Below are 56,926 nucleotides of genomic sequence, written 5' to 3'. Positions count from 1 at the left end.
CCGATGCCACCGATGCGACAACGGCGTCCTTTCCAATCTCGAGTGTATCGAGCTTCACGTCCGTGTTCCTCCCCCGACGCCCACAGGGCGTTGCATTTATGTTCACCATTGCTAACCGTTTGCCATGGCTAACCAATTTTAACCATGCATGATAGCGCGAACATGCAGCGACGTTCAATCAACAGATTGTTGCAATGGGGACAGATCGCTTTGCCCAATAGATGCGATGCGGAACAACCAGGCGCGGGAGGGGATTCCGGGACACGGTTTCCCAGACGGCACCCTTTCGGAAACCGCACCCCACTATTCAGGCGAATTCCGGGATGCAGTTTCCCGATGGGGGCTCCTGGGGAAACTGCATCCCACTCCGAAACGGGACTGCGGACGATTTCTTGGACCGTTACGCGGCCCTTCCCAGCGCGGCGCGGAACTCGGCCGGCGTGCGGCCGCCGAGCGCATCGCTGCGCCTCTCCGTATTGTATCGGCCGATCCAGCCCCCGAGCTCCTCGATGAAGCGGGCAGGGGTCCAGCCCGACCAGTCCCTGCCGTGCCAGAACTCCCTCTTGAGCAGGCCGAAGAAGCCCTCCATCGCCGCGTTGTCCGGGCTGCAGCCCTTGGCGGACATGCTCCTGGCGAGGCCGTGCCCCTCGCAGATCGAGATCCAGCCGGGCCAGCGGTAGTGGCCGCCGCGGTCGGAGTGGATGACGGGGCGCTCGCCGGGCGCGAGCAGCGCGCAGGCGTCCTCGAGCGTCGAGTTGGCGAGCGCGGCGTCCGGTCTCTCGCCGGCCCTCCACGCCACGACCGAGGAGTCGAAGCAGTCCCTGATGGCCGACAGGTAGACCTTCCTGCCGGAGGGCAGCCTGAACTCGGTGATGTCGGTGAGCCACAGGAAGTTCGGCAGGGCCGAGCGGAAGTCGCGGCGCACGAGGTTCGGCGGGGCCGGCGTCGGCTCGCCCGCATAGGAGCTGTAGGGCCTCCTCTTCCTCCTCATCCACCTGGGGACCAGGCCCTCCTCGCGCATGATGCGGAGGACGACCTTCTCCGAGGCGCGCACGGGCTCGTCGAGCTCGCGCAGGCGCGCCGTCACGAAGCGGTACCCCCGCGCCCCCTCGCCGTCCTCGGTGAAGATCCTGCGCACGAGCGCGCGCAGGGGCGCGCGCCGGTCGGGCCTCGCGATCGCGCGGCGCGGGTACTCATAGGAGCTCTTTGATATCCCCAAGGAACTCGTGAGTTCTCTCAAGGACCACTTCCCGCACGGCCTCAGGCGGTCTATCACCAGGGTCTTCTCCCTGTTCGACATCCCGTCGAGGCTCTCGGCTTTTAAAACGTCCTGCACCGCCCTCAGCACCGCGTTCTCGAGCCTGAGCCGCTCGATCAGGGCGTCCTTGTCCTCCGGGTCGATGTCGGGGTAGTCGGGGCCGTCCCCGACGAGTCGCGGCAGGTCCATTCCTCCACCGGCCCTTCCCGCGGGCTTGCGCACGTCCCTGATCCAGCGCCAGACGGACGTCTTGCCGGGCCCGCCGAGTATCTCGGTTATCTCCATGACGGTGAGCCCGGCGCCGCGAAGCGCCCTGGCCCTCTCCACCATTCTCCTACTGTATGCCATGCGGACTCCGTTCCGGACCTCAACGGTCCAACTTTTTGTCCGCAGTCCCAACGCTAAAACGGGATGGGCTTTCCGACTGAGGTCTCTAGCGGAAACTGCGTCCCGGAATAGGCGCTCAGACTGGGACGTATTTTCCCGATCGAGCCCCTCGGGGAAACTGCGACCCGGAATCTGTGCCCGAAACGGGACGTGGTTTCCCCGAGGACCGAAACAGCCGCCCGCCCCTCGTCAAAATCATCCGCTTTCCTCCGTTGTATGCGGATCATCCAAGGAGTGTCCCAGAGTGCCAGCAATAGGAACGTCCCCAGCTGCCGGCAGCATTTCACCACAACTGCAAAAACCCGCGCAGGCAACCGTAGTCACCTGCGCGGGTTTAGTGGGCGCTCACAAAGGTACGTTACAGAGGCCCACGTCAGTTATGGATTACCGAACGGCACCGGCACGCGATGCCTCAGTCGGCTTACCAAGCGATGAAGCTTACCGAAGTCCTAGACAATCGGCGCAATGCCGGCAAAGTGCAGATACAGCGAAATGATTGCTACGATAATGACCACCGCTGCGATCAGCTTGTCGTGCAGATGCGGAAGCACCGGCTTACCGCGACCTCGCTCGCCCAACATATAGACGGGAATGGCCGGAGCAAAAAGAATCGTCGTGATCATAACGCCCTGAAGACCCGTCGACCACACCAGGAACAATGTGTAGATGAAGCCGAGCGTACCGAAGAAGCGGGCTTTGCCGACGCTGGGCGCATGCGGCCCGTCCAGATGCTCGTTCTTCCAGCCAATCACCATGTAATAGGCAGCCGAGCAGACATACGGAACCAGAATCGTGTTGACTGCGCAGCTATAGAAGAACTGGTAGGTGCTCGCCGCCACATACGACACGATCAAGAAGAGCTGCGTGATGCCGGAGCTCACAAGAACCGTTACCACCGGGGCGTCGTGCTTGTTCGTCTTGGCAAACGCCAGAGGGAAGGATCCCTGGCGCGCCGCCTCGAACGGCGTCTCGGACGCAATGATGACATAGCCCAGCAGCGCGCCGACCAGCGAAAGGATAACGCCAAGGTTTACGATGGCAGCGCCAACCGGACCGATTGCGCACTCGAGAATTCCCGCCATGGAGGGCGTTGCGAGCTGCGCCATCTCCTCGCGCGGCATAATGCCGAGTGACAGCATCGAGATGATCAGATACAGCGTAAATACAGCCGCAAATCCGAGCGCCGTCGAGCGGCCGACGTCACGCACGTACTTTGCACGGCCCGAGATAACGACAGCGCCCTCGATGCCCGTGAAGACCCAGACAAGGGCGATCATGGTCGAGACAACCTGCTCGCCAAAGCCAGGACCAGCCGGCTCTCCCCAGAAGTTGTCCATAAAGATATCGACGTTGAACTTACCCAGGAGCACGATGCTCAGCACAAAGAGCCCCAGCGGCACCAGCTTCGCCAACGTGACGATAGTGTTAATGCCCGCAGCCTCCTTAACGCCACGAAGCACAAGGACGGTAAGGAACCACAAAAACGCGCTGGCGCAGACGATGGAAAGCAGGTTGTTGCCCGCGCCAAACGCAGGGAAGAAATAGCCCAGCGCGCTAAACAGCAAGAGCGCAAAGCTCACGTTGGAAAGACATGCGCTGATCCAGTAGCCCCAGGCGGAGTTGAATCCAATGTAATCGCCAAAACCGGCCGCAGCGTATGCATAGATGCCGCCGGTCAGGTCGGGACGAGCCTGAGACAAACCGTTGAACACCATCATCAGCGCAAAGACGCCGATAAAGCAAATTCCCCACGAGACGATAACCGCACCGGTATTTGCCCCGCCTGCTGCCATATCGCCGGCAAGCGAAAAGATACCGCCACAAATACTGGCGGTAATGACCATCATGGTCAGACGAAAGAGATCGAGGCCATTAGGGTCGATAATCTCGTCGTTTTGAACTTTAGAGGCCATTGTATGTGCACCCCCTTCATCATGTGATCGAACGAAAGATGACCCGGACGTCCCGAATCGGGTGCCGGGCCATCGGTCAAGCGATCATCAGACTGTTACAGCTATCGCGTTAGAAGCGCAGCGACAGGCAAGATAGGCCGCCGTCGACCTTGCGATACTCGGAGGTATCGACGACGAGCGTCTTGTAGCCCAGATCCTGCACGGCCTTGAGCACGGTCGGATAGCCCTCGGCGACGATGACCGTACCGTTGACCCAGATGCAGTTGGCGCCGTAAGCCTCGTCCTCGGGCACGACGATCTTGTTGTACTGGGCAAAGTCGGGTTTATCGATAAACTCACCGGAAACGAGCATGTTGTTGTCCTCGATGTAGTTGACGCCCGTCTTGAGGTGTAGGACCTCCTCCAGCGGAACCTCGGAACCCTCGAGACCCCAGCCCTCGAGAATCTCACAGAACTGGCGGATGCCCTCTTCGTTGGTGCGAGCGGAGCGACCGACGTAGAAATGGTCGCCGACCATCATGACGTCGCCGCCGTCGAGCGTACCCGGAGAAACGATGTGCTTGACATGCTCGTCGTCAAAGAAGCGACGGACGGCTGGTTCGATCTCGTCCTTCTCGCCGTTGCGGCTGTCGGCACCGGGGTTGGTAATGATGGCGCCGCAGCGAGTGATGACGGCCGGATCCTCGACAAAGCAGCTGTCGGGATACTGCTCGAGCGCCGGCAGCACCGACACGTCAACGCCGCACTGCTCGAGCGCATGCTCGTAATCGTAGTGCTCCTCGATGGCACGCTCGTAGATGGGCTGGCCAAGCTCGGGGGCACTCGTGATGCCATTGCTCAGGGACTTGCCGGGACGACGGATGATGACGTGGCTGAACTTGGTCATGATGATCCTCCTTGGATCTCTTAGCAGAGAGCGGGACTTCTTTGCGCCCGCCTTCCTTTCGATGGCTTTATCTTAAGGCGGTTTTCCTATTTTGTATATTGTATACAATCCTGAACGGTAGGTATTCATCGGTAAGCGTATTCTCACCTATCGGCGCAAAGTAGCGCGATTTAACTGGTCGTTCTATAATTCAACTGAGCTATTCAAGCGAAACGTATTTAATTTTGAAAATATACAGTTGAGGAACACAAGCTCATGGAAACGCTCAGAAGACCCTTGAAGGATCATGTATACGACTATATTTCGAGCCGCATAGATGCCGGCGAGCTTTCGGCTGGCGACCGCGTGAGCGAGCAAGCGATCTGCGATGCCATGGGCGTGTCGCGCACGCCGGTTCGCGAGGCGCTCATTCAGCTGGCAAGCGATGGCTACCTGGACAATCTCCCCCGTCGCGGATTCCGTGTCCGTGGGTTCGATCAACAAAACGCCGTTGAAGTCTTTGAGATTATGGGGCCGCTCGATGGGCAGGCGGCATACCTCGCCTGTCCCCTCCTGACCAAAGAGGACATCATGCAGCTGAAGTTTTTGGTTGGGTCCATGGACCTTGCGATCCAAGGCGGTCTTATCCGAAAGTACGACGACATTCAGCGAGACTTTCATCTGACGTACTTCAACCGCTGCGGCAACGATCGTCTACGCGATATGATTGCGCAGCTCGAGCGCTGCTTTATCAAACGCGATTACGAGACTGTCGATCAAGAAACGGCGTGCAAGCTGCTCGATAAAGCCAATGCCGAACATGCCCATATTCTTGAACTGTTCGAAGCGCGGGACGCGGCGGGCGTGCGCGATTACGTACGCGATGTCCATTGGAACACGGAGAACGCCCAGTTCACCGTTTGGTAGGAAAGCAGCGGGCGGTAGCGGACCAATTCTTGGCACCGCCGCTCAAAATGATTCATTTCCCTCCGTCACCAAGGGATCATTGGTGCAATGGGAGCAGGTTACTTTGCGCCAATAAGTAGGATGCGGAGCAACCAAACGGCGGGACTCCGGGCCGCAGCTTCTCAAACGACACCCTTCCGGAAACCGTGTCCCACTATCCGGGCGAATTCTGGGATGCAGCTTCCCAATGGGGCCCCTTGGGGAAATCGCATCCCGGAATTCACGCCCGAAACGGGATGCGTTTTCCGGTTGAGGCATCTTGCGGAAAATGCATCCCGGAATCGTCGCTCAGACCGGGACGCATTTTCCCGATCGACCCTCTGCGGGAAACTGTATCCCACCTTGAGGGGCAAAACTGGGACGCGGTTTCCGGCCCGGGCATCAAAACGAAGTTGCGGTGGAATAGTTCCTGCTTGGGGCTTTAACCAGCAAAAACAGGAACTATTTCACCGCAAGTTATGAGGGACGGGATGGGGCTGGCCCTCTTACTCTTACAGATGGCGCTCCAGGAAGCGGAAGGCTAGGCGAATCCAAGGGCGAACCGCCACCTGCTTGCCCTCGTTGTCGACCGCGGTATTGGCATTGCCGAGCGAAAGGCCGTGACCGCCTTGGTCAAAGACGTGCATCTCGCAAGCGACGCCCTCCTCGGCCATGCGCTGAGCAAACGGATAGACCTGCGCGATCGGCGCTGTTTTGTCATCGGACACGCCCCACACAAAGGTCGGCGGCATCTGACGCGAAACATGCGTGGTAGGGCAGATATCGGCCAGGTGCTCTTCGGTGGCCTCGCCGCCGGTCACCATCGACAGGTAGTCGTTGAGCAAATCGCGCCCCGTCTTGCCGCCTGTCTTGGGCACGCGCAAGTCGATGCGCGGATCGCGCGTCTGCATGTCGCGGACATAGGCAAAGTCGAGCAATGGATAGCCCAGCACCACGGCATCGGGACGAATGTCGTCCGGACGCGCCCCGACAAGTGCCGCGAAGGGGCCGGTCTTCCACTGCGTTGCCAGCGAGGCGCAAATCATGCCGCCCGCCGAAAAGCCCACAACGCACACGCGCTTGGGATCGACATGCCACTCGTCGGCATTCGCACGAACCGTGGCGACCATCTTGGCAAGATCTGCCTGGGGGTGCGGAAAGCTCACGTCACCCGTGCCACTCGTGACATAGTTGAGAACAAAGGTCTGGTACCCGTGATCCAAAAAGGCAAAGGCCACCGGATCTTGCTCATGCGGGGCGATGTGCGTAAACGCGCCTCCGCCGCAGATGATCACTGCCGGGCGACGACCATTGGGCTTGCCGGGCAGCGGTTCGGCCCCCATATAGGTAAACGTCGCCGGATATTCCTCAGTCGGCTCCTCGCCCCACAGCGCATGGCTCTCGACGATCATATATGCTCCCTTCGCGCGATTCGTGCGCACGTTATGTATCGCCTTCAAGCGTACCCCACTTGGACGCACGGCATCGAAACGTATCCGCAATAAGTTTCCCTTCAACTGATATATCACATAATCCCAGCTCAGGGCCGTCGTTGAGCAGCGTAAAATAGGGACGCTGACCGAGCCGGTAAACACACACGAAACGTTTCCGGCAAAACTACGCGTGCGCCACATGCGCACTTGATACGTTGGAGGCATCTATGGGTCTGCTCGATTCGCTCAAGTCCACGTTCAACTCGTCGGGCGAGGCGTCCGTACCGCCCGCAGCAAGCTTCGCCACCCGCGAAGGCGTCATCTACGCTCCCGTTAACGGTGTGCTCGTCAATCTAAACGAGGTTCCCGACGAGACCATCGCCTCGGGTATGCTCGGCCAGGGCTACGGCATCGAGCCCATCACCGGCACCATCTATGCGCCCGCTAACGGCCGCATCGGCGCCACCACCGTCACCAACCACTCTATTGGCATGATCACCGAGGACGGCCTTCGCGTGTTCATCCATGTCGGCCTGGGCACCGTACAAATGAACGGCAAGGGTTTTGCCCGCTTTGTCGAGATGGGCGATGTGGTCAAGGCAGGCCAGCCGCTCATCAGTTTCGACCGCGATGCCATTAAGGCCGCTGGCCACGAGGACATCGTGACCGTCATCATCTCCGAGCTCGATCGTCTTAAGAGCATCGACCATGTCGGCGAGTCTGGAACGCTTATCGGCGGCAACCCGCTCGTCAAGCTGGGCGACCCGCTGCTGGTGGCTAAGACCAAGTAACGAGTCCTGCGCCGTACAGCCAATAGGCAACACGCAAGCGCCCACGACCATCTGGCCGCGGGCGCTTTTCGTTTGAAAACCGTCCCGTCAATGCCTTATCTGTATAGCCCAAATGAGCCGAGCTGCTAGAATATCGAACTATATGGATAACTATCATTCAACCGTTATGGGAGGATACGTGAACCGCACCAAAATCGCGCAGCTCTATGCCGATGCCGAGTCGCTCGGCGGCAAGACCGTCACTGTCGCCGGCTGGGTCAAGTCCGTCCGCGACATGAAGAACTTTGGCTTCGTCACGCTCAACGACGGCAGCTGCTTCCGCGACCTGCAGGTCGTCATGAACCGCGAAACGCTCGGCAACTACGACGAGATCGCCCACCAAAACGTCTCGGCTGCACTCATTTGCACCGGCACCGTCAAGCTGACCCCCGATGCGCCCCAGCCTTTCGAGCTTTCTGCCACCTCCATCGAGGTAGAGGGCACGAGCGCCCCGGACTACCCGCTGCAGAAGAAGCGCGCAACCGTCGAGTTCCTGCGTACCCAGCAGCACCTGCGCCCGCGCACCAACCTGTTCCGTGCCGTGTTCCGCATCCGCTCTGTCGCGGCTGCCGCCATCCACCGCTTCTTCCAAGAGCAGGGCTTTGTCTACGTCAACACCCCCATCATCACCACGAGTGACTGCGAGGGCGCCGGCGAGATGTTCCGCGTGACCACGCTCGACCCCAAAAATCCGCCTCTCACCGAGTCCGGAGAGGTCGACTGGAGCCAGGACTTCTTTGGCAAGCACGCAAGCCTTACCGTGTCCGGCCAGCTCAATGCCGAGAACTTTGCCATGGCCTTTGGCGACGTGTACACCTTTGGCCCCACCTTCCGCGCCGAAAACTCCAACACCACGCGCCACGCCGCCGAGTTTTGGATGATTGAGCCCGAGATGGCCTTTGCCGACCTGAACGACTACATGGATAACGCCGAGGCCATGCTCAAGTACGTTCTTAAGGACGTTATGGCCACTTGCCCCGACGAGCTCAACATGCTCAACAAGTTTGTGGACAAGGGCCTGATCGAGCGCCTGAACCACGTGGCAAACTCCGACTTTGCCCGCGTCACCTACACCGAGGCCGTCGAGATCCTGGAGCAGGCCGTCGCCGCCGGTCACAAGTTTGACTATCCTGTCAGCTGGGGCGTTGACCTGCAGACCGAGCACGAGCGCTTCCTGACCGAGGAGCACTTTAAGCGCCCGACCTTCGTGACCGACTACCCGGCAGAGATCAAGGCCTTCTACATGCGCATGAACGATGACGGCAAGACCGTCGCCGCCGCCGACTGCCTGGTGCCGGGCATCGGCGAGATTATCGGCGGCTCCCAGCGCGAGGAGCGCCTGGATCTTCTCGAGGCCCGCATCAAGGACCTGGGCATGGCCCCCGAGCAGTACAAGTACTACCTTGACCTGCGCCGCTATGGCTCCTGCAAACACGCCGGCTATGGCCTGGGCTTCGAGCGTTTGGTCATGTACCTGACGGGTGTGGGCAACATCCGCGACGTCCTTCCGCACCCCCGCACCGTGGGCAACGCCGATTTCTAATCGCCACAGCTCCGTCCCGCGCGTTACAGCGTGTCGCACCAGCGCCTCTCGGCAAGCCGAGGGGCGCTTTTTTCAACAGCATCCGTCAGGCTTTTGTCAAGCTTTTGGTCAGCTGATCAGGGCTGTTGAAAAATCGATCCGCCGCTTGCCGACGACTACCGACCACCCAGAGTGCCCTGTGCCCCTAAGCAAACCCCGTGTCCTAGGCTCCGTACCGTCATCACCCAAAAACGGAAAGGACGTGAACGCAATGGCCAAACCCGCTGTTGAGAACTACGAGGCCACGACCAGGGGTGCTGCTTCCATGGCAGCCTATCGCGCTGTGCGCATCCTGCAACTCTTAAGCGAGCATACCGGTGAGGACAAAGCGCTTCCTCCCGATGAGCTGATCGAGCGTCTCGCCCATCCCGACGACCCCGCTCGCATGCCCATCTCGGCAGCGCGGCGCAGCATCCATACCGCGATTTCCGCCCTGCGACATGCCGGATACGAGATTGAGTACAAGCGCGGCGCGGGTTACCGACTTCTCACCCGACCGCTCTCCGACGAGGAAATCATTCGACTCCATGGCATGGTCATGCGCAACCGCTCCACACCCATCGCGACCAGAAAAAGCATAGCGCGCCATCTGGTCGCCATGGCAAGCGCCGACGTTCGCGGCTACCTCGATACGTCCGAGCCGGCACCAAGCGCAGAGGGCAAACCCGCCAAGACCACGCGACCGCCCGCCAAACGCATCGATACCTGCGAGCTCATCGAGCGGGCCATCGACCACGGAACCACGGTGAGCTTTGACATTTCAAGCGTCACGACACATGACAAGATCGAAGTGACGAGGATGACCGTTCGGCCTTTTGCCATCAAACAGCGAGACGGTGTCTCGTATCTGCTGGGAACGGTCGTCGACGGGCACGGCTCCGACGACACCCTACGCACCGTCGAGGTCGGCCGCATGAGAAACGTTAGCACGCGCCTGCTCGACGGCAAGAAGCTCTTTGCCGCGCTGGACGAGGGGGAGCGGCCCGCGCCCGCCGCCTAAGTCTTGCCGTTGCCCGCCGAATCCCCCGCCGTCCATCCGGTTCAGTATTAAAAAACCCGACAGGTTGTTGAAAAAATGGGCATCGGCGCTACTATAGACCCACTTGCACTTTGTTTGAGTGCAGTGTTTCCAGCAATTTCTATACTGGGGGTAATGACATGAACGACATCACCATCAGCCGCAGGAGCCTTCTGGTCTCCGCCGGCCTGCTCGCACTGGCCCCGCTCGCCGGATGCGGCGGCAACTCTGGTTCCGGCTCTGCAGCCGCCGGTTCCGACTACACCATCGGCGTTCTGCAGCTCACTGAGCACTCCGCGCTCGACGCCGCCAACGACGGCTTTGTCAAGGCCATCAAGAAGAGCGGACTCAAGGTCAAGATCGACCAGAAGAACGCCCAGAACGACCAGTCCACGTGTAAGTCCATCGCCGACAAGTTTGTGGGCGACAACGTCAACTTGATCTACGCCATCGCCACGCCTGCCGCACAGGCTGCCGCCGGCGCCACGGCCGATATCCCCATCGTGGGCTGCGCCATCACCGACTACGCCGCCTCCGGCCTGGTCCAGGACAACGACAAGCCCGGCACCAACGTCACCGGCGCCTCCGACCTCACCCCGGTCGCCGAGCAGCTCGAGATGATGCAGAAGGTCCTGCCCGACGTTAAAAAGGTCGGTCTGCTCTACTGCACCGCCGAGTCCAACTCCGACGTCCAGATCAAGGCCGCCAAGAAGGAACTCGACAAGCTGGGCCTGGAGTACACCGATTTCACCGTCTCGAGCTCCAACGAGATCCAGTCTGTCGTCGAGTCTGCCGTAGGCAAGGTCGACGCGCTCTACTCCCCCACTGACAACACTATCGCCGCGGGCGCTTCGCAGGTCGGTCAGATCTGCAAGGAGAACAAGCTTCCTTTTGTGACCGGCGAGGAGGGCATGTGCATGGCCGGCGGCCTGTTCACCCTTTCCATCAACTATGAGGACCTGGGCTACGCCGCGGGCGAGATGGCCGTTAAGATTCTGAAGGGCGAGGCCAAGCCCGAGGATATGCCGATCAAGCACCTCTCGAGCAAGGATCTGGTCGTCGTCAAGAACGACGAGATGGCCGAGGCCCTGGGCATCGACCTTTCCGCTCTAGACGAGTAGCGCCATGCGCGGTAACGCAGCTAGGCACGCGCTTGCGCCATAGCTGTGTTATTCAATATCTGAGTCATTGGGGCGAACGCTAAAGACCGGCGTTCGCCCTGCTTGTTTTTGGTAAAACAAAATGTCCGTCCGCTGCTCTTTTATGCATTGGTACCGCTATTATGGAAAATCACGTGTCCACCCTATCCTAGGAGGTATGAAGCATGCTCATTGCATTGCAGGGCGCCGTTTCGCAGGGTGTCCTCTGGGGCATTATGGTGCTTGGCGTGTTTATCACGTTCCGCCTGCTCGACATCCCCGATATGACCTGTGACGGCAGCTTTGCCCTCGGCGGCTGCGTCTGCGCCGTGCTCATCGTCAACAACAATGCCGACCCGTTGCTGGCCGTTTTGGCCGGCATGTGCGCCGGCGCCATTGCGGGCGCGGTCACGGGCATTCTGACCACCGTCTTTGAGATTCCCGCGATCCTCGCCGGAATCCTCACCCAGATCAGCCTGTGGTCCATCAACCTGCGCATCATGGGCAAATCCAACACGCCCATCCTTGCCAAGGGCACCGTGTTCTCGGCCGTCAGCAATATGACGGGCCTGCCGCAGTCCACCGTTGCCATCATCCTGGGCATCTTGCTCGCCGTTGCTATCGTTGCCATCCTGTATTGGTTCTTTGGCACCGAGATCGGCTCGGCGCTGCGCGCCACCGGCAACAACGAGTACATGATCCGTGCCCTGGGCGTCAACACCAACTCCACTAAGATGATCGCCCTCGTGCTCTCCAACGCCCTCATTGGCCTTTCGGGCGCGCTCATCTGCCAGAGCCAGAAGTACGCCGACATTGGCATGGGCACCGGCGCCATCGTTATCGGTCTCGCCGCCATTGTTATCGGCGAGGTGCTCGGCCGCCTGCTGCCCGGCGGTCTCACGCAGTTTAGCGTCCGTCTTGCCTCCGCCGTCTTTGGCTCCGTGGTGTACTTCCTCATCCGCGCCATCGTGCTGCAGCTGGGCATGGACGCCAACGACATGAAGCTGCTCTCCGCCGTGATTGTCGCCGTGGCCCTATGCGTGCCCGTGGTTTGGGAGCGCTATAAGCTCCGCAGCTCCTACACGAAGGGGGATGAGGCAGATGCTTAAGCTCTCGCACGTCAAGAAGACCTTTAACAAGGGCACCGTCACCGAAAAGCGCGCTCTTACCGGCGTCGACCTTACCCTCAACGATGGCGACTTTGTAACCGTGATTGGCGGCAACGGCGCCGGCAAGTCCACGCTGCTCAACATGATCGCCGGCGTGTATCCGCTCGATTCGGGCGTTATCGAGCTCGACGGCACCGACATCTCGCGTCTGAGCGAGTCGCAGCGTGCCAAGTACCTGGGCCGCGTGTTCCAGGACCCCATGCGCGGCACCGCAGCCGACATGCAAATTGCCGAGAACCTGGCACTCGCCAAGCGTCGCGGCCAGCGTCGCGGCCTTTCGTGGGGCGTCACCAAGGCCGAGAAGGACGAGTACGTCAAGCTGCTCATACGCCTGGACCTTGGTCTGGACACGCGCCTCAACGCCAAGGTCGGCCTGCTCTCGGGCGGCCAGCGCCAGGCACTCACCCTGCTCATGGCCACGCTCAACAAGCCGCGCCTGCTGCTGCTCGACGAGCATACCGCGGCACTCGACCCCAAAACGGCCTCTAAGGTGCTCGATCTGACCGAGGAGATCGTCGACGAGAACCACCTGACCACGCTCATGGTCACGCATAACATGAACGACGCTATCCGTCTGGGCAATCGCCTGATCATGATGCACGAGGGCCACGTAATCTACGACGTGGCGGGCGATGAGAAGAAATCGCTCACCGTGGCCGACTTGCTTCAGAAGTTCGAGGAGGTCTCGGGCGGCGAGCTCGCCAACGACCGCATGCTGCTGAGCTAAACCTACCAAAAAGGGACAGGTTTATTTTGGCAGGTTTTATCTGCGCAGACGTCAAAACCGCCGCAAAGGGACAGGCACCTTTGCGGCGGTTTTCGCATATTATGTCGATAATCCAGCGTCAGCAGGGACCACTGGTTAAGAACTAAGGAAACTGCCATGAGAGGATCTCTTCCTCGTCTTGCTTGACCGCCGCACTCCTTGCCGGCGTACTCGCCGGCGCCCCAGCTTACGCCACCGCGGACGCCCCATCTCAAGTTATCGGCCCGTCCGTTGTGATCGGACGGGCTTTTTGGTGGGTATCATGGTTGAACGATCATGAGGAGGTTTTCCCTACATGGAATTGTTTGAGCCGATTCTTCATTTCTTTGAGCAGCGGTGGGTCCACAACATCATCTGGGCCGGCATCTTGGCGATAGGCACCGCCGTTGCCGCCAAAGTCGTTTCCAAGACGCTGCGTCACCTGCTCAACCGCGACGATAACCCGCTTCCGGCATCGAGCATCTTCATCAACATTGCGCGCGCCGTCATCTGGATGGTCGGCGGCAGTTTTATCCTAGACAACTGCTTTGGCATTAACGCAAACGCGCTCGTCGCCGCTCTTGGCGTCGGCGGCATTGCCATCTCGCTCGGCTTTCAGGACACGCTGTCGAACCTTATCGGCGGCATGCAGGTGACCTTTATGGGCATCATCAAGCCCGGCGACAATATCGAGGTTGGCGGCGTGTCGGGCGTGGTCCAGGACATCACCTGGCGCCACACGACCATCGAGGATGCCTACGGGCAGACCATCATTGTGCCCAACTCCAACATCTCCAAGGACACGCTCGTGCATCTGATGCCCTTTGGACGTGTGGCCGTGCCCGTTGCCGTAAAGGACACGTCTAAATGGGCTTCCCTTGACGCGCTGGCAGACGAGCTGACCAGCGCCACCAAAACGGCCGTCTCGCCCATCTCGGGCTTTGACCAGGAGCCCTACGTGCTCTTTAGCGAAATCGGCGACTTTGGCATCAAGGGCAAGATCATCTTTATCGTCAGTGACGACAGCACCACATTCACCGCTGCCGACGCCTGCATCCGCGCTATCGCTCCCATCATCGCCTAAAGCACCACAAAGGGGACAGTGAACTGCCTCCCATTTCTTGGACATCGGGAAATGGGAGGTTTTCATTCGTGGTACCATAGTTCATACAGTTGTTTAAACGACTAAGGGAGCAAACTATGGAAGAGGCCTACCGTCAAGCACGCAAGCGCGGCGAGCAAGGACGTCGACGCGCCATTAGCCAATGCGAGCATCCATACCTTACGGACCTCGACAGTTTGGTTGCCCAGCTCCCCCTAGGTCAGCGAGAGAATGTCGGCCTGCGGGATATTCCGCTCGAAATGGTTGTCGGCACGGTTACCAAGGGCCGTCAGTCCGCCTTTTCATGCAACTTTATGCCCCTGCTGCCGTTTAGCACCGAGTTCGCCCGCAAGTGGTCCAACCTCTACGACATTCAGGTAACCGAGGGCTATCGCGACCCCATCATCGTCACCGAGTTCATGCATCGGTTCTATGTCCAGGAGGGCAACAAGCGCGTCAGCGTCCTCAAATTCCTGGACGCCCCGACGGTTTCGGCCAAGGTCACCCGCCTCTACCCCGGCAAATGGGATTCCGTCGAAAGCCGCCTGTACGGCGAGTTTTGCGCGTTTTGGCGCGTCTGCCCCCTATACGAGATCGAGTTCTCGCGCGAAGGAAGCTACGAAACGCTCGCCAAGATGCTCGGTCAGAACCTTATCGAAAAATGGCCCCAGAAAAAGGTCGACTACCTGCGCCACACCTTCCTACTCTTTAAGCGCGCCTACCTTCGCGCGGGCGGCGACCACCTGGACATTACGCCCGCCGACGCCATGCTCGTCTACCTCAATGTGTACAACCAGGACCGCCTGCTGGATACGCCGACAGATATCGTCGTAAACCGCCTGTGCAAGATCTGGCGCGAACTGGTCATTGCCGGGAAAAGTGACGAGGACAAGGTCGATCTTGTCGAAGCGCCGAACGTCGATGAGGAGGAGTCGCCCGCCAAGTCCACCTCCGGCATGCTCAACTTCTTTATGGGCAAGACCGTCTATTCGGCGGCCAACCCCCTGCGCATCGCCTTTATCCATGAATTCACCTGTGCGACGTCGAGCTGGGACAGCCTGCACGACCAAGGGCGTCAGTATCTCGATGAGCACTTTGGCGGTATCGTGCGCACCGAGGCGTTTGAGGACTGTCACGATCCGGACGTGTTCTACGCCGCCGTGGAAACGGCTGTCAAACATGGAGCAAACGTCATCTTCTCGACCTCGCACCGCCTGATGGAATACACGCTCAGGGCTGCCGTTGAATATCCCCGGGTTCGGTTCCTTAACTGCTCCATCGGCCTTCCCCACCAAAGCGTCCGTTCGTACTTTGGCAAGATGTACGAAGCCAAGTTTCTCCTGGGCGCCCTTGCCGCCAGCATGGCGGACAACCACCGCATCGGTTACCACGCGTCGGTCTTCGCCTCGGGCGCACTCAGCGAGATCAACGCCTTTGCGATTGGCGCCTCGCTGCTCGACCCCCGTGCGCAAATTATCCTAACCTGGGGCGATGTGCCCGCCGGAGGCCTTGCCGAGGCCATGTGCCGCGAAGGCGTGAGCGTCATGACCGGCGCCGACATGTCAAAGTCGCTCGAAGACCCCACGGCCTACGGACTCCACCGCCTGGTCGATGGCAAGGTTGCCGGCATTGCCATGTCGGTATGGAACTGGGGCCGATACTACGAGCTTATCGTGCGAAGTCTACTGCATGGCACCTGGGACGAGACCAGTGACGACAGCCGGGTCCGCGCCGTCAACTACTGGTATGGCATGAGCTCGGGCGTTATCGACATTCGCTACGCTCCGGGCCTGCCCTATCAGACGCGCAAGCTTGTTCAGCTCCTCCGCAATGGCATCGTCGAGGGCTCCATCAATCCATTTGGCGGCGAGCTCCATAGCCAAGACGGCGTGGTGCAGATTGAGGGCTTCCCCCCGCTGCCGAGCACGCAAATCGTCGAGATGGACTGGCTGGCAGACAACGTGGTGGGCACCATTCCGCAGCCCGACGATGAGCCGAAGGTCCGTGCTCTATGAAAATCCTTGCCATAGCCGATACCGAAGAGCGATGCCTGTGGGAGTGCTTTCGCAAGGAACGCTTTGAGGGTGTCGACCTAATTTTGTCCGTTGGCGATCTAGACCCGGACTATCTTGAGTTTTTGGTCACGGTCATCAACAGACCGCTCATCTACGTGCGTGGCAATCACGATGACCGCTACGCGCGTCATGCACCGGGCGGCTGCATCTGTGTCGAAGACACCGTGTACGTGTATCGCGGCGTCCGCATTGCGGGGCTTGGCGGCTCCATGCGCTATCGAGATGGCGCTAACATGTACACCGAGCGCGAGATGGCCAAGCGCGTGCGCAAGCTGTCCCGCAAAGTGAGGATGGTCGGCGGCTGCGACATCTTGCTCACCCATGCGCCCGCCGCCGGCATGGGCGATCTGGACGATCTGACACATCGGGGATTCGAATGCTTTAACACAGCGCTCGAGACATGGAATCCCGACTACATGGTGCACGGGCATGTGCACCAATGCTATGTTCGCGACTTTCAACGCGAACGCCAGCACGCATGCGGGACGACGATTATCAACGCCTGCGGCTATACGCAGTTTGAGCTGGACGAAGCGCGCTACCCCATCCGTGGCTGGCAGGCAGCCTGGCTCAATTCGCAAACCATGCGCCGCGAGCTCAAGCGCCACGAGGCAATCGAGTCCTCAACCGCCAGAACCCCCTGGTAACCACCACAAAGGGGACAAGCACCTTTGTGGTGGTTCCGGACATCTCGACGCTACAGCGCGGCGATGACCTTATCGCCCATCTGGGTCGTGCCGAGGGTCTTATCGGCAGGGGTACTGGCATCGGCAATGTCGCGGGTACGCCAGCCTTCGTCAAGCACACGTGCCACGGCATTTTCGATCCAAGCAGCCTGCTCACCCATGTCGAGCGCGTACGTGAGCAGCATTGCCGCCGACAGGATCTGCGCGAGCGGGTTAGCGATACCGAGCCCCGCGATGTCGGGCGCGCTGCCGGCGCTCGGCTCAAACAGCGACACACCATCGCCCAGCGAAGCCGAGGCAAGCATGCCGAGCGATCCGGTAATCTGCGCCGCCTCGTCGGAGAGAATGTCGCCGAACATGTTCTCCGTAACTACGACGTCAAAGTCGGCCGGTCGGTTAATGAGCTGCATGGCGGCGTTGTCGACGAGCAGGTCCTCAAGCTCTACATCTGGATACTCCTCGTCATGCACGCGATGCACGACCTCACGCCACATGCGGCTCGTCTCCAATACATTGCGCTTGTCCACGCTTGTCACCTTGCCGCGGCGCTTGCGAGCTGCCTCGAACGCCTGGCGGGCGATGCGCTCAACTTCGTACTCGCGGTACTCCATTACGTCAACCGCGCGCTGGCCAGCCACACCGTCGGTGCCCGCACCGCCCTCGTCATAAAAGCGCTCGTGCTTGCCAAAGTAAATGCCACCGGTAAGTTCGCGGACGAGTACCATGTCAACGCCCTTGATGACTTCGGGACGAAGCGTCGATGCGCTGGCAAGTGCGTCGTAGATTTTTACAGGGCGAAGGTTGGTATAGAGGCCGAGTTCTTTGCGGATACGCAGCAAGCCTTGCTCGGGGCGCGGGACCGCCGGATCGGTCGAATCCCACTTTGGGCCACCGACGGATGCCAACAGCACGGCGTCCGACGCCTTTGCCGCCGCAAGGGTTTCATCGGGCAGCGGATTGCCGCACGCATCGATCGCCGCGCCACCAATCAGGTGATCCTCAAAGGCAAACTCTACGCCAGCGCGCTTGCCCACGGCAGCCAGCACCTTCTTACCCTCGGCAATGACCTCGGGCCCAATGCCGTCACCAGGAAGACAGCAGATCTTATAGGTCTTCTTCACGTTGCAGCTCCAGTTCTCGCTACTCGGCCCGTTTGCAAACGGATTATCCAGCTTGACCGTCATAATCGCTTACGCCTCCTGAGCCTTTGCCGCGACAATCTTGACACGCGTGCGCGCAACCAAACCGCCGGCCTCGATAATCTCGGCAATAAATGGCGGGAACGGCTCAGCTGTAAAAGTCTCGCCAGTACGCTCGTTGGTGATGACACCCGCATCGGTATCGACCTTCACGGTATCGCCGGCACAAATCGCATCGACAGCTTCGGGGCACTCCATAATGGGCAGGCCCACGTTAATGGCATTGCGATAGAAGATGCGTGCGAAGCTCTTGGCAATAACACACGACACCCCTGCAGCCTTAATGGCAACCGGAGCATGCTCACGCGAAGAGCCGCAACCAAAGTTCTCCTCAGCCACAATGATGTCACCGGGCCTCACGGCAGAGGCAAACGCGGGATCAATATCCTCCATAGCATGCGAAGCCAAATGCGCATGATCCGACGAGTTCAAATACCGAGCAGGGATGATGACATCCGTATCAACATCACGACCATACCTAAATACCTTGCCTTCAAAGTTCATATCATTCTCCGTTCAAACATGGAATGCGGGGGATTTGATATTTACTTACTTACTCGGACAGTCCTGCTCGCACGGAGAGCACATTAAGTGCTCTCCGGCTCGTGCGGAACTCGACGCAAGCAAATATCAAATCCCTCGTTCGCGTTTCGGCTACAAAAAAGCTAATGGAAAGTTAGCGTTCGCCTTCGGCGAACAAAAAAGTGCCAGGACTGTCCGCAGTAGCGAGCAAAGGTCGAAGGACCCCGTAGCCCCTACAGGTCAGACGGTAAGCATATGTGCCCCGCCACGGCAGAAGCAGCCGCCACGGCCGGCGAGGCCAGATAGACCTCGGACGTGGGGTCGCCCATACGGCCGACAAAGTTGCGGTTGGTCGTAGAAACGCAACGCTCCCCCGCCGCCAAGATGCCCATGTAGCCGCCCAGGCACGGACCGCACGTGGGCGTGGAGAACACACAGTTGGCATCTAGGAAAATGTCGGTCAATCCCTCCTTCATGCACTGGCGGAAGACCGCCTGGGTCGCCGGAATCACGATGCAACGCACCCCGTCGGCAACCTTATGGCCGCGCATGACTTCGGCCGCAGCACGCATATCCTCGATACGTCCGTTGGTGCACGAGCCGATTACCGCCTGGTCGATCATGATGTGACGGCTCTCGCTCACCGGATGGGTGTTGCTGGGCAGATGCGGCCACGATACACACGGCTTAATGTCGGCCGCGTCAATGGCAATAACCTGGGCATACTCGGCGTCTGGATCGGCGTGATACTCAACGTAATCACGCTCGCAGCGCCCCTTGAGCCAGGCGCGGGCAACATCATCGACCTCGATAATGCCCGCCTTGCCGCCCGCTTCGATCGCCATGTTCGAAATTGTCATGCGACCTTCCATCGACAGGCCCTCGATGGTGCTGCCGGCAAACTCCATGGCCTGGTACAGGGCACCGTCCACGCCGATCATGCCGATAATGTGCAGGATGATGTCCTTGGCGGTGGCACCGTCCTCAAGCTCGCCGTTAATCTCAAAGCGAATCGTCGGCGGCACCTTAAACCATGCGCGCCCCGTGGCAATGCCCACGCCGGCGTCTGTTGAGCCCACACCGGTCGAAAACGCACCCAAGGCGCCATACGTGCAGGTATGCGAGTCGGCACCGATAATCAGATCACCCGGGACCACCACGCCGCGCTCGGGCAGCAGGGCATGCTCAATGCCCGCGCAGCCTTGCTCGTAATAGTGCGTCACATGCTGCTCGTGCGCAAAATCTCGCATCTTTTTGGTCTGCTCGGCGCTCTTGATGTCCTTGTTGGGCGCATAGTGATCGGGCACCAGGCAAATGCGATCGCGATCAAATACCTCGGTGGCACCCAGCTCACGAAAGACATCGATTGCAATGGGCGCGGTAATGTCGTTGGCGAGCACGATGTCCAGGTCGCATTCGACCAGCTGGCCCGGCTTTACCTCGTCCAGGCCTGCGTGTGACGCCAAAATCTTCTCTGCTACGGTCATGGGACGTGCCATGTGATTCCTCTCTCGTACGGGCGCATGCCCGGCTGGTGCCTGTTACTTTCCCGCCTTGGAACGGTTGGTCTGAATCATGCGGTTAATAGCGTTGATGTAAGCCTTGGCCGAGCTCACGATAATGTCGGTATCCGCGCCGCGGCCGGTGTAGATCTTTCCATCCTCGGCGGTGATGCGCACCGTCACCTCACCGATAGCGTCGATGCCACGCGTGATGGCTTTAACGTTGAACTCCGTCAGCTCGCCATGGGCAGAGATGGCCTTGTCGACCGCCTTGTAGGCCGCATCAACCGGACCAGTACCCGTCGAGCAAACCACCCGTGTCGCGCCGTCCTCGTCCGTGATGGTTGCCGTGGCCGTAGGAATAAGCGGGTCGCCGCAGGAAACCTGGAGCGCGTCGAGGGTGTAGATCGCCTTGACCTCGCGCTGGCGCTCCTGAATCATCGACTCCAGATCCTCGTCAAAGACCTCTTTCTTTTGATCTGCAATCTCCAAGAAGCGCTGATAGATCGACTCGAATTCCTCATCGCCAAACGTATAACCCAGCTCAGCGAGACGATGGCGCAGCGCCGCATGGCCCGAACGTGCCGAAAGGATAATCTCGGATCCCGCTGCACCCACGTCCTTGGGATCGATAATCTCGTAGGTGTCACGCGCCTTGAGCACGCCATCCTGGTGAATGCCCGAGCTGTGGGCAAACGCATTAGCGCCCACAATGGACTTGTTGGGCTGCACGTTAATACCAGTAATTGAACTGACGAGCTTGGATGCGCGCGTAAGCTCGGTCGTCACGATATCGGTATGTGCATCCAGATCCTGCTCGTGCATCCTCATGGCCATGACGACCTCCTCGAGCGCCGTGTTGCCCGCGCGCTCGCCCAAGCCGTTGATGGTGCACTCGATCTGCGTCGCGCCATTGCGGACGGCCTCGAGTGCAAGGGCTGTGGCCATGCCCAGATCGTTATGCGTGTGGACCGAAATCGTAACGTCCTCGATTCCGGCCACGCGCTTGCGCAGATCGCGAATACGAGCACCAAACTCCCAGGGCATGTTATAGCCCGTGGTGTCCGGAATATTCACGACCGTAGCGCCGGCCTTGATCGCTGCCTCGATAATGCGGACCAGGAATTCCTGATCGGAGCGGCCCGCATCCTCGGCATAAAACTCGACATCGTCGACAAACTTACGAGCGTGCTTTACAGCGTGAACGGCACGCTCGATAGCCTCGTCTTCGGTCATATGGAGCTTGTCGCGCAAATGGCTGGGGCTCACACCCAGACCGGTATGGATACGGGGCCTCTGAGCCGTCTTGAGGGCTTCTGCGGCCACTTCGATATCCCTGTCGACCGCACGGGTGAGACCGCATACCGTGCACCGGTCACCCGCGATCTTGCCAATCTCCTGCACGCTGCGAAAGTCACCGGGGCTCGAAATAGGAAATCCCGCCTCGATCACGTCGACATTCATACGTACCAGCTGGCGTGCAATAACGAGCTTTTCCTCGGTATTCATGCTGGCGCCGGGAGACTGCTCCCCGTCACGAAGCGTTGTGTCAAAGATTGCGATTTTGCGGCTCATGATTTCCTCCTGACAGGCTAAAGATACAGATGGCTTTCAGGAGAGATGGAGTGCCTCAAGATAGAATAATACCCGTGTCGCCCATCACGCCCAAAAGCGGCGGAAGATAGCGCACCCGGGTACAACTAATCGTTATAGCGAAATTACAACCCTAGCGCGCTATCCAATCTAGTAGCGCTAGGCCTAGGAGCTGCTGTTTGTTATAGAACATGTCTGGCTCCTTTCAGCCTCGGGTATTCACTACATTGGGCTAAAGTGTAACACAGGCAAAACGACGCGCAACGGGGATTTTGAACCAAAACCACCACAAAGGCGCCTATCTCCTTCGTGTTGGTTTTGGCCCGAAACAGCAAGGAACCCGGTCCTGCACGAGACAGAATCGGGTTCCTTTAGCAATGCTTGCTTTGCTCAGGCAGTAACTAGAAGTTACTCAGCCAGGAAGTCACGCTGGACAGCGGGATCGACCTTGACGCCGGGGCCCATGGTGGAAGACACAGAGATGGACTTGACGTACTTGCCCTTAGCAGAAGAGGGCTTGACGCGCAGGATCTCGGTGTACAGGGCAGCGTAGTTCTCAACGAGCTGCTGCTCAGAGAAGGACTTCTTGCCCAGGGGCACGTGGCAGATGCCATAACGGTCGGCGCGATACTCAACGCGGCCGGCCTTGAGCTCGGAGACCATCTTGGCGACGTCCATGGTCACGGTGCCGAGCTTGGGGTTCGGCATGAGGCCACGGGGACCAAGGATCTTACCGATGCGGCCAACCTTGGCCATCATGTTCGGCGTAGCGATAGCGGCGTCGAAGTTGATCTCGCCCTTCTGGATCTGGGCGACGAGCTCGTCGGAACCGATGATGTCGGCACCGGCAGCCTCGGCCTCACGGGCCTTCTCGCCCTCGGCGAAGACGGCAACACGAACGGTCTTGCCGGTGCCGTGGGGCAGGGAGATGGAACCACGGATGTTCTGGTCAGCCTTACGAGTATCGATGCCCAGACGGAAGTGGGCCTCGACGGTCTCGTCGAACTTGGCGGTGTCGAGCTCCTTGATGAGCTTGGCAGCCTGAAGGGGGGTGTAGAGCGTGGCGCGGTCGACCTTCTCGGCAGCGGCGTTATAGCTCTTACCATGCTTAGCCATGTGCATTACCTCCTGTGGTTAAACGGGCGTGAGCCCTCCCACATCGTATCGTGTGCCCTATTGCACACATTTAACGGGCGCCCCGGTCGGAGCACCCGTCGTTACCTAGAAAAACGCTACTCAGCGATGGTGACGCCCATGGAGCGGGCGGTACCGGCGATGATCTTCTTGGCGGCGTCAATGTCGTTGGCATTGAGGTCCGGCATCTTGATCTCGGCGATCTTGGTGAGCTGCTCCTGAGAGAGCTGGCCAACCTTGTCGGCCTGGGGCTTAGCGGAACCAGACTTGAGGTTCAGCTCCTTCTTGATGAGGTGAGCCGCCGGCGGAGTCTTGGTGATGAAGGAGAAGGACTTATCCTCGTAGACAGAGATCTCAACGGGGATAATGTCGCCCTTCTTGTCCTGCGTCTCGGCGTTAAAGGCCTGGCAGAACTGCATGATGTTCACGCCAGCAGCGCCCAGGGCGGGGCCGACGGGAGGAGCGGGGTTAGCGGCACCAGCAGGAATCTGGAGCTTAATGACGTTGGCAACCTTCTTCTCAGCCATGGTCATTCCTTTCGAATCACGAGTGTGAAGTACTTGCTATATCGTAAGCACGCACGTGTTAGAAGCACTCCTGAGATGAGCAGTCACAGAAGAAGCACGCTCGCGCGAACGGACGAAAACTTAAGCGATGACAGCGACCTGGTTAAAGTCAAGCTCGACCGGCGTCTCGCGGCCAAAGATCATCAGCGTGACCTTGAGCTTGCCTGCCTCGGCGTTAACCTCGGAGACCTTGCCATCAAAGTCGGTAAGCGGGCCATCGGTGACGCGGACGGACGTACCAACCTCAATATCAACCGACGTACGCTTGGGCGAATCGCCCTTACCGGGACGACGAGTCATCTTATTGTACTCGTCGCGGGAAAGCGGAGCGGGCTTGCCGTTGCCGCCCAGGAAACCGGTGACGCCGGGCGTGTTGCGAACACACGTCCATGCATCGTCATCCATCTCCATGCGAACCAGGACATAACCCGGGAAAATCTTAGAATCCTTGGTCTCGCGCTTGCCACCCTCTTTGATTTCGGTGACGCGCTCCATAGGAATCTCAATATCAAAGATACGATCCTGCATGCCCATGGTCTCGATGCGATGCTCGAGATCGGACTTAACGCGGTTCTCGTATCCAGAGTAAGTGTGGACGACGTACCAACGCTTAGACATGGTTTAGCCCCTCAATCCAGAGAACAGAGCAAGAGCCTCGCCAAAGCCAGCATCGAGCAGAGCGATGACGACGCCGACGACGATCAGAGAAGCGCAAACGACGACCGAGTAGTTCACGAGCTCCTTCTTATCGGGCCACGTGACACGCTTCATCTCGGACTTCACCGAAGCAAAATACTTCTTGGTGCGGGCGAAGAAACCGGGCTTCTCGTTCTTCTTGGACTTCGCAGCCTTCTCGCTCTTCTTGGCAACGGCCTTCTTGGCCTCAACCTTGGAGTTGGCGGCAGCTTTGTTGGCAGGCGCCTGCTGCTGTGCCTTCTTCTTGTTCTTCTTGTTGGCCATTTGGGTTACCTCCGCGCAATGCGCTTATACATGAGTAAACCGTAAGCCCCCAAATGGGAGCTTACGGAATAATGACTGGCACGCCAGGAAGGACTCGAACCCTCAACACTCGGTTTTGGAGACCGATGCTCTACCAATTGAACTACTGGCGTATGTGACTAGAGACTAGCGAGTCTCTTTGTGCAGCGTGTGGTGACGGCACCAGGGGCAATACTTCTTGATCTCCATACGATCAGGCATGTTCGCCTTGTTCTTAGTGGTCGTATAGTTGCGGCGCTTGCACTCAGTGCACGCAAGAGTAACTAGAGTACGCATGTATCCTGAACCTTTCATATCCGCCCCGTACGGGCACGAGTTGGTACTTTATCAGCTCTACGTAAGTGCTGTCAATGAAAACCTCGCATCAATTGGTTCTCGGTAGATCCATTCATATTTGGAACACATCAATGGAGCCAACGAGATCTAATCGATTCCTCACGCTCAACTTAAGAGCGAGCTAAGCGTAATCATCAGGCAAAAAGACCAGCGTAGAAAAGAACCCGGCACCCATATAAGTGCCGGGTTCTCTAAGTCAGCTGTATCAGAGAGCTAATTTACTCAATGATCGTGGAGACGATGCCCGAACCGACGGTGTGGCCACCCTCGCGGATAGCGAAGCGCAGGCCCTCCTCCATAGCGATCGGGTGAATGAGGTCGCCCTCGATGGTGATGTGGTCACCAGGCATAGCCATCTCGGTGCCCTCGGGGAGCTTGACCGTACCGGTAACGTCGGTGGTACGGAAGTAGAACTGAGGACGATAACCATCGAAGAACGGGGTGTGACGGCCGCCCTCCTCCTTGGTCAGAACGTAGATCTCACCGGTGAACTTGGTGTGCGGGGTAACCGAACCGGGCTTGCAGAGAACCTGGCCGCGCTCGATGTCCTCGCGCTTGATGCCGCGGAGCAGCAGACCGACGTTGTCGCCAGCCTCGCAGAAGTCCATGGACTTACGGAACATCTCGATACCGGTAACGACGGTGTTCTGGGTATCCTTGATGCCGACGATCTCGACGGGCTCGTTGAGCTTGAGCTCACCGCGCTCGACACGGCCGGTAGCAACGGTACCACGACCGGAGATGGTCATAACGTCCTCAACGGCCATCAGGAACGGGAGGTCGTTGTCACGAGCAGGCGTCGGGATGTACTCGTCGACGGCAGACATGAGCTCGCGAATGGCGTCCATCCACTTGGCGTCGCCCTCGAGAGCGCCCAGAGCGGAACCACGGATGACGGGGATGTCGTCGCCGGGGAATTCGTACTCGGAAAGGAGCTCACGGGTCTCCATCTCGACGAGGTCGATGAGCTCGTCATCGTCGACCATGTCGCACTTGTTCAGGAAGACGACGATGTAGGGAACGCCGACCTGACGGGCGAGCAGGATGTGCTCGCGGGTCTGAGCCATGGGGCCGTCGGTAGCGGCGATGACCAGGATAGCGCCGTCCATCTGAGCAGCACCGGAGATCATGTTCTTGACGTAGTCAGCGTGGCCCGGGCAGTCAACGTGAGCGTAGTGACGGGCAGCAGTCTCGTACTCGACGTGGGAGACGGAGATCGTAATGCCGCGCTCGCGCTCCTCGGGAGCCTTGTCGATGTTCTCGAACGCAGTGAAGTCAGCCTTGCAGCCCTCGGTCTCGGAGAGAACCTTGGTGATGGCAGCGGTCAGCGTGGTCTTGCCGTGGTCGACGTGACCAATGGTGCCGATGTTAACATGCGGCTTAGTGCGCTCAAACTTCTCTTTGGCCATAAAGCCCTCCTCTAAACAGGTCGTCCCCGGACGGGACTATGCCTTTATACCATAGTGGCCTCTCAACATACTATTGAGAAGCCACCGTGTTACCTATGGTAGCGGTGACTGGATTCGAACCAGTGACGCCACGGGTATGAACCGTGTGCTCTAACCAACTGAGCTACACCGCCGGATGGAGCCTGCAACCAGACTTGAACTGGTGACCTCTTCGTTACCAACGAAGTGCTCTACCGACTGAGCTATACAGGCACTTGACGGGTGGGAGCTATAGGATTCGAACCTATGTAGGCAGAGCCAACGGGTTTACAGCCCGTCCCCATTAACCACTCGGGCAAACTCCCAATCGTTCAAGTATCCGCAGGTTCTTTGGTCTTTTGGGCCTCCGCCCCCGCGAACGAAAAAGATAATACGATGCAACCTTGGGGGCTGTCAACGAAAACATCTAAATACACGGTGCCGGGCGTATCTATATACCTTTGACCTGCGGTTTTGCTGAATTTAGATATGAAGGACGGCGGATTTGGCCGCGCTGGCGACATTTCCCGAGGGAACACTTTGGTGTGGTGGAGTACGCTTGCGGCATCGACTTTCGATAACGATCCTCGTGCGTCCGAATATCCTCGCTCAACCAGGATGACTGGGACCGGTCCGGCCTTTGTCTCGATCTGTAACATTTAGAGAACATTTTCTCCCCTATTTGTTACAGATCGAGATGTTTCCCTGGCGGTCTCCCGTTTATCTAAATCTGTAACAGCAAGAACGGTTTTCCTTCCCTATTTGTTACAGATCGAGATGTTTCGCAGAGACCCTAGCTTACGTCTCATTCTGTAACAGTTAGAACGGTTTTCCGCCCCTTCGTGTTACAGATTGAGACACTTCTCAGCTCGCCCCCAGATTGTCTAAATCTGTAACAGCTGGGAGCTGAACGCTCGTTCTCGTCTTACAAATCTAGATTGTCGACTAACCCCAACCAAGTTCTTAAGCCAGTACCTCAGATCCGTTGTAGAGCCTGCTGCCTTCAAACGAGCGCAGCAGGAGCTCGCGACGTTCATCGAGGTCCTTTAGCTCGCAGGGGAACACGAACAGCATCACGTTTTGATGATACTTGTAATCGGCATAGACATCCGGATCGCCCAAGCGCGTGGGCGTGGAAACGATATCCTCCGACATGTGCTCGCTTGAGCCCACATAAATTCCCAGATAGTCACTGTAGTTCTTATCGTGATCGCCCTTTTGATACTTTGCGATAAGGTAGCAGCCAGGCATATCAAAGCCGTTAAACGCGGCATCGGCAGCCTTTTTCTGCTGGCAGACAAACTTGTGCAGGGGCATCGCCGTCGACGCACTTTCGAAAATCGACTGCCTTGCGGCGTTGATCTTCTTGCGAGCCTCGGCAGCTTCTCTTGAGTCCTGGAACGCTTTCACAGCACCGCCCAGCGCGCCAACCGCCGCACCAACGCCATCGGCCGCTACGCCGAACCCCTTGCCAATGCCATCGGCAACGACACGTGCGCCGCTAGCAGCACCATCCGCAGCACCCTTTACGGCACCACCGACGGCATCGGGATCGACGCCGAGCTTCTTTGCCTTCTCAATGACTTCAGAGGCCTTGGTCAGAACCTGTGCCGCAAGATCCATCGCATTTATTACGGTTTCCAGTTTTACAACCATCCTAGAATTCCTTTCGATATCTCGCATAACCAAAACAGCTCATGACTCATAAAAAGCGTCAGGCGATTGCGCAGCCTCCCGCGGCCATGCGAAATACATGCGGTACCCAAGTCAGCAGTTTAAATCTGGCTACGTAATGAGCCCCAACGGGTTGCCTATTAATCGGCGAGCGCAACGAGCGTTTCGAGGAACGCCAATACTCGCACTCGCCACCATTATTCGAAGCCAGATGATGTGCTCTACCGATAGCCCGTCACGGGCGTAGACGGTGCTCACGCCATCGTCGAGCACCATCACGACAGGTGCCAGGTCATTCGGCTGATGCCTCAGCCGACGCAAGGCCGTGTAACACGGTATCAGCCACAGGTTGTTGCTCAACAAATACGCTGCTGGCTGTGGCATACTTTAATTTACTAATGTATCGAGAAAGAGAGTGTCATGGTCCCTTCGGGTAACGGCTGCAGCCAGATCATCATCATTGCTTTGGGCATTTGCCTTGGCCTGACTATGTTTGCGGTCTGTGGCTAAACGATTCAGATCTGCGCTTATTTCCAGCGCAAATCTTCTGCCGCTGCTTGCCGGCATCGTGTATCTCGTTAACAGATACATTGCGAGCTTCGACTTTTTCCTCCCCTACGACTTCGCCCATTATCAGCTCGGAGATCTGTGCGGAGGAATCATTTTTCCCGCCTACGTAAACGTCCTCTGCGAAACGGTGAGCGGGAAAACGCCGATATGCAACTTTGCAAGTAGCTTGGCATTATCGGTGGGATGCTCAATCTGCTGGGAAGTACTTGCGCCCATGGTGCTCGAGTTTAGTACCCCAGATCCGTTTGATGCCTGCATGTACGTTATCGGCGGCATCTTGTACCTGAAAGCTTTTAAACTGACGGCGGACAGTCGAATCTAGCTGCCCACAAGAAACGGGCCCTGTCCCACTAGGGAACAGAGCCCGAAACTCTCATGGAGCCAGTGACAGGAATCGAACCCGCAACCCACTGATTACAAATCAGTTGCGCTACCGTTGCGCCACACTGGCACACTTGGCGCTTTCGCGCGAAGCCAATTAAGGATAAAGGAATTGCGAACAAGGCGCAACAGGCCCTTTGACCGACCACATCTCAAAACTATTCGTCAGAACGAATAGTTTTATCTGTTCGCCAGAACCAAAAACTATTCGTTTTGGCGATGCCAAGCCGCAACCCATTGATTACAAACCAGTTGGTTGATCAATCGAGAAAGCAGCTCCCCATAGAAGGTTTACCTACCTCCCGCGCAGGGCCTTGAGCTTGGCCAGGGCATCGGGGCTCAGGCGACTGCCCAGAGTCATCTTGATCTGCGGAGCCTCCTCGGCCTCGCGGACGTCGTTATCGATCTGTTTGATCTCGTCCACCAGCATGCGGCTCGAGATGCGCGTAACGCCCTTGCCCATGACGACGGCTTGAATTGTGCCGTCACTCGACACCACGGAGCACGCGCGGCCTTCCTCGCGCGCCTCGATGCAGAGCTTTTGCACCACGGTATCGGCCGATACGCCCGTCGGCGAAAACTCGATGCGCACGCCGCGAGCCGGCAGGTTGGGGCGCTCGCTAGAGATATTGCCAGCGCCGTCAAACACAATCACGGCCTCGTAGCGGCCCTGGGCAAAGGCGGCAACGTCGTTGATAAGGGCGGTGCGCGCCATATCGTGAACGTCGCTGGAATACGGATCGTCGGAATGGTCGTACACGAGCTTTTCGTAGCGCGGCGTGCAGTGGATCACATTGTAGCCGTCGACCACCAGCAGCTCGGGCTTATTGGAGTGCACCGTCGAGACCGGGTCGGCGATAGCCTGCGCAAACGCATTGCCGCCCACGCCGTAGGTCGCGGCCGAGACAATCGGCTTGGCCGAGCCTTCGCCAAAGCGCTTGGCCTTAGACTTGGCGCGGTTCTTCTTGGACATGCGCTACTCCTCCCCCATGAGCTCGCCGGCGTTGCGGCGTAGCCACTCAAAGCACAGTGCCGTCGTTGCCTGGGCAACGTTGAGGCTCTCGGTCATGCCACGCTGAGGAAGCTTGGTCAAAAAGTCGCATTTCTCGAGCACCAGGCGCGAGATGCCGTCGCCCTCGGAGCCCATGACAAGCGCCACGCGGCCCTCGAAGGGAGCATCCCAGCAACTGCCCTCGGCGTGCTCGGAGGCGCCGCCCACCCAAAAGCCAGCGGCCTTAAGATCGTCGAGCGCACGGGCAATGTTAGGGACCTGCGCGATAGGCAGATGCATGACGGCGCCGGCGGAGGTCTTGTAGCTACCAACGGTCACGCCGGCAGCGCGCTTGTTGGCGATGATGACGCCCGCGGCGCCCACGACCTCGGCGGAGCGCACGATAGCGCCAAAGTTACCGTCGTCGGTCACGTGGTCGAGCACCACGACAAGTGCCGGACCCTCGCCTGCACGGTCGAGGATATCGGCGACATCCGCATAAGGGAAGTTGCCCACCTCGAGTGCAATGCCCTGGTGAGCGCCGTGGCTCGACAGCGCATCGAGCTGCGCGCGCGGCACATACTTAATGCGGACACCCGCGGCGTTGAGGTCATCGACCAGACGAGACAGGGCGGCATCGCGCTCCCCGCCCTCGGCAATGAGCGCGCACTTGATGGGAAAACCGGTGCGCAGCGCCTCGACGGCAGCACGACGGCCTTCGATAAACTCGCCCTTGGAAGCCTGGACAGCGTCGCGGTTGCGATCGCGCTGCGGACGCGCAGCTTGGGTGCGATCGCGCTGGCCCTTGGAAGCGGCAGCGCGGTCATTTCGGCGAATCGGACGCGAGCCAGAAGCGGCCTGCTTGCCGCCACGAGGCGCACGCTTGCGATTGTCGGCCATAGGACGGCCTCCTAAATACAACTATCAAACGAAACAAATAGACCGACCGCCCGAGGTGCGGCAGATTGCCTTGAAAGAGGAGGGCATAGACCTTGGGGCCATGCCCGACGATTGAAAGGCAAGGTGCCGTGGCTCGGGCGGTCGGGTGCTTGGGAAACCCGCGGGGGTTAGAGGGATTTGATACGGGTGCCGGCGGCGGTATCTTCAATCGTCAGGCCCAGGTCCTTGAGTTGATCGCGGATGGCGTCTGCCAAGTCCCAGTTCTTGGCGGCACGGGCCTCGGCGCGAGCCTCGAGAATCTTGGCAGCGGCCTCGTCCACGTCGTCACCAGTGTAGGCAACCAAGCCGGCAGCAACGCCCAAAAGGCCCAACGGCAGCTCGACCTTGGGCTCGGGAAGCTCAACGCCAAACGTATCGAGCAGCTCGACCAGCGTATCGGCGGCAGCAAGAGCCGCGGCCTTGTCGGCAGCGTCGCCCGCCTGCTCCAGATACTGATTGCACTCGGTGACAAAACCAAAGACGGCGCCCATGGCACCGGCGGTGTTAAAGTCGTCGTCCATGCACTCCTTAAAGGTGGCACGGGTCTCGGCAGCCTTGGCGGCAAACGCCTCAGATGCTGCCTCATCGGCATCGGCCGTCGCATGGTTCGCGGCCCAGCGCAGGTTCTCGACCGTACCGGCGATACGCGTGAGCGAATTCTCGGCACCCTCCAGGCGCTCCCAGGAGAAGTCGAGCGGCGAGCGATAGCTCGTCTGCAGCATCAGCAGGCGCAGGGCGGCAGCGGAGTGCTGCTCGAGCACCTCGGCCAGCGTAAAGAAGTTACCAAGCGATTTGGACATCTTCTCGCCGTCGACCAGCAGCATGCCCGTGTGCATCCAGGTGTTGGAGAAGCCCTGGTGCCAGGCGCAGGCAGCCTGGGCGCACTCGTTCTCGTGATGCGGGAAGGCAAGGTCGGAGCCACCGCCGTGAATGTCGATCGGGGTACCCAGGTAGCGGTGCACCATGGCGGCGCACTCGGTGTGCCAGCCGGGACGGCCCTCGCCCCAGGGGCTCGGCCAGCTGGGCTCGCCGGGCTTGGCGGCCTTCCACAGGGCAAAGTCGAGCGGGTCGTTCTTGTCCTCGTTCTCCTCGATGCGCGCACCCACCATAAGGTCGTCGATGTTGCGGCCCGAGACCTGACCGTAGCTGGGATCGCTGCGCACGGAAAAGTACACGTCGCCGTTATCGGCGGCGTAAGCGTGGCCCTGCTCGATGAGCGCCTTGATCATGGCAATCATGGGGCCGATCTCCTTGGTGGCGCGGGGGCGCACATCGGGATCGAGCACGTTGGCAGCGCGCATGACGCCAATAAACTTATCCGAGAACTCCGTCGCGACCTCGGCGGCCGTACGGCCCTGTTCGTTGGCGCGCTTGATGATCTTGTCGTCGACATCGGTGAGGTTCTGGGCGAACGTGACCTCGTAGCCGCTCGCGATGAGCCAGCGTCGAATCACATCGAAGCTGATGAACGTGCGGGCGTTGCCGATGTGGATGTTGTCATAAACCGTGGGGCCGCACACGTACATGCGGACCTTGCCGGGCTCGATGGGCTGGAACTCTTCCTTTTTATGGGTAGCGCTGTTGTAGATACGCATTCGTTACTCCTTAACGGTTTTCTGTAGCAGACAGACGGCCCAGGCGCCAATTCCCTCGCCCTGACCTTCCCAACCGAGCTTTTCGGTCGTGGTGGCGGCGACGCCCACGTTTTCGACGTCAACGCCCAGGGCATGGGCCAAGTTGGCACGCATGGCATCGCGGTGCGGGGTGATCTTAGGCTGCTGGCAGGCAATGGTGCAGTCGGCATCGACAAACTCAAAGCCCAGCTCGCGCGCATAGTCCATTACGCGGGCAAGCAACACCATCGAGTCGGCACCCTCGTAGGCGGGGTCGGTGTCGGGGAACAGCTTGCCAATGTCTCCCCCGCGGCAGGCACCCAGAATAGCGTCGGCCAGCGCGTGCGCGAGCACATCGGCATCCGAGTGGCCCAGCAGGCCGCGCTCGTAGGGAATGTCGACCCCGCCGATGATACATCGACGCCCCTCCACCAAACGGTGGACGTCGTAGCCGTGGCCAATGCGCAGGTTACTGAACATGGGGAAGGTCCTCTCTCTCGGCCATCCGCCCGAGCAAAATCGCGGTTACGGGACGCAAGTCCTCGGGCACCGTCACCTTAAGGTTGTCGCGCGGGCTCTGGACGCAGCGGACGCGCCCACCCATGCGCTCGACCAGTGACGAATCGTCCGTACCGATAAAGCCCTCGGCAATCGCCGCGGCATGGGCGCGTTTCATGGCGTCGACACTAAAGATCTGCGGCGTCTGCGCGGCCCAATAGAGTTCGCGTGGCGGCGTCTCGACGATGTTGTCCCCATCGACGATCTTGAGCGTGTCGATCGCGGGTTGGCCACACACGACACCGTCGAGCGAGCGGTCGCTCACGAGCACGTCGATAGCGTGATCGATGGCCTCGGTAGTAATGAGCGGGCGAGCGCCGTCGTGAATGGCGACGTATTCAAAGCCTGCCGGAACCGCATGCACGCCGGCACGAGTGGAGTCCTGGCGGGTATCGCCGGCATCGGCGAAGCTGATGGGCGTGTTATACGAATACGGGCTGATGGCCAGGCGGCGCATCTCGGCACGACGTTCGGCAGGGCAAACCACGACGATATGGCCGACCTTATCGCTACGGTCAAACGCGCGGATGGACCAGCTCATAAGCGGACGGCCCGCTACATTGACGAGCTGCTTGCCACCGGGATTACCAAAGCGCTGGCCGCTGCCACCGGCAACGACCACGGCGCATACGGGCGCCATTATGCGTTCCCCTGTTTGGTGCCCTTCATGCGGTACAGGGAGTCCGCAAGAATGGCAGGGTTGTTAACGCCAAAGTCGCCCAGGCGCTCCGGATCCTTGCTGATGTCGTCCATGAGCTCCTGCAGCGAGCCATACTCGTCGACAATCTTCTCGGCCACGCCGTCGCGCACGACGGACACGCGCGAAAGCGTGCGCAGGCCCAGCGGCGTCATGACGGAATCCTCGTCCAAGTCGTCGTAGCCCAGAACCGCCGCCACATGCTGCGGGTCGGACAAGTCCTTGGGCGTCATGCGGCTAAGCTCGGCACGGATCTTCTCGGCGTTTGCCTCGGAGGAATCGCTTGCGTAGTCGCGAATCATCAAGTCGTACTCGGTATCCATGCTGGAGCCGGCGAGCTGCTCGAGCTGCATCTGCACGAGCTTGCCCTGGTTGCCCAGCTTGACAATGCAATCCTTAAGCTCGGTCTTTGCCTGCTGCATGATCTCGAAACTCGAGAAAATGCCGGTGATGTCGGCGAGCGTGACGTAGTCGTCCAGCTCGAGGGCCGTCAGACGCAGCAGGGAGCGGTCGAGCGACTGACGGGTGGTCTGAAGCGTAGCGACGAGCTGGTTGACCGAGCTCATGATGGTGGTGACGGGCTGAATCTCATAGCTCTTGCCGTGCACATACACGTTGACGACGGCACGACGGGCCGAGACCGAGATCACGATGGCGTCGGTGAGCACCGACATGCGAGCGGCAGTACGGTGACGCATGCCCGTCTCGCTCGTGGCGAGCGAGGGGTCGGGATTGAGGTGGAAATTGGCGCGCAGAATCTGGGTAAGGTCGCCGTCGATGACGATGGCGCCGTCCATCTTGGAAAGCTCGAACAGACGGTTCGAGGTAAACGAAATGTTGAGCGGGAAGCCGTCGTTACCGGCAGCGAGCACGTTTTCGGTGTCGCCGACGCAGATAAGGGCGCCCAGGTGACCGGCGATGATCATGTCAAGGGCGGTGCGGATCGGCTGACCAGGTGCCGTCAGGCGGATGGCCTGTTCCATACGCTTTTGCAGCTCGTTCTTATCCAAGGCATCGCTCCCATCGTATACGCTCCATAAACGTCAATAAGTTTCTCACGGTTTGCCCCTGTGGCGCCCGCAAATTCCGATGCTTACAGAATGAGCGAACACCGCTTAGGTAGCTCATTTGGGACGGGGCTCTTTTGGCTGCTCATGTGGTAGCATCGGGTCTCATATAAATGAGGGAGTGGTCGTGTAATCGGGTTCGCCCGCAGAGAGGGGGCCAGACTATGGGACTCGCAGAGCTCGTGTTGCTCGCCGTTGGCCTTTCGATGGACGCCTTTGCCGTTTCCATCTGCAAGGGTCTCGGCATGAAAAAGATCAACCTTAAAGTCGCCGTTGTGCTCGGCCTGTTCTTTGGCGGCTTTCAGGCCGGCATGCCCGTAATCGGTTGGGCACTCGGCAGCCAGTTCATGGGCATCATCGGTCCCATAGACCATTGGATCGCCTTTATCCTTTTGGCCTTTATCGGCGGCAAGATGCTGTGGGAAACCTTTACCGAAGACGAGGATGAGGACGAAGGCGACGGCAAGGATGCCGAAAAGATCGACCTGGGCGAGTACCTAATCCTTGCCATCGCCACCTCGATTGACGCGCTCGCCGTGGGCATCTCGTTTGCCGCGCTCTCGGTCGATATCGTGCCCTCTGTATCACTTATCGGCGTCACAACGTTTATCTTCTCCGTCGCCGGCGTAGCGATCGGCCATACCTTTGGCGCGCGCTACGAAAAACCCGCCACCATCGTGGGTGGCGTCGTACTCGTCCTCATCGGGCTTAAGATCCTACTTGAGCACCTTGGGATCCTCGCACTGTAACGAATAACGGCCGCCCGGCATTACGCCAGGCGGCCGTTTTCATAGCCAGCCGTTTTAGAGCGGCTTAACCAAGGCGACCTTTACGCGGCAAGGCGCTTGAGGACGTCGATGAGCAGCTCGTAGAAGCGCTCGGCAGAAGCGAGCTCCATGCTCTCGTCCGGGGTGTGGACATCGGAGAGCGTCGGGCCCACGGCGATGGCGTCCAGGCCGTGCAGGGCCTCGGCAAACAGGCCGCACTCAAGGCCGGCGTGAATGGACTCGATGCGCAGCTCGGAGCCAAAGAGCTCGCGATAGCTCTCGACAAAGACGTCGCGGACCGGCGAATGCTCGGCATAGCTCCAGCCGGGATACTCGAACTCAAACTTGGCGTCGAAGCCCAGGACATCGGCCAGCGTCTGCAGGCGGTCCTTGAACTCGTTCTGCAGCGAGGTGATCGAGGAGCGCGGGGACAGCATGATCTTGACCTCGTCGTCAGAAGTGGCAACCACACCGATGTTGGAGGAAACCTCGACGGAGCCGTCGGTAGCGACGTTGCGGCGGATCACGCCATTGGGGGCAAGACGCAGGGCGCGGATGAGGGCAAGCGCGGACTTCTCGTCCATGGCCTCGACCTCGGCGTCGTCGGCAATCTCGACAGTGCAGGTAAAGCCGGGGTCGAAGACCTCGAGCTCGGCAGTGACGTCGGCGATAATGCCCTTTGCGATCTGGGCCGCGGCCTCGGCGGCAGCGTGGTCGGCGTAGACCAGAACAGCCTTGCACTCACGGTTGATGGCGTTGTCCTTGGTGCCGCCGTTAAAGCTAACGATGGCGGGCTCGCCGGCAACCATCAGGCGGTCGATGATGCGGGCCATGATGAGGTTGCCGTTGCCGCGCTCCAGGTGGATATCGCTGCCGGAGTGACCGCCCAGCAGGCCGGAGATGTCGAACGTGAGGGTACTACCGGTCTTGTGCTCGCGCGCGATCGGGCAAGTGTAGGTAACGACGACGCCGCCGGCGCAGCTGACGGTGGCAACGCCCTCTTCCTCGGAGTCAAGGTTGATCATGGTGCGGGCGCTAATCTGGGACTTGTCGAGTGTCTCGGCGCCGACCAGGCCAGTCTCCTCGTCGGTGGTGAATACGCACTCGAGGGCGGGGTGAACGATCGAATCGTCATCGAGAACAGTGAGCATCAGAGCGACGGCGATACCGTTGTCGGCGCCCAGCGTGGTGCCGTTAGCGGTGAGAACGCCGTCCTTGACGAGCAGGTCGATACCATCGGTCGTAAAGTCGTGCTCAACGGAGCCCAATTTGTCGCACACCATATCGATGTGGCCCTGAAGCATTACGGTCGGGGCATTCTCGGCACCGGCAGATGCGGGCTTGCGAATGATGACGTTGTAGACCTCGTCCTGGTACACATCGAGGCCGCGCTCCTTGGCAAACGCAACCAGGAAATCGCTGATGCCCTTCTCGTTGCCAGACCCACGGGGGATCGCGCTGACCTCCTCAAAGAAATGGAACAGCTGGGCGGGCTCATAGCCGGTGATCTTGTAGTCCATGGTGCCTCCTTGGCGCAACCGGTTAGACAATAAGACATGTGCCTTGTATATTCCCAGACTTCGTTTGCATAAACCAGTCGAAAACGCCGAGCGCTCTCGCATCATCGGCTAACGGCGAAGAAACGCCACTTTATTAAGGTAAAGCAGGTAGACGGACCGCGCCGAAGGGACGTTGGACCCTTTAACCAACCTCAACGCCTGATCAACGCTTATGCATACACCGTTGGTATGTTTAATGAGATTTACTTTGAACGAGGGGCCTTTCCAACAGAAAAAAGGGCGCTCCTTTGGAACGCCCTCGTGGACACAAGGTTTTGTTACGCCCTACAGCGCGCCGGAACCGGCTTGCATCATGCCGCCGGGGCCCGAGCTTACGCCACTGCTCACAGGCGCGGCGTTTCCGGTGTGCGGCGCTTCCGGAGCGGTATCGCCCCCAAGCGCACCTGCCGGACGCGGCGCTGGGATCTCGCCCGTACCGTGGCTAAAGACGAACTTGCCGTCGGCCACGTCGCACAGGACGGTATCGCCACTGCTCCACTCGCCGGCCAGCAGCTCCTCGGACAGCGGATCCTCGATGAGCTTTTGGATGGCGCGGCGCAGCGGACGTGCGCCGTTGGTGAGGTCGGTACCCTCGGCTACGATCTTGTCGTAGGCCGCATCGGTGAGTTTGATGTTCATGCCGTTGGCAATCAGGCGCTGGCGCAGGTCGTCCACCAGCAGGTGAGCGATCTTGGTCAGGTTCTCGCCCGAAAGCTTCTGAAACACCACGATGTCATCGATACGGTTGAGCAGCTCGGGACGGAACAGGCGCTTGAGTTCGCCCATCGCACGGCCCTTAATCTCGCTCGAGGTAAGACCCTGCTCACCGGTGGTGCCAAAGCCAACGCTCGCATCCTGCGCAATCTCGCGGGCGCCCACGTTGGACGTCATGATGATCACGGTGTTGCGGAAATCGACCGTCTTGCCCTGGCTATCGGTCAGGCGACCCTCCTCAAGCACCTGCAGCAAGATGTTGAAGATATCGGGGTGCGCCTTCTCGATCTCGTCGAACAGCACGACCGAGTACGGGTGACGGCGAACGGCCTTGGTGAGCTGACCGCCCTCGTCGTGGCCCACGTAGCCCGGGGGGCTACCGATAAGCTTGGAGACCTCGAACTCGCTGCCAAACTCCGACATGTCGAAGCTGATGAGCGCGTCCTTGCTGCCAAAGAGGTACTCGGCGAGCGTCTTGGCGAGCTCGGTCTTGCCTGTGCCGGTAGGACCCAAGAAGATGAAGCTGCCGCCGGGACGACGCGGGTCCTTGAGCGGCGAGCGGCTGCGGCGCACTGCCTTGGCCACGGCCTCGACAGCTTCATCCTGGCCGATAATGCGGGTCTTGAGCACGCTTTCGGTCTGCAACAGACGACGGCTTTCGCTCTCGGTGAGCGAAGACACCGGCACGCCCGAGGTCACGGACACGATGTCGGCAACCTGGGCGACATCGATGGTGAGCGGGCTGGCGTCGAGCTCGGCCGTCCAAGCTGCCTTGGCCTCGGCGAGCTCAATCTCGGCAGCCTTCTGCTGCTCGGTAATCTCGGCGGCCTTGTTCATGTCGTCGCCCTCGGTGGCCTCCTGCGCGGCAGCCTTGAGCTCCTCCACGCGATGCTCGGCCTCGCGCACCGGCTCAGGCGCACGGTTGGCGGCAATGCGGGCGCGGGCGCCGGCCTCGTCGATGAGGTCGATGGCCTTATCGGGCAGGAAGCGATCCTGGATGTAGCGGTTGGAGAGGTTCGCGGCGGCCTCGATGGCACCCTGCGTATAGCGCACGTGGTGGTGCTCCTCGTAGCGCGGCTTGAGCGCGGTCAGGATCTTGACCGTGTCCTCGACGCTTGGCTCCTCAACATCGATGGTCTGGAAGCGGCGCTCGAAGGCCGGGTCCTTGGTGAGGTACTTGCGGAACTCCTCGGCCGTGGTGGCACCGATGATCTGGAAAGCGCCGCGCGCGAGCACGGGCTTGAGCATGGAGCTTGCATCGATGGATCCCTCGGCAGAACCGGCACCGATGATGGTGTGCATCTCGTCGATAAACAGGATGACGTCGTCGGCTTCGGTTGCCTCCTGGATCACGTTCTTGAGACGCTCCTCAAACTCACCGCGATATTTGGCGCCCGCGACAAGACCCGGCAGGTCGAGCGTCCAGATGTTCTGGTTCATAAGGTTCTCGGGCACGTTGCCGGCAGCGATCTGCTGCGCCAGGCCCTCGACGATGGCCGTCTTGCCCACGCCGGGGTCACCCAAGATAAGCGGGTTGTTCTTGGTGCGGCGCGAAAGGATCTCCATCATGCGCTGGACTTCCTTTTCGCGACCGATCACCGGGTCGAGCTCGCCGTCGCGCGCCTTCTGCGTAAGGTTGGTGGCGAACTGCTTGAGCGTGTCGGTGCCGCTCCCCTTTTGCTGCGAGGCGTCCGAGCCGCTAAAGAACGGCAGGCCTGTACCGGGACGCCCGGCACCGGCACCGGCGAGCGGGCGCTTCTTGTCTTGATCCTTGGCGGTAAGCTTCTCGATGGCTTTTTTAATGGAAGCGGACGAAACACCCAGGCGCATGAGAATGTCCATGGCCATGCCGTTGCCCTCTTCGACGATACCGATGAGCAGGTGCTCGGTCGACACATAGGTCTGGTTGTTCTCGCGCGCCACGCGGAAGGAACGCTCCATCACGCTGATGACGAGCGGCGTAAAGGCGAGCTTAGCGGCCTCGGTCTCCTCGCTGGGCTCGGGAACGGTGGTCTGGACCTCCTTGAGCGTGTCCATGATGTCATCGTAGGAGATATCGAGTGAGCGCAGTGCCTCGGCGGCAATGCCCTCGTCCTCCTTGGCGAGCGCGAGCAGCAGATGCTCGGTACCCACCTTATTTGAGTGAAGATCGAGCGCCTCCTGCTTGGCCATGGACATGACCTTGCGCGCGCGATCGGTAAAACGGTCCAACATGCTAGTTCCTCTTAGACGAGCTAGTTTTTCAAACGCAAAGCGCCACTCGTGGCGGCGCTTTGGTCTCTTTACCCATATGGAGTATATGTTAACCGCTGTGGCCTTTTCCGCGTGCAGCCATACGACAACGTCTACAAAAAAGGAATCGCCGGGTGCGGCGGGCGCTCTAGGTTAGTGGCTCTTGCCTAGCAGACGGGCTCGGCGTCCATACTCTCGGCAACGTCATCGTCGACATCGGCAACGGGAGCGCCCGGCATACGTACGAGCTCCATATGCTGCTCTTCAAAGACGGTTCCCATGGGGAAGGCATGGCGGAAGATAAAGCGAGCAACCGGACCAGCCGCCAGCAGGTTCCAGGGCAGGGCCATGATAAAGTTGCGCGGAATGTTGACGAGCCACATCATCGGCAGCACCTGCAGATTGGCAAGCGGGCCACCGGGCATGTGGAACAAGCCCTCGCACGCACCGTAGAACGACATGATGATGACCATGGGAACGACCATGCAGGAGCTGACGGCGAGCGTCATGGCAAGCGGTGAGCTCTTACCCGGCGTGACCAGGAATTTAAAAGCGAAACCCTTGGCAAGGGGGCTGGCAACAAACCAGTCGCAGCACATGGCAAAAATGTAGGCAACGGGGAAGCCGAGCCACGCGGCGGCAATGACCTCGCCGTTGATGGCCCCGTGCTGCAGGGCAACGTTGTAGATGCTCATCCAGAGCACCATGCAAAAGCACATGATACAGGTGAACAGCAGGCTCTCTCGTTTGTTGATAGGCATAAAGGGCATGGTCCTTTCTGTGTTGCGCCGCGGCGCCGCCAACAAAAACGGGCGGGCGAGATGGAGTTACTGGGACTTCATCTCGCCCGCCCGTGGTACGTGCGTCTGCGACTACTTATGTGGTGGAACTACCCTAACACGAACAGCACACGCTTCGTAAGCGTTGAGTTTGTGAAGATACACGGTGAAAACGATCCTTGGGGACGGGTCTTCGAGGAGGACCAGGAGCCGCGTCGGCGATAGACCAAAGGTGTCGTATGCGGCTTTCCCTTATTCTTTATATATCCCTCTAGGCAGCATTGCCCATCTCTGAACCATCCTTCACGCATAAATAAGCCTAAACAAGTCTGATGCGGGGCGAGTTCGTTATGGCATTCTCCTTCTGCGGACAGCGCTACTTGATAAGTTCGCTCTTCTTCTTGTCGAACTCCTCTTGGGTGATAACCCCCTTCTCAAGGAGCTCCTTGTACTTCAGGAGAGTATCGGCATCTCCGCCCCTCTTGTCGGGAAGCACTGCCGCCACGATTACACCGATTAAACCCGTGATAAGTCCGAGAAGGGCATAGGCGCTGTAGCTGTAGCCCTTCTTGCTCGCGATATTGCCGGACGCGATGGCACAGACAGCCAACGGAACGAGAATGATAATGAATTCAGGACCCTTCAGTCCAAACATGTAGACCTCCACAATACAGAGTGATTTTTTGAATTCTATAAGTATGATGGGGAAATATCTCTTGGACACATGCTGAGAAAATGGCACTTCACAGAGTGAGCTCATGCATCCTGTATTTGTTGCTCAACAAATACAGCAGACGGCTTCATATGCTTATGTCAATAAAACCGAACGGAAGGGGACTCATAAACCAGACTGAGGACAGAATGAAGAGACTGAAGGAGCCTCGCGATAAGGGGTTTATCTACCAGGTTGAATTCGATGCCCAGTTGGAGAGGATATTGGGCAGCGGCGAGTGGTCTGCCAAGAAGACTGACAAGGGGTTTAAATGCAACATGTCGTCGGCAGACAAAGAGCGAGGATACAGTCTCAAGCTATTTTAACCGAGGACCGCAGGAAACTAGGATTCTTTCCCCCCTAATCAATCGGATAGGAGGGCCTTAATCGCCAATGCGCCAGACCCAAGACCATCCCCAACGACCAGTCGCTTAAGAACGTCACCAACGACTACGAAAAGCCCGCGCTTCGTAAGCGTTGAGTTTATGAAGATGCAGGGCACCGATAATCCCCCGACCCCATAAGTTGCAGTGGAATACGGACTGTTTTGACCCTTTAAGCAGCAATTCAGTCCCTATTTCACCGCAACTCATTTGGTGCAAAGTAACCTGTCCCCCTTGTACCAATTAGCTGGTGTAGCGCCAGCGAGGGTCGGTGAGCGTACGCGCCACACCCAGCCCAACGGGCAGAAACGCTACGATGAGCACTGCGCGCACAAACCAGCCGAGCATATTGACTGTGTCGAAGGTGCACATGTAATACATAGAGCGATAGAGATACAGACCGGGCACCATAATGACAATCGAAGGCACCGTGAGGGCGATGCGCGGGTAGGTGAGCTTGACTTCGGCCAAGCTTGCCAGCAGACCCGATACCAGCGCGCCGATAAACGCTGCCGCCCCGGGAGGCATTCCCGTGCTGAGGCCCAGGAAGGGAATCATCGTCGGCGCATCGACAAGGGTCAGACGCAGGGTATTGGATACGGCGCCGATCAACCCAGCTGCCGCGGCCATCTTTACCGGGCTGTTGAACATCACCGAGAAGCCGAATACGCCAACGAAGCTCATCACCACGCGCAGGAGCGTAAGGGCAAGCGGCGAAAGGCCCAATGGGGCAAAGTCGTCCGGCGCCAGTCCCACACACTCGGCAACCATCCAACCTACGAGGGTCGCCATCACAATAATCGAAACAGCATACGAAAGACGCTCGATACCGCTTCGCATGTCGAGCTTAGCGATGTCGAGACCTGCCGTAATGAGCGGAAAGCCAGGAATCACAAAGAGCATGGCGCCGATATAGCCTTCTTGGTGCGACATTGCACCCGGAACAACCTGGGCGAGGCCGAGCAATGCCAGCAAATATGAGATACAGGCCAGTGCGACACCGAGCGTCAAAGCGCTGAACTGACCAAGGCCTTGCTTGAGAATATGGGAGCGGGCAAAGTTGCCGACACCCGCGCCCACGAACGCGCATGCCATCTCAATGGGACCGCCACCAAGTAAAAAGACAAAGGCGCCACAGGCGCAGGCTGCCGCAAGGCCCTGTTGCCAGGGCGCGTAATCAGGTTTTGAACTCTCAACGGTCTTGAGCATCTCGTGATACTCGTGCACCGTGAAGCGACGACCATAGGTCTCGATTTCCTTGAGGAAACTCTCCATCATCCAAATGCGATGGGTGTTGACGCCGGTTGTCGGCAGACTGACGACCTCGTTAAAGCAGTGGCCATCTTCGATGCAAGTACACTCAAACGACAGGAGACTTAAGTCAACATGGATGGTGACACCGAGTACGGCGGCGACTCGATTCATGGTATCGCGTACGCGCCAGGCACCCGTTCCACTCGCGAGCATAAGCATACCGGTGCGGCAGACGATGGATGATTTATCGGTGAGCGGCGCATCGACGGCAAGTTCATCGCCTGCCGTCACGATCTGGTGCCAGTCAGTTTTCATATGGAGCGCGCCGGCACGAACGCCGTGGTGCATGGGGGCTCTCGAAAGCAGCGAGTTAAGGCGCGAAGACTGTGGGGACTCCGTTGATTCGTCCTCAACCTCATCAGTCTCTTCATCGACCAGATCAAAGGAATCAAGCGGCGCTGGCTCGCGACGGTCGATCAGCTCCTCGTCCTCATCATCAAAGTAATTGAACTGATCGAGCATGTCCTCTTCGATTGCGCGCTCGCTCGCATCGTCCATATAGGCGCTCCCTTCCTGCCGACTAACCCCCATCCTAGACAGCGGCAGCTAAAGGAAACATAAAAGAGACAACTGTCATGCGAGACATGTGCACAATAGCCGTTGGGTAGTCGTTTAATAACGTCCCCAACGACTACTCCGGCAACGCCGATGTTTTGGCAACGACAGCGAGCGACGTCCAGGGCGAACAAGTTGGCATGAAAAAGGCAAGGCATAGACCTTCTGGTCATGCCTTGCCTTTTGAATGACAAATTGTCGCCCTGGGCGGCGCGCAGCGTCGGCTGGTCCGCCGTTCGGTAGAACGGCGGAACCAATTAGTACATCTTTGCGCCGGCGGGAATGGAGGCGTCGAGCTGGATCAGGTTGAGGCGCTCCTCGCCCTCCTCCTCGTGGATGGCACTGATGAGCATGCCGCAGCTGGGGATGCCCATCATCTTGCGCGGTGGCAGGTTGGTGATGGCAAGCAGGGTCTTGCCGACCAGGTCCTCGGGCTCATAGTATTCGTGGATGCCGGAGAGGATGGTGCGGTCGGCACCGGTACCGTCGTCGAGCGTAAAGTTCAGCAGCTTCTTGGACTTCTTGACGGCCTCGCATGCCTTGACCTTCACAGCGCGGAAATCGCTCTTGGAGAAGGTATCGAAATCGACGAACTCCTCAAACAGCGGCTCAACGGCGATCTTGGAGTAATCGAGCGTGGGCTTGAGCGACTTAACGAACGGGCTCGCGGCGTTGCCGGCCTCGGCAGCCTTGGCGGCAGCCGCACCGGACTGGAAACCCTTCTCGGGCTTCATGTGCGGGAACAGCAGGACATCGCGGATAGAAGCCTGGTTGGTGAGCAGCATGACCACGCGGTCGATACCGATGCCAATGCCGCCCGCGGGAGGCATACCGTACTCGAGGGCGCGCACGTAGTCCTCGTCATACTCCATGGCCTCATCGTCGCCGCCGGCCTTCTCGGCCATCTGGGCGGCAAAGCGCTCAGCCTGGTCGACCGGGTCGTTGAGCTCGGAGAATGCGTTGGCGTACTCGTGGCCGGCGATGACCAGCTCAAAGCGGTGGGTCAGACGCGGATCGTCCTCAAAACGCTTGGCGAGCGGGCTGACCTCGATGGGGTAATCGCACACGAAGGTCGGGTTGACGATGGTGTCCTCGCCCAGCTCATCGTAAATCTCGGCGATGATCTTGCCGGCAGTCCACTCGGGCTTGATCTCCAGGCCCTTCTCGCGCGCGGCGGCAGCAAGCTCCTCGACAGGCGTGTCGATGGTGACCTTCTTGCCGAGCACGTCAGAGACAATATCAGTCATGGGACGACTTGCCCACTCACCGGAAAGATCGATGGTCTGGCCCTGGTACTCGATGACCTCGGGGTTGCCGATGGCCTTGTTGGCAGCCTTGATGACGCCCTGGGCGAGCGCCTTCATGCCCTCGAGATCGGAGAAGGCACGGTAGGCCTCCATCGTGGTGAACTCGGGGTTGTGGGTGAGGTCCATGCCCTCGTTACGGAAGATACGACCGATCTCGAAGACGCGCTCAAAGCCACCGACGATGCAGCGCTTGAGGTGCAGCTCGGTAGCAATGCGCAGGTAGCACTCCTGATCGAGAGCGTTAAAGTGCGTGATGAACGGCTTAGCCGTAGCGCCACCCTGAATGGTCTGCAGGATGGGGGTCTCGACCTCCATGTAGCCGTCGGACTCCATAAAGCGACGGAAGGTGGAGAGGATCTGCGAGCGCTTGCGGAAGGTCTCGCGAACATCGTCGTTGGCGATCAGGTCGACATAGCGCTGACGATAGCGGGTCTCCTTGTCGGAGAGACCGTGGAACTTCTCGGGCAGCGGGCGAACGGCCTTGGAGAGCAGGGTCGCGCTCTTAGGGGCGACGGAGAGCTGGCCGCGCTGAGTACGCACAACCACACCGGTCACACCCAGGATATCGCCAAGGTCGAGGGCCTTGAGCGTATTCCAGGCTGCCTCGTCCATGTCGTTGATGCGGCAGAACAGCTGAATCTCGGCCGTTGCGTCGCGCACGACGATGAACATGATCTTGCCCTGACCACGCTTGGCGACCACGCGGCCGCCGATCTTCACGACGTCCTCGGTGTCTTCGCCATCGGCAAGATCGGCATACTTAGCCTCGATGTCGGCAACGTAGTCCTCGATCTCGGAGTGCTCGGGATAGGGGTTCTGGCCCGCCTCGAACAGGGCGGCGCGCTTGGCCAGGCGCGTGGCGCGCTCGTCGTTGAGCGTCGATGCCTGCTCGGCGGCGTTTTGGTTCTCTGCCATAAGTTAGCTCCTCAAACTAAAACGCTCCCCAGGATTCGGTCCCAGGGAGCGAAAACATACCTTTACGCGGGACCGTGGTCTAGCGTGCGATCTTGGCGATGGTGTAGACGCGAGTCTTGCCGGAAGGCGTAACGACCTCGACGGAGTCGCCCTCGCCGTGGCCGATGATGGCGTGGCCGACCGGGGACTCGTTGGAGATCTTGTGCTCGAGCGAGTTGGTCTCGGTGGTACCGACGAGCGTGACTTCCATGACCTCACCGTTGGGATCAATCAGCGAAACGGTGGAACCGATGGAGACGGTCAGATCGCCCGTGGTGGCAGCAACCTGAGCGTTGGCGAGAATAGCCTGAATCTCGGCAATGCGAGCAGCATTCTGAGCCTGCTTGTCCTTGGCGGCATCGTACTCGGAGTTCTCCGAAAGGTCGCCGAACGCGCGGGCTTCCTTGATGTCCTCGACGATCTCCTTGGCGTAATCGCCCTCACGCCAAGCGAGCTCCTCGACGAGCTTCTGGCGGCCCTCAGCGGTCAGTACGATCTGGCTTGCGTCCATACGGATATCTCCCCAACTATGATGTAACAATCAACTGTCAACATAACGAAAAAGACCGGCTAGCCTGCGGGCAAGCCGGTCAGGTGCTCACCCCAAAGGGATGGGACTACTCTGCGTCCGCGTCGCCGTCCTCTGCCTTCTTTTTCTTGGCGGCGGCGAGCTGGGCCTCGAGCTCTGCGATCTTCTTATCCTCCTCGGACTCCTCGACCACAACGTCCTCGGCCTGCTTGGTCTCGTCCTTATCGTCGCCCTCCATACCCTCGCGGATATTCTTGACGGTAGAGCCGAGGGACTTGCCGAGCTTCGGCAGGTTCTTGGGCCCGAAGATAATCAGGACAACGACGAGAATAATGATGAGCTCAGGAGCCCTCAGTCCAAACATGTAGACCTCCACAAAACAGCGAGACAAGCTCGAATGAGTATACCGCGGGTATCGCGGCATCACAACAATAGCTAAAAAAAGGGACCGCAAGAAGCGGTCCCTTCTCATGCTCTGGTCGGGTTGACTGGATTTGAACCAGCGACCCCTGCGTCCCGAACGCAGTGCTCTACCAAACTGAGCCACAACCCGTTAGCTCGACTATAGTAACAAAGATTTTCGCCGCGTGCTAGAGAAATTTTTATTTCTTTGGCGCGTCGATTTGAACCGTGTTGGGAATAAGCTCAGTCGCGCAGGACCACCAGCCATTTTGCTGGGCAGCCCCGGCAAGCCTTTCGGCCGTGGCGGCGGTGTCGCAAATGGCAAACGAGCAGGCACCCGACCCGCACACGTCCACGGCAACGGTTCCCTCCTGTTCGCTCAGCCAGTCGAGAACCGCCTGGATCTGCGGCTCCATCAAAGCAGAAATGACGCCCAAGTTGTTATGGATGAGCGAATACGCCATCTTCGCATCACTCACGCGAAGAGCCGATGCAATGGCACCGGGCGCAGTCGCGGGCACCGGGGCCTCGTCAAAACGTCGATAGGCCTCAATTGTCGAAACGCTCGCCTCCCGCGGCTTGACCAGCACAACGGGCGTCACAGGAAGCGCGGGGTACTCAGTTGCCAGAACGTCTCCCCCACCCACGTAGAATGCGGGGCTCGCATGCAAAAAGAACGGCACGTCGGCGCCGATGCCACGCGCAATCTCGTCCAGCGCAGGATCAGTGCGGTCGATGCCCCACAGCTCAGCCAGGGCAACGATAACCGCCGCGGCATCCGTCGAGGGGCCGCCCAGGCCGGCGCACAGCGGGATGCGCTTCTCAATCGTCACGCACACGTTTGCCTCGCGCCCGAAATGATCGGCCATGGCGACGGCGGCGCGGTAGGCAGTATTCTTTTGCATGGGAAAATCTGATGCCGGAACCGTCTGGACGGTCAACGCCTGCGCCGGCGTGACCGTCACGGTATCGGCTAGGCCGACAGCTGCCATCAGGGAATCGACGTTGTGGTAGCCGCGGGCATCGCGCTCGGTATGAACCCCCAGGTAGAGGTTAATCTTTGCCGGCGCAGTAAGGATGAGGGACCGATCGGTCACCGTTAATGCTCCTCGAGCTGGTTGCCGAGCGGAGTAAAGATGTGCTCGCCGCTCTCGGGGTCGAACAGTTCAACCTGACCGGTAAGGACGTCGATGTACTGGTAGGACTGACGCGACTTGCGGCCGCGGCGCTCGTCAACCTCGACGATAAAGACAGCCGGGTGGACGCTCTTGATGGTACCCATGCGCTCGACAACGCGGGTACGGCCCATGTTGGCCTTCACCTTGACGCGATCGCCCACCATATCGGTCAGCTTCTCGTGGATGTCGTCGACGTAATTGACTTCCATCTCTTCCATGAACAGGGCCTCCAGAGGGTGCAATTCAAAAAGGGGATAATACCCCTAAGATAGACAAAACTCTAATACTATAGCACCCTGTTACAACCCCACGCAAGTAGCTAATTAGGCTACTTACAGATTGTCGGTATCGAGGACAATGGTGAACGGGCCGTCGTTGACCAGGTCGACTTTCATGTCGGCGCCAAAGATGCCATGCGCCACGTGGTCGACGTCCTGGGCGACGAGCGTCAGAAAGTACTCGTAAAGCTCGTTGGCAACATCGGGCGCGCCAGCATCCGTAAACGACGGACGACGGCCGTGGCGGCAATCGGCAAACAGCGTAAACTGCGACACCACGAGCACCTCGCCGTCGACATCGGCAAGCGCCAAGTTAGTCTTGCCGTTCTCGTCCTCGTTGATACGCAGCCCGCGGAGCTTGCCCCATAGTTTATCGGCCTCGGCACGCGTATCGCCATGGCCCACACCCAGCAATACCAGATAGCCGCGCCCAATGCGGCCCACGCACTCGCCGTCGACCGTCACACCGGCGTTGAGCACGCGCTGCACCACCGCACGCACGGCCTACTCCTCGCCCGTGAGTTTGGCGGACAGGTGCTCGAGTGCATGGAAACGATGGCTGATGGCGTTCTTCTCGTCCGCTGTGAGCTCGGCCATAGTTTTGCCCGGCGTATCGACCGGCAGGAACAGCGGGTCGTAGCCAAAGCCGTGGTCGCCGCGGCCCTCGTGTGCGATAACGCCCTCGCAGGCGCCCTCACCATAGGTGACCAGGCCGTCTTGGTCGATGAGCGCAACGACGCTCATAAAGCGTGCGGTGCGATCCTCGTCTGCCACGCCTTCCAGATTAACGAGAAGTTTGGCATTGTTGGCGGCATCATCGCCGTGTACGCCCGCATAACGCGCGCTATACACACCCGGCTCGCCGTCCAGCGCGTCGACGACCAAGCCGGAATCGTCGGCGATGGCCATAAGGCCCGTCTCCTCGACCGCAGCCTGCGCCTTGATGATGGCGTTCTCCAAAAACGTCGTGCCGTTTTCCTCGGGGTCCTCAAAATCGCCCAGCTGGCCGAGCGCCACAAAGCGCACCTCGGGCATGACCTTGCCCAAAATGGCCTCGATCTCGGTGAGCTTATGGGCGTTACCCGTGGCCACAACAATGGTCGCCGCCGGGTCGAGGGTGTCGATGTCAATCTTCTCAAGTGCCATAGCTGGCCTCCTTGTCTCTTATAGCAATGCCGTGTAGAGGACGACGAGGGCCTCGGCCTCTCCCCTCTCAATCAACGGCAGTCTTATACTTCGGCGTTTTCGCAGATTAAACCTGCCAAAATCAACATCCCCTTTTGGCAGGTTAGGCGAGGGCTTGACGCTGAAGCTCGATGAGCTCGGCGATGCCCTTGTCGCCCAGATCGAGCAGGGCGTTGAGACGCTTGCGGTCGAAGGGCGCCTGCTCGCCGGTACCCTGGAGCTCGATCATCTCGCCGGAGTCGGTGGCGACGAGGTTCATGTCGACCTCGGCGTGGCTGTCCTCGGAATAATCCAAGTCGAGCAGGGTGTTGCCGTCGACGACGCCCATGGAAATAGCGGCAACCTGACCGGTAAGCGGAATGCGCTCGAGCTTGCCCGCCTCGACCCACATGGCAAGGGCGTCGTGCAGCGCCACCCAGGCGCCGGTGATGCTCGCCGTACGCGTGCCGCCATCGGCCTGGATCACATCGCAGTCAACGGTAACGGTGTACTCGCCGAGCGCCTTCATGTTGACGACGGTGCGCAGGCTGCGGCCGATCAAGCGCTCGATCTCCATGGAACGGCCCTTGCGGTTGGCATGTTCGCGCTTGCAGCGCTTGCCGGTCGACGCCGGCAGCATCGCATATTCCGCCGTTACCCAACCGGCCTTGGCGCCCTTGCGCCAGCCCGGAACGCCCTCCTCGATGGTGGCGGCGCACAGCACGCGCGTGTCGCCAAACTCTGCCAGGCACGAGCCGTGGGCGTGCTTCATGACGCCGCGGGTGAGCTTAACGGGACGCAGCTCGTTTGCGGCGCGGCCGTTGGCGCGGTTGACCTGCATATATTCCATGGAACTATCCTTTCGGCAAAAGATGTGGCGAAGACTCCGGCGACATTGCGTGCCTAACCGAGTTCATCGATATCGACATGCTCGATGCTTTTGAGCGGCTGGCCAAAGATAAAGCTGCCCGCCACCGCAAACTCGGCAATGTTGTCGGACGTGGTGGCAAAGCGATGCTGCGGCTCGGCGGTGTTGCCCGCCAGCTGCTCACGGCGCGTGAGGATATCGGTCAGCTCGCGGGTGGTCTCCTCGGCGGAGCTCACCACGCGCACCCCGGGCCCCAACGCATGACGGATGGGGCCCACCAGCAACGGAAAGTGCGTACAGCCGAGCACCACGGTATCGATGCCACGATCGTGCAGTGGCTCGACTGTGGCGTTGACCAGCGCGCGAACGGCTGGCGTATCAAAAATATCCTCGTTCTCGAGCCACTGCTCCTGCAGATGCGCGCCCGAGGCGAGCTCGTGCTCGACAACCTCGACAAAGCTCGAGGCAGGGCAGCCATACACGTCCACGCCGGCATCCAAGTCCTGGATGGCGCGCGTGTAGGCGCCCGAGCGGATGGTGAGGTTGGTGGCGAGCACGCCTACACGGCGCGTGCGGGTGCTGTTGATGGCGGCACGCGCGCCCGGCGCGATTACGCCAATCACGGGGACATCGAGCACCTGCTGAGCCAGGCGAAGCGCCGCTGCCGTCGCCGTATTGCAGGCGATGACCATGATCTTGACGTCGTGTCTCGAAAGCCAGCGCCCCGCCTGTAGCGCAAACGAGCGCACCTCGTCCTCGGTGCGGGTGCCGTAAGGGCAGCGCTTGGTATCGCCAAAGTAGTAGACGGACTCGTGCGGAAGCGCCGTCGCAATCGCGCGCGCAACCGTCAAGCCGCCCAGGCCCGAGTCGAACACGCCGATGGGGCGCGTATCACCGGCCAGATTCTCGATATCGGACATTACCTCACCAGATTCTCTCTCGAAAAGATATGGCCAAGCGTAACGGCACTGCGCTATGAACGGGCCGCGACGAGCAGCTCCGCCGTCGCCGCCCAGCCGTCAACGATCCTGCCACGCGTGACAAAGGCGTTATCGCAGGACGCAAGAAACTCGGACGCGCCGGCGCTGGTCAGACCGTTCTCGACCAGGCAGAACGTGCCCACGTGGTCGGCCATGTAGAAATCAGACTCGGAATCGCCGAGTGCCAGCGTCTCGTCGCGCTCGATGCCCAGATGCTCGCAGAAACGCGCGACCGCCACGCCCTTGTCGAGACCCGACGGATTGATGTTAAAGGCACGACCATCCTCGACGCGATCGAGCTCGAGGGTCGTCGGCTTGGACAGATGAGTCAAGTGGCCGTTGCAGGCCCAGACCAGACCGCAGCCGGCCTCGTCGAGGATGGCCTGCGCCTCGTCATCGGGAATATCGCCGCGCATGCCGACGGTGACCTCGCGGTACTTATAGCCAGTCGACATGTCGTTGTGGTACTCGATCTTGTGCGGCCAGCGAGCGAGAATCTTCTCGCACACGCCGGTCTGCTCAATCACCTGGTGCGGCGTAAGGCCGCAGGCGGGGTCGTAAGGCATGTCGCCGGTCAGATACTCCCAGTCGTTGGCCTTGAGGTCGTACATGACCAGACCACCCATCTCGCCAATGTAGGAGTTGAGGCCGAGCACGCGGGCATCTTCGTGGATCATGGTGCGGTTGCGACCCGAGGTTGGAATTACCTGGATGCCAGCGCGGGCAAGCGCCACGACGGCCTCGACGAGCTTGGTCGAGGGATTGCCGTCGTTGTCGCGCAGCACGCACGAGCCGGGCGCGAGCATCGTTGCGTCCAGATCGGTAAAGACGTACTTGACCTTGGCAAGGCGCTCGCGCATCTCGCCCGAAAGCTCGGCAACGGTCGGCAGGGTGTTGTGGGACATGGTCACTCCATTTATTACGTAGAAAAGACTTAATCTTGGTACCGCGTTTTCCCTAAGGTGAACACGCTTGAGAGGCACTGCATCATCGGGCGTCGAGGATCCGCAAACGCCATCCTAAAGGCAGCAGCGCCTAGGCGTCGTACGCCGCAAGGATGCGCTTGAGAACCGAGCCATCACGCTCGCAGGGCTCGGGTCCGTTCTTGCGCAGCATGCACTCCTCCTCGCCCTTGCCGGTCACGATAACCACAGCGGGGCGGTCGGTCTCACGCACGGCCGTCTCGATAGCGGCGGCGCGGTCGCACACGATCTGCCAGCTATCGTTTCCCTGCGCCTGGACATTGCGCGCAATCTCGGCGCAGATGTCCTCGACGTCCTCGGGGCCCGGGTCATCCTCGGTAATCACGATGCGATCGGCGTACTTGCCGGCAGCGATACCCATCGTAGTACGGCGATCGACACCCTTTCCTCCCGTTGCACCAAAGACAACCGCCAGCTCGCGCTCGGGATAGTTCTCGCGCAGGTCGCGCAAAAGCGTCTCGAGGCTCATGCCGTTGTGCGCATAGTCAACGACGCCCAAAATCTTGCCCGATGCAGACGGATAGAGCTCCATGCGACCGGGAACAAAGACGCCCTCAAAGCCATGGACGATGCCCTCTTCGGAAATGCCGAGGGCCTCGGCGCAGGCAATGGCGGCAAGCGCATTGGACACGTTGAACTTGACGGGCGTGGGGATCACGATGTCACGCGTAAAGCGCGGCGTGCGGACCGTGGCGATCACGCCGCAATCGCCGTTGCGAATGGCCAACGCACGCACGTCGGCGCGTCCATCGGTCAGCGAGAACGTCACCGTGCGCTCGCAGCGGGACGCCGCCTCGAGCACGCGGTCGACGTGGTCCATATCGAGGTTGACCACGGCAAAGCGGCTCTGCGAAAAAATCTTGAGCTTGCTGGCAAAGTAATCCTCGAGCGTGGGGTGCTCGATCGGCGAGATATGGTCCTCACCGATATTGGTAAAGGCGCCCACTTCAAAGTCAATCTTGCCCGTACGCTCGTATTTGAGGCCCTGGCTCGACGCCTCCATGACCAGCCACGGAGCGCCCGCCTCGGCGGCATGTGCGATACGCGACTGCAAAAGGAAGGACTCGGGGGTCGTTAGCTTAGAAGGACCGGCCTCGATACCGTCATCGAACTCGATACCCGTGTTGAGGGCTGGTCGATGACGGCCCGTGAGCTTAGCCTCGTTGGCAAGAATGCCACGCAGATAAAAGCTGCAGGTCGACTTGCCCTTGGTGCCCGTAAAAGCGCAGACCTTCACCTTGCCCGAGGGATGACCGTAATAGGCGTCCGCCACCACAGCGAGCGTACGGCGGATATCGTTGACGATCACAGCGGGAATATCGACGTCGTAATCGACCTCGGACACGTACGCCACGGCGCCTTCGGCAATCGCCGAGACTAGATACTCGGGCTTGAACGCACGGCCCTTGCAGACAAACAATGTACCCGGACGCACCTGGCGCGAGTCGTCGGTCGCAAACTCGATGCGCTGGTCGCAAAGAGTATCCGGCTTGGAAACAACAAGGGCCTCGGCCTCGAGCAGCTCCACATAGCGCATCAAAGCCAGCTTCTCCTTCGTCGTACCCGACATATAACGACCTTTCTCGCTAAACCTAACCTTAAAAGAGCAAAAACCGTCCCAGATGAATCCGGTCGCGCCCCTGTATTATCAACCATCCTAATATGCCACCTGACCTTGCGAGTGTCTCAGCACCCTAAAAACTTGCAAGGACCAGCGCAGGGTTAATTCGAAATAACAAACCCCCGCCCTACAAATGCGCGTGATGCGGGGATGACCTGTGAGTTTGTCATGCTCTACAAGGACACGTCGCTGCTTTCGAGCGTCGGCGTCATGGAACTCATGCTGTTCTCCAAAAACCTCACGACCACCACGGGCAACATCACACCCTACATTTGCGCCGCACCCTACTATCTGGTTGTGACGATTCCGCTCATCCACGTCGTCACCAAGGTAGAGCACCGCCTTGCCAAGCGCGGCAAGCGCTAGCCCCTCTCGCGCTCCCACACACAGCAATCGTCGTAGTCACGGCCCGCCGCTTCACCCAACGTGCGGGCCGTGGTTTTTCGGTCCCCTCGGCGCTTATGCCCCATCACGAAGCAAAAGATTGGCATGATAGTAAGGATTGATTGATATCGACTGCTGCAAACCTTGCGGCAGCGCACCTAAGCCGTCAGCAGAAAGGATCTTGCATGTGCGGTTTTGTCGGTTTTACCGGTACAGATGAACAGAGTGAGCTGGTTCTCACGGCCATGATGAATCGCATCATCCATCGCGGGCCGGATATGGGTGGCCAGCACATCGTCGATAACGTCGCCCTCGGCTTCCGCCGTCTTTCGATTCTCGACCTTTCCGAGGCTGGCGCTCAGCCCATGTCGAGCGATGACGGCAAGGTCACCATCGTCTTCAACGGCGAGATCTACAACTTCCAGGAGCTTCGCGCCGAGCTCGAGGCTGCCGGCTACGTCTTCCACTGCAACGCCGACACCGAGGTCCTGGTGCACGGCTACGAGGCGTGGGGCGAGGACCTGGTCAACCGCCTGCGCGGCATGTATGCGTTCGTGATTCACGACCAGAACAGGAACAAGCTCTTCGGCGCCCGTGACATCTTTGGCATCAAGCCGTTCTATTACTACCGGGCCTCCGACGGCTCGCTGCTGTTTGGCTCCGAGATCAAGAGCTTCCTGGACCACCCCAAGTTTGAGAAGGCCGTCAACCGCGATGCGCTGCGTCCCTACCTCACGCTGCAGTTCCCTGCCACGGAGGAGACGTTCTTTAAGGGCGTGTTCAAGCTTGCCCCCGCGCATTGCTTTACGTACGACCTTACGACCAACACTATGGATATCAAGCGCTACTGGAGCTGCGACTTTACCGATGACAACTCCAAGAGCTTCGAGGAGTACGTGGACGAGTGCGACAAGGTCGTGCACGAGAGCGTTGCCGCGCACCGCATCGCCGATGTTAAAGTTGGCTCGTTCCTCTCCGGCGGCGTCGACTCCAGCTACATTGCCGCCTGCCTCATGCCCGACACCACGTATTCCGTCGGCTTTGACTACAAGAACTTCAACGAGACCAACTACGCCGCCGAGCTTTCCGACAAGCTTGGCATTAAGAACGTGCGCAAGATGATCACCGCCGACGAGTTCTTCGACGCGCTACCCGATATCCAGTACCACATGGACGAGCCGCAATCGAACCTCTCCAGCGTACCGCTGTACTATCTGGCACAGATGGCCGCCGAGGAAGTTACCGTCGTCCTTTCGGGCGAGGGCGCCGACGAGCTGTTTGCCGGCTACGAGTGGTACGAGGACACCCCCGAGATGCGATCCTTCAAGAAGCGCGTGCCGCTCGGCGTGCGCCGTGCCCTGGGCTCGCTCGTTCAGCATCTCCCCTACTTTAAGGGTCACAACTTCCTGACCAAGTGCGCCGAGGTCCCCGAGCGCTGGTACGTGGGCCAGGCAAAGGTGTTCGACCCGTCCGAGGTTGACGAGGTTCTCAAGCCAGCTTACGACACCGGCAAGAACGCCTCCGAAATGTGCGCAGAGTACTACAAGCAGGTCCCCGACTGCTGCGAGCTCTCTAAGAAGCAATATCTGGATATGAACATGTGGCTTCCGGGCGACATTCTGCTCAAGGCAGACAAGATGTGCATGGCACACTCCCTGGAGCTCCGCGTTCCGTTCCTGGACAAAAAGGTCATGGAGTTCGCCGAGCATATTCCCGCCAACTACCGTGTCAACGAAGAGGGCTGCAAGCTTGTCCTGCGCCACGCCGCCAATCGCACGCTGCCCGATGAGTGGGCAACACGCAAGAAGGTTGGCTTCCCGGTGCCAGTTAAGTTCTGGCTGCGCGAGCAGAAATACTACGACTACGTCAAGGAGTACTTCACCGCACCGTGGGCTGCCGATTTCTTTGACACCGATGCGCTCATGAAGCTGCTCGACGATCACTTTGAGGGCCGCGCGCTCAACCAGCGCAAGATCTATACCACGCTGACGTTCCTCATTTGGTACAAGCGCTTCTTTATCGACGAGAACAAGGGCACCGAAGTCTCCGCTTAGATTTCGTTATGAATTAGCGGTGAACCCCGCAGGGTTTCCGCTATACTCAATTCCCGCGGGCGATTGGCGCAACGGTTAGCGCAGGTGCTTTACACGCACAAGGCTGGGGGTTCGAATCCCTCATCGCCCACCACTGAATTGGAAACGGTCCTCGCAAGGGGACCGTTTTTGTTTGCGCCCGGCGCATGGGATTCGAACCCGCAAGGGTGCGGAGCTGAGGAAACGCGAAGCGTTTTCCAGCGCAGCACGCGAGGAGCGGAGCGACGAAGCGGGGCGCGGGCGGCGCCAGCCGCA

The 56,926-nt window shown here is 59.5% G+C and carries 53 protein-coding genes and 7 tRNA genes (1 of these 60 cut by a window edge); 16 read left to right on the top strand and 44 right to left on the bottom strand.

What is annotated here, in order from left to right; genetic code table 11:
* From feoB to ACTQV4_RS07380, 4 genes are all read right to left on the bottom strand, one after another.
* Positions 1-109 carry the start of a ferrous iron transport protein B gene (feoB, locus tag ACTQV4_RS07395; protein WP_441569571.1) on the bottom strand. 2,303 nt of this gene lie to the left of the window's left edge, so the window shows 109 of its 2,412 coding nt (coding positions 1-109); the start codon lies at positions 107-109; its stop codon lies beyond the left edge, outside the window.
* 291 nt (positions 110-400) lie between these two features.
* Entirely contained in the window at positions 401-1,606 is a 1,206-nt protein-coding gene (locus ACTQV4_RS07390) for an IS3 family transposase (RefSeq protein ID WP_441569570.1), read from the bottom strand.
* 488 nt (positions 1,607-2,094) lie between these two features.
* Positions 2,095-3,558: a basic amino acid/polyamine antiporter gene (locus tag ACTQV4_RS07385; protein ID WP_441048863.1), complete on the bottom strand. Its 1,464-nt coding sequence runs from the start codon at positions 3,556-3,558 to the stop codon at positions 2,095-2,097.
* Positions 3,559-3,667: 109 nt separating this feature from the next.
* A complete protein-coding gene (locus tag ACTQV4_RS07380) occupies positions 3,668-4,444 on the bottom strand; it encodes a dimethylarginine dimethylaminohydrolase family protein (protein WP_117583089.1) in 777 nt (258 codons plus the stop codon).
* 276 nt (positions 4,445-4,720) lie between these two features.
* Between ACTQV4_RS07380 and ACTQV4_RS07375 the strand changes: the two genes are divergently transcribed.
* The gene (locus ACTQV4_RS07375; RefSeq protein ID WP_441048862.1) at positions 4,721-5,350 is read left to right on the top strand and encodes a GntR family transcriptional regulator; all 630 of its coding nucleotides are present in this window, start codon (positions 4,721-4,723) and stop codon (positions 5,348-5,350) included.
* Positions 5,351-5,880: 530 nt separating this feature from the next.
* On the opposite strand, the gene ACTQV4_RS07370 is transcribed toward ACTQV4_RS07375, so the two are convergent.
* Entirely contained in the window at positions 5,881-6,780 is a 900-nt protein-coding gene (locus ACTQV4_RS07370; protein WP_441569569.1) for an alpha/beta hydrolase, read from the bottom strand.
* A gap of 248 nt (positions 6,781-7,028) precedes the next feature.
* Between ACTQV4_RS07370 and ACTQV4_RS07365 the strand changes: the two genes are divergently transcribed.
* The 9 genes from ACTQV4_RS07365 (at position 7,029) to ACTQV4_RS07325 (ending at position 17,108) form a co-directional block, all read left to right on the top strand.
* On the top strand, positions 7,029-7,592 hold the full coding sequence (locus ACTQV4_RS07365) for a PTS sugar transporter subunit IIA (RefSeq protein WP_441032162.1): 564 nt from the start codon (positions 7,029-7,031) through the stop codon (positions 7,590-7,592).
* A gap of 178 nt (positions 7,593-7,770) precedes the next feature.
* On the top strand, positions 7,771-9,174 hold the full coding sequence (asnS, locus tag ACTQV4_RS07360) for an asparagine--tRNA ligase (RefSeq protein ID WP_441032179.1): 1,404 nt from the start codon (positions 7,771-7,773) through the stop codon (positions 9,172-9,174).
* 250 nt (positions 9,175-9,424) lie between these two features.
* Entirely contained in the window at positions 9,425-10,213 is a 789-nt protein-coding gene (locus tag ACTQV4_RS07355; protein ID WP_427793561.1) for a hypothetical protein, read from the top strand.
* 158 nt (positions 10,214-10,371) lie between these two features.
* Positions 10,372-11,352, top strand: coding sequence for an ABC transporter substrate-binding protein (locus tag ACTQV4_RS07350; protein ID WP_427718396.1), 981 nt, complete (start codon positions 10,372-10,374; stop codon positions 11,350-11,352).
* 203 nt (positions 11,353-11,555) lie between these two features.
* Complete coding sequence (locus ACTQV4_RS07345; protein ID WP_427718394.1) at positions 11,556-12,479, top strand: ABC transporter permease; 924 nt, start codon at positions 11,556-11,558, stop codon at positions 12,477-12,479.
* Entirely contained in the window at positions 12,472-13,266 is a 795-nt protein-coding gene (locus ACTQV4_RS07340; RefSeq protein ID WP_441569568.1) for an ABC transporter ATP-binding protein, read from the top strand. Before ACTQV4_RS07345 ends, ACTQV4_RS07340 begins: the two co-directional genes overlap by 8 nt.
* 334 nt (positions 13,267-13,600) lie before the next feature.
* Positions 13,601-14,368, top strand: a complete 768-nt coding sequence (locus tag ACTQV4_RS07335) for a mechanosensitive ion channel family protein (RefSeq protein ID WP_441546563.1) — start codon at positions 13,601-13,603, stop codon at positions 14,366-14,368.
* A 116-nt stretch (positions 14,369-14,484) separates the two neighbouring features.
* Positions 14,485-16,401: a BMP family ABC transporter substrate-binding protein gene (locus ACTQV4_RS07330; protein ID WP_441569567.1), complete on the top strand. Its 1,917-nt coding sequence runs from the start codon at positions 14,485-14,487 to the stop codon at positions 16,399-16,401.
* Positions 16,398-17,108 (top strand): metallophosphoesterase family protein, encoded by a 711-nt coding sequence (locus ACTQV4_RS07325; RefSeq protein WP_441569566.1) that lies wholly within the window; start codon positions 16,398-16,400, stop codon positions 17,106-17,108. Before ACTQV4_RS07330 ends, ACTQV4_RS07325 begins: the two co-directional genes overlap by 4 nt.
* 50 nt (positions 17,109-17,158) lie before the next feature.
* Here the strand turns inward: ACTQV4_RS07325 and leuB are convergent, their stop codons facing one another.
* From leuB to ACTQV4_RS07250, 15 genes are all read right to left on the bottom strand, one after another.
* Positions 17,159-18,331, bottom strand: coding sequence for a 3-isopropylmalate dehydrogenase (gene leuB / locus ACTQV4_RS07320; protein WP_441569565.1), 1,173 nt, complete (start codon positions 18,329-18,331; stop codon positions 17,159-17,161).
* 6 nt (positions 18,332-18,337) lie between these two features.
* On the bottom strand, positions 18,338-18,850 hold the full coding sequence (locus tag ACTQV4_RS07315) for a 3-isopropylmalate dehydratase small subunit (protein WP_441569564.1): 513 nt from the start codon (positions 18,848-18,850) through the stop codon (positions 18,338-18,340).
* A gap of 251 nt (positions 18,851-19,101) precedes the next feature.
* Positions 19,102-20,367: a 3-isopropylmalate dehydratase large subunit gene (gene leuC / locus ACTQV4_RS07310; RefSeq protein ID WP_441569563.1), complete on the bottom strand. Its 1,266-nt coding sequence runs from the start codon at positions 20,365-20,367 to the stop codon at positions 19,102-19,104.
* Between the two features lie 42 nt (positions 20,368-20,409).
* Positions 20,410-21,945, bottom strand: a complete 1,536-nt coding sequence (locus ACTQV4_RS07305) for a 2-isopropylmalate synthase (RefSeq protein WP_441569562.1) — start codon at positions 21,943-21,945, stop codon at positions 20,410-20,412.
* Positions 21,946-22,371: 426 nt separating this feature from the next.
* A complete protein-coding gene (gene rplA, locus ACTQV4_RS07300; protein WP_154514750.1) occupies positions 22,372-23,079 on the bottom strand; it encodes a 50S ribosomal protein L1 in 708 nt (235 codons plus the stop codon).
* Positions 23,080-23,195: 116 nt separating this feature from the next.
* Positions 23,196-23,624: a 50S ribosomal protein L11 gene (gene rplK, locus ACTQV4_RS07295; RefSeq protein WP_022093893.1), complete on the bottom strand. Its 429-nt coding sequence runs from the start codon at positions 23,622-23,624 to the stop codon at positions 23,196-23,198.
* A 120-nt stretch (positions 23,625-23,744) separates the two neighbouring features.
* Positions 23,745-24,281 carry a transcription termination/antitermination protein NusG gene (gene nusG / locus ACTQV4_RS07290; protein WP_427718370.1) on the bottom strand — a complete coding sequence of 179 codons (537 nt, stop codon included), beginning with the start codon at positions 24,279-24,281 and terminating at the stop codon, positions 23,745-23,747.
* Between the two features lie 3 nt (positions 24,282-24,284).
* Positions 24,285-24,623, bottom strand: coding sequence for a preprotein translocase subunit SecE (secE, locus tag ACTQV4_RS07285; protein ID WP_154514754.1), 339 nt, complete (start codon positions 24,621-24,623; stop codon positions 24,285-24,287).
* A 76-nt stretch (positions 24,624-24,699) separates the two neighbouring features.
* Positions 24,700-24,775: transfer RNA gene (locus ACTQV4_RS07280), tRNA-Trp, on the bottom strand.
* 13 nt (positions 24,776-24,788) lie between these two features.
* Positions 24,789-24,938, bottom strand: coding sequence for a 50S ribosomal protein L33 (rpmG, locus tag ACTQV4_RS07275; RefSeq protein WP_102372646.1), 150 nt, complete (start codon positions 24,936-24,938; stop codon positions 24,789-24,791).
* A gap of 278 nt (positions 24,939-25,216) precedes the next feature.
* The gene (gene tuf, locus ACTQV4_RS07270) at positions 25,217-26,407 is read right to left on the bottom strand and encodes an elongation factor Tu (RefSeq protein ID WP_154514756.1); all 1,191 of its coding nucleotides are present in this window, start codon (positions 26,405-26,407) and stop codon (positions 25,217-25,219) included.
* Between the two features lie 96 nt (positions 26,408-26,503).
* Positions 26,504-26,580, bottom strand: a tRNA-Met gene (locus tag ACTQV4_RS07265).
* A gap of 3 nt (positions 26,581-26,583) precedes the next feature.
* Positions 26,584-26,659 (bottom strand) — tRNA-Thr (locus ACTQV4_RS07260).
* Positions 26,660-26,669: 10 nt separating this feature from the next.
* Positions 26,670-26,751, bottom strand: a tRNA-Tyr gene (locus tag ACTQV4_RS07255).
* Positions 26,752-27,388: 637 nt separating this feature from the next.
* The gene (locus ACTQV4_RS07250; RefSeq protein ID WP_441036894.1) at positions 27,389-28,081 is read right to left on the bottom strand and encodes a hypothetical protein; all 693 of its coding nucleotides are present in this window, start codon (positions 28,079-28,081) and stop codon (positions 27,389-27,391) included.
* A gap of 520 nt (positions 28,082-28,601) precedes the next feature.
* On the opposite strand from ACTQV4_RS07250, the gene ACTQV4_RS07245 reads away from it, so the two are divergent.
* Positions 28,602-28,991: a hypothetical protein gene (locus ACTQV4_RS07245; protein WP_441569561.1), complete on the top strand. Its 390-nt coding sequence runs from the start codon at positions 28,602-28,604 to the stop codon at positions 28,989-28,991.
* 54 nt (positions 28,992-29,045) lie between these two features.
* Here ACTQV4_RS07245 and ACTQV4_RS07240 read toward each other — a convergent pair.
* From ACTQV4_RS07240 to disA, 7 genes are all read right to left on the bottom strand, one after another.
* Positions 29,046-29,120 (bottom strand) — tRNA-Thr (locus ACTQV4_RS07240).
* Positions 29,121-29,345: 225 nt separating this feature from the next.
* Positions 29,346-30,023: an NYN domain-containing protein gene (locus ACTQV4_RS07235; RefSeq protein WP_427718358.1), complete on the bottom strand. Its 678-nt coding sequence runs from the start codon at positions 30,021-30,023 to the stop codon at positions 29,346-29,348.
* A gap of 3 nt (positions 30,024-30,026) precedes the next feature.
* Positions 30,027-30,941 (bottom strand): 23S rRNA (guanosine(2251)-2'-O)-methyltransferase RlmB, encoded by a 915-nt coding sequence (gene rlmB, locus ACTQV4_RS07230; protein WP_427727031.1) that lies wholly within the window; start codon positions 30,939-30,941, stop codon positions 30,027-30,029.
* Positions 30,942-31,108: 167 nt separating this feature from the next.
* Positions 31,109-32,575 carry a cysteine--tRNA ligase gene (cysS, locus tag ACTQV4_RS07225; protein WP_441569560.1) on the bottom strand — a complete coding sequence of 489 codons (1,467 nt, stop codon included), beginning with the start codon at positions 32,573-32,575 and terminating at the stop codon, positions 31,109-31,111.
* 3 nt (positions 32,576-32,578) lie between these two features.
* A complete protein-coding gene (gene ispF / locus ACTQV4_RS07220) occupies positions 32,579-33,073 on the bottom strand; it encodes a 2-C-methyl-D-erythritol 2,4-cyclodiphosphate synthase (protein WP_006234975.1) in 495 nt (164 codons plus the stop codon).
* Positions 33,063-33,791, bottom strand: coding sequence for a 2-C-methyl-D-erythritol 4-phosphate cytidylyltransferase (ispD, locus tag ACTQV4_RS07215; protein WP_154514770.1), 729 nt, complete (start codon positions 33,789-33,791; stop codon positions 33,063-33,065). The genes ispF and ispD overlap by 11 nt, the downstream gene beginning before the upstream one ends.
* Positions 33,791-34,831 carry a DNA integrity scanning diadenylate cyclase DisA gene (gene disA / locus ACTQV4_RS07210; RefSeq protein WP_370450554.1) on the bottom strand — a complete coding sequence of 347 codons (1,041 nt, stop codon included), beginning with the start codon at positions 34,829-34,831 and terminating at the stop codon, positions 33,791-33,793. Before disA ends, ispD begins: the two co-directional genes overlap by 1 nt.
* A 248-nt stretch (positions 34,832-35,079) precedes the next feature.
* Here disA and ACTQV4_RS07205 point away from each other — a divergent pair, with 248 nt between their 5' ends.
* Positions 35,080-35,664, top strand: a complete 585-nt coding sequence (locus tag ACTQV4_RS07205; RefSeq protein WP_427793585.1) for a manganese efflux pump MntP family protein — start codon at positions 35,080-35,082, stop codon at positions 35,662-35,664.
* Between the two features lie 80 nt (positions 35,665-35,744).
* On the opposite strand, the gene ACTQV4_RS07200 is transcribed toward ACTQV4_RS07205, so the two are convergent.
* The 4 genes from ACTQV4_RS07200 to ACTQV4_RS07185 all read right to left on the bottom strand — a co-directional run bounded on the left by ACTQV4_RS07200 (position 35,745) and on the right by ACTQV4_RS07185 (position 41,690).
* A complete protein-coding gene (locus ACTQV4_RS07200; protein WP_154514776.1) occupies positions 35,745-37,202 on the bottom strand; it encodes an aminoacyl-histidine dipeptidase in 1,458 nt (485 codons plus the stop codon).
* Between the two features lie 324 nt (positions 37,203-37,526).
* On the bottom strand, positions 37,527-40,169 hold the full coding sequence (locus tag ACTQV4_RS07195; RefSeq protein WP_441560674.1) for an ATP-dependent Clp protease ATP-binding subunit: 2,643 nt from the start codon (positions 40,167-40,169) through the stop codon (positions 37,527-37,529).
* A 185-nt stretch (positions 40,170-40,354) separates the two neighbouring features.
* A complete protein-coding gene (locus tag ACTQV4_RS07190) occupies positions 40,355-40,948 on the bottom strand; it encodes a DUF2798 domain-containing protein (protein ID WP_441569559.1) in 594 nt (197 codons plus the stop codon).
* A gap of 394 nt (positions 40,949-41,342) precedes the next feature.
* Complete coding sequence (locus ACTQV4_RS07185; RefSeq protein WP_441569558.1) at positions 41,343-41,690, bottom strand: SHOCT domain-containing protein; 348 nt, start codon at positions 41,688-41,690, stop codon at positions 41,343-41,345.
* Positions 41,691-41,827: 137 nt separating this feature from the next.
* On the opposite strand from ACTQV4_RS07185, the gene ACTQV4_RS07180 reads away from it, so the two are divergent.
* Complete coding sequence (locus tag ACTQV4_RS07180; RefSeq protein WP_441569557.1) at positions 41,828-42,004, top strand: hypothetical protein; 177 nt, start codon at positions 41,828-41,830, stop codon at positions 42,002-42,004.
* Positions 42,005-42,304: 300 nt separating this feature from the next.
* Here the strand turns inward: ACTQV4_RS07180 and ACTQV4_RS07175 are convergent, their stop codons facing one another.
* The 13 genes from ACTQV4_RS07175 to ACTQV4_RS07115 form a co-directional block, all read right to left on the bottom strand.
* Positions 42,305-43,873: a threonine/serine ThrE exporter family protein gene (locus tag ACTQV4_RS07175; RefSeq protein ID WP_441569556.1), complete on the bottom strand. Its 1,569-nt coding sequence runs from the start codon at positions 43,871-43,873 to the stop codon at positions 42,305-42,307.
* A gap of 314 nt (positions 43,874-44,187) precedes the next feature.
* Positions 44,188-46,152 (bottom strand): lysine--tRNA ligase, encoded by a 1,965-nt coding sequence (gene lysS, locus ACTQV4_RS07170; RefSeq protein ID WP_154514782.1) that lies wholly within the window; start codon positions 46,150-46,152, stop codon positions 44,188-44,190.
* Positions 46,153-46,231: 79 nt separating this feature from the next.
* On the bottom strand, positions 46,232-46,702 hold the full coding sequence (gene greA, locus ACTQV4_RS07165) for a transcription elongation factor GreA (protein ID WP_006234960.1): 471 nt from the start codon (positions 46,700-46,702) through the stop codon (positions 46,232-46,234).
* 106 nt (positions 46,703-46,808) lie between these two features.
* On the bottom strand, positions 46,809-47,084 hold the full coding sequence (gene tatA, locus ACTQV4_RS07160; protein WP_195838497.1) for a twin-arginine translocase TatA/TatE family subunit: 276 nt from the start codon (positions 47,082-47,084) through the stop codon (positions 46,809-46,811).
* A gap of 112 nt (positions 47,085-47,196) precedes the next feature.
* Positions 47,197-47,273, bottom strand: a tRNA-Pro gene (locus ACTQV4_RS07155).
* Positions 47,274-47,322: 49 nt separating this feature from the next.
* Entirely contained in the window at positions 47,323-48,219 is an 897-nt protein-coding gene (gene ispE / locus ACTQV4_RS07150; protein WP_441569555.1) for a 4-(cytidine 5'-diphospho)-2-C-methyl-D-erythritol kinase, read from the bottom strand.
* A 2-nt stretch (positions 48,220-48,221) separates the two neighbouring features.
* On the bottom strand, positions 48,222-48,518 hold the full coding sequence (locus tag ACTQV4_RS07145; protein ID WP_118206416.1) for a Veg family protein: 297 nt from the start codon (positions 48,516-48,518) through the stop codon (positions 48,222-48,224).
* Positions 48,519-48,632: 114 nt separating this feature from the next.
* Complete coding sequence (dtd, locus tag ACTQV4_RS07140) at positions 48,633-49,079, bottom strand: D-aminoacyl-tRNA deacylase (protein WP_117797049.1); 447 nt, start codon at positions 49,077-49,079, stop codon at positions 48,633-48,635.
* Between the two features lie 3 nt (positions 49,080-49,082).
* On the bottom strand, positions 49,083-49,724 hold the full coding sequence (rdgB, locus tag ACTQV4_RS07135) for an RdgB/HAM1 family non-canonical purine NTP pyrophosphatase (RefSeq protein ID WP_118206636.1): 642 nt from the start codon (positions 49,722-49,724) through the stop codon (positions 49,083-49,085).
* Positions 49,725-49,866: 142 nt separating this feature from the next.
* Positions 49,867-50,592, bottom strand: coding sequence for a ribonuclease PH (rph, locus tag ACTQV4_RS07130; RefSeq protein WP_117799672.1), 726 nt, complete (start codon positions 50,590-50,592; stop codon positions 49,867-49,869).
* 53 nt (positions 50,593-50,645) lie between these two features.
* On the bottom strand, positions 50,646-51,530 hold the full coding sequence (gene murI / locus ACTQV4_RS07125; RefSeq protein ID WP_117769301.1) for a glutamate racemase: 885 nt from the start codon (positions 51,528-51,530) through the stop codon (positions 50,646-50,648).
* Between the two features lie 53 nt (positions 51,531-51,583).
* Positions 51,584-52,495 (bottom strand): HAD family hydrolase, encoded by a 912-nt coding sequence (locus tag ACTQV4_RS07120; protein WP_427793596.1) that lies wholly within the window; start codon positions 52,493-52,495, stop codon positions 51,584-51,586.
* Positions 52,496-52,625: 130 nt separating this feature from the next.
* Positions 52,626-54,143, bottom strand: coding sequence for a Mur ligase family protein (locus ACTQV4_RS07115; protein ID WP_441048838.1), 1,518 nt, complete (start codon positions 54,141-54,143; stop codon positions 52,626-52,628).
* A gap of 201 nt (positions 54,144-54,344) precedes the next feature.
* On the opposite strand from ACTQV4_RS07115, the gene ACTQV4_RS07110 reads away from it, so the two are divergent.
* From ACTQV4_RS07110 to ACTQV4_RS07100, 3 genes are all read left to right on the top strand, one after another.
* Positions 54,345-54,560 (top strand): hypothetical protein, encoded by a 216-nt coding sequence (locus tag ACTQV4_RS07110; RefSeq protein ID WP_441560690.1) that lies wholly within the window; start codon positions 54,345-54,347, stop codon positions 54,558-54,560.
* 203 nt (positions 54,561-54,763) lie between these two features.
* A complete protein-coding gene (gene asnB / locus ACTQV4_RS07105) occupies positions 54,764-56,632 on the top strand; it encodes an asparagine synthase (glutamine-hydrolyzing) (protein WP_441015131.1) in 1,869 nt (622 codons plus the stop codon).
* Positions 56,633-56,689: 57 nt separating this feature from the next.
* A tRNA-Val gene (locus ACTQV4_RS07100) sits at positions 56,690-56,765 on the top strand.
* Positions 56,766-56,926: the final 161 nt, after the last annotated feature.

Origin of the sequence: Collinsella sp. LCP19S3_B11, from assembly GCF_052121915.1 — a bacterium.
GTDB lineage: Bacteria > Actinomycetota > Coriobacteriia > Coriobacteriales > Coriobacteriaceae > Collinsella.
Note: the sequence above shows the minus strand (reverse complement) of the source record. Positions and strands in the feature narration are given on the sequence as shown.

Bases quoted from the DNA above. Each gene is read 5' to 3' on its own strand.
- ACTQV4_RS07390 (WP_441569570.1), bottom strand. From the start codon at position 1,606: ATGGCATACAGTAGGAGAATGGTGGAGAGGGCCAGGGCGCTTCGCGGC.
- ACTQV4_RS07385 (WP_441048863.1), bottom strand. From the start codon at position 3,558: ATGGCCTCTAAAGTTCAAAACGACGAGATTATCGACCCTAATGGCCTC.
- ACTQV4_RS07380 (WP_117583089.1), bottom strand. From the start codon at position 4,444: ATGACCAAGTTCAGCCACGTCATCATCCGTCGTCCCGGCAAGTCCCTG.
- ACTQV4_RS07370 (WP_441569569.1), bottom strand. From the start codon at position 6,780: ATGATCGTCGAGAGCCATGCGCTGTGGGGCGAGGAGCCGACTGAGGAA.
- ACTQV4_RS07365 (WP_441032162.1), top strand. From the start codon at position 7,029: ATGGGTCTGCTCGATTCGCTCAAGTCCACGTTCAACTCGTCGGGCGAG.
- ACTQV4_RS07355 (WP_427793561.1), top strand. From the start codon at position 9,425: ATGGCCAAACCCGCTGTTGAGAACTACGAGGCCACGACCAGGGGTGCT.
- ACTQV4_RS07350 (WP_427718396.1), top strand. From the start codon at position 10,372: ATGAACGACATCACCATCAGCCGCAGGAGCCTTCTGGTCTCCGCCGGC.
- ACTQV4_RS07345 (WP_427718394.1), top strand. From the start codon at position 11,556: ATGCTCATTGCATTGCAGGGCGCCGTTTCGCAGGGTGTCCTCTGGGGC.
- ACTQV4_RS07340 (WP_441569568.1), top strand. From the start codon at position 12,472: ATGCTTAAGCTCTCGCACGTCAAGAAGACCTTTAACAAGGGCACCGTC.
- ACTQV4_RS07335 (WP_441546563.1), top strand. From the start codon at position 13,601: ATGGAATTGTTTGAGCCGATTCTTCATTTCTTTGAGCAGCGGTGGGTC.
- ACTQV4_RS07330 (WP_441569567.1), top strand. From the start codon at position 14,485: ATGGAAGAGGCCTACCGTCAAGCACGCAAGCGCGGCGAGCAAGGACGT.
- ACTQV4_RS07325 (WP_441569566.1), top strand. From the start codon at position 16,398: ATGAAAATCCTTGCCATAGCCGATACCGAAGAGCGATGCCTGTGGGAG.
- leuB (WP_441569565.1), bottom strand. From the start codon at position 18,331: ATGACGGTCAAGCTGGATAATCCGTTTGCAAACGGGCCGAGTAGCGAG.
- ACTQV4_RS07315 (WP_441569564.1), bottom strand. From the start codon at position 18,850: ATGAACTTTGAAGGCAAGGTATTTAGGTATGGTCGTGATGTTGATACG.
- leuC (WP_441569563.1), bottom strand. From the start codon at position 20,367: ATGGCACGTCCCATGACCGTAGCAGAGAAGATTTTGGCGTCACACGCA.
- ACTQV4_RS07305 (WP_441569562.1), bottom strand. From the start codon at position 21,945: ATGAGCCGCAAAATCGCAATCTTTGACACAACGCTTCGTGACGGGGAG.
- rplA (WP_154514750.1), bottom strand. From the start codon at position 23,079: ATGGCTAAGCATGGTAAGAGCTATAACGCCGCTGCCGAGAAGGTCGAC.
- rplK (WP_022093893.1), bottom strand. From the start codon at position 23,624: ATGGCTGAGAAGAAGGTTGCCAACGTCATTAAGCTCCAGATTCCTGCT.
- nusG (WP_427718370.1), bottom strand. From the start codon at position 24,281: ATGTCTAAGCGTTGGTACGTCGTCCACACTTACTCTGGATACGAGAAC.
- secE (WP_154514754.1), bottom strand. From the start codon at position 24,623: ATGGCCAACAAGAAGAACAAGAAGAAGGCACAGCAGCAGGCGCCTGCC.
- rpmG (WP_102372646.1), bottom strand. From the start codon at position 24,938: ATGCGTACTCTAGTTACTCTTGCGTGCACTGAGTGCAAGCGCCGCAAC.
- tuf (WP_154514756.1), bottom strand. From the start codon at position 26,407: ATGGCCAAAGAGAAGTTTGAGCGCACTAAGCCGCATGTTAACATCGGC.
- ACTQV4_RS07250 (WP_441036894.1), bottom strand. From the start codon at position 28,081: ATGGTTGTAAAACTGGAAACCGTAATAAATGCGATGGATCTTGCGGCA.
- ACTQV4_RS07235 (WP_427718358.1), bottom strand. From the start codon at position 30,023: ATGTCCAAGAAGAACCGCGCCAAGTCTAAGGCCAAGCGCTTTGGCGAA.
- rlmB (WP_427727031.1), bottom strand. From the start codon at position 30,941: ATGGCCGACAATCGCAAGCGTGCGCCTCGTGGCGGCAAGCAGGCCGCT.
- cysS (WP_441569560.1), bottom strand. From the start codon at position 32,575: ATGCGTATCTACAACAGCGCTACCCATAAAAAGGAAGAGTTCCAGCCC.
- ispF (WP_006234975.1), bottom strand. From the start codon at position 33,073: ATGTTCAGTAACCTGCGCATTGGCCACGGCTACGACGTCCACCGTTTG.
- ispD (WP_154514770.1), bottom strand. From the start codon at position 33,791: ATGGCGCCCGTATGCGCCGTGGTCGTTGCCGGTGGCAGCGGCCAGCGC.
- disA (WP_370450554.1), bottom strand. From the start codon at position 34,831: ATGGAACAGGCCATCCGCCTGACGGCACCTGGTCAGCCGATCCGCACC.
- ACTQV4_RS07205 (WP_427793585.1), top strand. From the start codon at position 35,080: ATGGGACTCGCAGAGCTCGTGTTGCTCGCCGTTGGCCTTTCGATGGAC.
- ACTQV4_RS07200 (WP_154514776.1), bottom strand. From the start codon at position 37,202: ATGGACTACAAGATCACCGGCTATGAGCCCGCCCAGCTGTTCCATTTC.
- ACTQV4_RS07195 (WP_441560674.1), bottom strand. From the start codon at position 40,169: ATGTTGGACCGTTTTACCGATCGCGCGCGCAAGGTCATGTCCATGGCC.
- ACTQV4_RS07190 (WP_441569559.1), bottom strand. From the start codon at position 40,948: ATGCCTATCAACAAACGAGAGAGCCTGCTGTTCACCTGTATCATGTGC.
- ACTQV4_RS07180 (WP_441569557.1), top strand. From the start codon at position 41,828: ATGAAGAGACTGAAGGAGCCTCGCGATAAGGGGTTTATCTACCAGGTT.
- ACTQV4_RS07175 (WP_441569556.1), bottom strand. From the start codon at position 43,873: ATGGACGATGCGAGCGAGCGCGCAATCGAAGAGGACATGCTCGATCAG.
- lysS (WP_154514782.1), bottom strand. From the start codon at position 46,152: ATGGCAGAGAACCAAAACGCCGCCGAGCAGGCATCGACGCTCAACGAC.
- greA (WP_006234960.1), bottom strand. From the start codon at position 46,702: ATGGACGCAAGCCAGATCGTACTGACCGCTGAGGGCCGCCAGAAGCTC.
- tatA (WP_195838497.1), bottom strand. From the start codon at position 47,084: ATGTTTGGACTGAGGGCTCCTGAGCTCATCATTATTCTCGTCGTTGTC.
- ACTQV4_RS07145 (WP_118206416.1), bottom strand. From the start codon at position 48,518: ATGGAAGAGATGGAAGTCAATTACGTCGACGACATCCACGAGAAGCTG.
- rdgB (WP_118206636.1), bottom strand. From the start codon at position 49,724: ATGGCACTTGAGAAGATTGACATCGACACCCTCGACCCGGCGGCGACC.
- rph (WP_117799672.1), bottom strand. From the start codon at position 50,592: ATGGAATATATGCAGGTCAACCGCGCCAACGGCCGCGCCGCAAACGAG.
- murI (WP_117769301.1), bottom strand. From the start codon at position 51,530: ATGTCCGATATCGAGAATCTGGCCGGTGATACGCGCCCCATCGGCGTG.
- ACTQV4_RS07120 (WP_427793596.1), bottom strand. From the start codon at position 52,495: ATGTCCCACAACACCCTGCCGACCGTTGCCGAGCTTTCGGGCGAGATG.
- ACTQV4_RS07115 (WP_441048838.1), bottom strand. From the start codon at position 54,143: ATGTCGGGTACGACGAAGGAGAAGCTGGCTTTGATGCGCTATGTGGAG.
- ACTQV4_RS07110 (WP_441560690.1), top strand. From the start codon at position 54,345: ATGACCTGTGAGTTTGTCATGCTCTACAAGGACACGTCGCTGCTTTCG.
- asnB (WP_441015131.1), top strand. From the start codon at position 54,764: ATGTGCGGTTTTGTCGGTTTTACCGGTACAGATGAACAGAGTGAGCTG.